This is a genomic window from Streptomyces sp. NPDC006458, assembly GCF_040612135.1.
GTDB lineage: Bacteria > Actinomycetota > Actinomycetes > Streptomycetales > Streptomycetaceae > Streptomyces.
Map to the genome: position 1 here is coordinate 57672 of NZ_JBEXPR010000026.1, position 56236 is coordinate 113907.

Consider the following 56236-nt stretch of genomic DNA (forward strand, 5'->3'; position numbering starts at 1 on the left):
CAGCCCGCCAATGCGTACGTCGCCGCCGCCCATCCCCGTCCCCTCGCCCGGGTTCGCCTGGAGCGCGAAACGTGGGTCCCGGCGCAGGTCGAGCGCCTTCAGTGAGTCCGGCATCATGTCCAGCCACAGCTCACCGTGCAGAAAGTGAACCTCCAGGCCGGTGGTGCGGGGCGTGCCGTCCTTGCGGAGGGTGGCGAGGACATGGTGCGTGAAGGCGCCGAAACGCTGCTCGACCGTCCGGGCGAGATCGGGTTCGGCGGTGGTGAAGGTGTGCCAGTTCGCTGCCATACGGCGAGTGTGGCGCGGATACCCGACATGCGCTGTCGGGTATCCGGGTGGTCATACGCCGTGGGCCGGGCCGGGACGCAACGAGGCGGGGTGTGCGCTGCGGGCCGCAGGACGTGAGGCGCACGCCGTGCGGCAGGCGTCACGCCCTACGCGGCAGGCGTCACGCCCTATGCGGCGTCGACGCCGAGCAGGGCCGCCGCATCGCCGCCGCCCTGGGTTCCCACAAGGCCCTCGTCCTGCGCAACCACGGGCTCCTCACCGTCGGCGACTCGATCGACGCCGCCGCCTGGTGGTTCATCTCCATGGAGCGCTCCGCCCAGGTCCAGCTCACCGCCCGCGCGGCCGGGCGCCCCGTCCTCATCGACCACCGCATGGCCGTCGCCACCCGCGAACAGCTCGGCGGCGACCTGGTGGCCTGGATCAACTACCAGCCCCTGTGGCGGGACATCAGCCGAACCGAACCGGAGCTGCTGAGCTAGGGGCCACCCAGCGGGCTGGGCGTCGCAGGGCGCAGGCCGCCAAGGGGTCGGCGCCCTCCCGCAGCCGCAGCCGCAGCCGCCCCCGCCTGCGGTCGGGCTCGGGCTCGTACACCACGCCCGACACGGCCTCCAGCGGTACGGCGACCTCCCCGTACGTCTGCCGGAACAGTGACACCGAGCGGTGCAGTCCCGGGGTGATGCGGACGGTGCCGCCGTCGAAGGCCCAGGTCCCGTCCCGCTGGATGATCTCGGCCATGGGGAGATTCTCCCAGCCGGGTCATCACGTCCCGGTTCCCCTCCCTCTCCTCCCTCCCGTCCCTCCGGCCCCGCGAGGACACGCCCAAGACATTCCGGTGTCCAGGTACTGAGCGCCACCCGCCTTTCCTACGTATGGTCGATCGAGGGGTCACGTCACGTGGGCGAGAGGTGGCTGGCAGCGATGACTCACGGTTTCCATCCCAATACGCACACGCCCTATCCCGGCGGCGCCCGCGGCTGGCGCGACACCGCCTCGCAGTACGCGCTCCTTCCGCTGCGCGTCTTCCTCGGCGTCACCTTCATCTACGCCGGCCTGGACAAACTCACCGACAGCGCCTTCATGCAGGATTCCGGCGCCGGTTCCATCGGCGAGATGATGCGGAGCGTCCGGGACTCCGCCGCCATCCCGGCGATGGTCGACCTGGCCCTGGAGAGCCCCGTCGGCTTCGGCTACGCCATCGCCTTCGGGGAACTCGCCGTCGGCCTGGGCACCCTGTTCGGCCTGTTCGCCCGTCTCGCCGCACTGGGCGGTGCCCTGATCTCCCTGAGCCTGTGGCTCACGGTGAGCTGGGCCTCCGACCCGTACTACTACGGCAACGACCTCGCCTATCTGATGGCCTGGATCCCCCTGGTCCTCGCGGGTGCGCCCTACCTCTCGCTGGACGCGGTCCTGCACGCCCGACGACGGCACGACTAGTGCCCCGACAGGCAACGTTCGCCCCGTCGCGACGCCCGGCACGCCCTCTCGCCGCACCGGGCACAGACCCAAGTACATCCAGTACGAGGGCCTGCACCCGGCACACCGAGAGCACGCGCCGGACGCCGCTCCTTGACGGGCAAACGCTGCCTGCCGGGGCACTAGCCCGGCGACGGCACCGTCAGGGGGTGGTCGGGCCGGCCGCGGAGGGGTCGCCCCCGCGGCGACGGCGCATGCCGCGGCCCACCAGTCCGGCCACGCCGGCCAGACACAGGCCGCCCACGATGATCGGTATCACCACGAACCACGGCGTCTTCCAGGCGCCGCCCGCGTCACCCGCGTAGAGAACTCCCGCGGCGGCGACGGACAGACCGGCCACCAGCTTTCCCGGCCGGAACTCATGACGCAGCACGGCTCACCTCCGCTTGTCCCATACCGACCTGAAGGTCGAGTTCGAGGACGCCTGCGGCCTCGGTGCCCTTGGCCGGGGCCAGGGTCGTCTCCTTCGTCCTGCCCGCGGCCACGTCCACGTCCTGTTTGTCCTCGCCGGGCAGCTGGATGTCACCGATGCCCACCTCGATGTTCGCCTTCACGGTCACGTCCGGCGGGACGACGATCAGCAGCCGGCCCAGGCCGACCTCGGCGCTGGTGCTGACCCGCTGGCCCCGGGGGAGGTCGAGCCGCGACAGGTCCAGCGTGCCGACCCCGGTGCCGAGCTCGTACTGCGGCCGTACGTCCGCCACTGCGGCCGGGCGCCACGTCGTGCGGGTCCACTGGGTGCCGATGTCCTTGGGCAGGGCCGCCGCCGCGGCCAGCAGCCCGGCCGTGAGGACAGCGAGGAACACCGACCCGGCGCCCGTACGCCCCAGAAACGCGCTCACCGATATACCCACGCCGAGGACGATCAGCGTGCAGGCCAGTCCTGCCTGCACGCTGGTCCCCAGCGGGTGTTCCTCCCAGGTCAGCCGAATGGTCAGGGCGCCCGCGAGCAGGGCGAGCAGACAGACCCAGCCACCGATCCAGCGCTGGCCGCGGGGCCTTCGCCGTTCGGGGCGAGCGGTGCGCGGGGCCTGGGCGCCGTGCTCGTAGGCGCCGCGGCCGATGGTGACGGCGGCCGCGATGTCCCGGTCGCGGGAGTCGCGCGGCCCCCACAGATATCCGGTGCCGCCGACGTGCTTGCCGTCCTTGACGATGGGCTCGCGCCACCAGGACGGGTAGGAGGCGGGCACCGGCGGTGCCTGGGCCTCCGGCGGGGCGTCCGCGACGGCCTGGGCGGCGAGCGGGTCGGGGTCGGGGGCCCCGCGCCGCTGCGACCAGTATCCGGCGCCCGCGAGGAGGAGCGAGAGGATGACGGCGAAGGTGAGCACCCCGCCGTTGTTCATCATCGTCAGGAAGCATCCGCAGCCGACCAGCGCGAACAGCACCGCGGCGAGGGCCTGGCCGTCGACCCGGCCGGTCAGCAGCTTGCGCACCTCGTTCTCGTCCTCGTCCTCGTCCGGGAGGAAGAGCCAGGCGAAGCCGTAGAAGATCAGGCCGATGCCGCCGGTCGCGGCCAGCACGGCGAGCGTGATGCGGAAGATCACCGGGTCCATGTCGCACTGCCGGCCCAGACCCGAGCACACCCCCGCGATCATCTTGTGCTCCCGCTCGCGACGCAGCCGGCGCTTCGGCTCGGGCCCGCCGTCGGCCCCGGCCGCCTCGGCCGCGCCCGGGTCGCCGGACGGGACTGCGTCGGCGGGTTCACCAGCGGAGGCGGAGCCGACGGAGCCCGGGGGCCCGGCGTCGGCCGGCTGCGTCCCCTTCTTCTTCCGCGCGCCCGCCCGCCCGTGCGCGCCCGCGTGCCCGCCCGCGCCCGCGTGTGCGCGCGGGTCCGCGTGCGCGCCCACGCCGGTGCCCGAGGGCGGTTCCCCGCCCGCCGAGGCCGCGGGCGGGCCGGATGCGCCGCCCGTGTCGGCGCCGGCGTCCGCGGCGTGCTGGTGATCTGTCATGAGTCCATGGTGACGGCCCGGTCGGCGCGGCGGCAGTCGGTACGACCCTGGCCGGACCCTGATATCGCCCCTGAGACGGCGGGCGGGAGGCGTTCGAGGGACACGCCGGTCGAAGATCAGGGGCGTCTCGGGGGACAACCCTGATGCCCCGCCACGTCCGGCCGTGTGACCATCGATGACATGCCGGAAGCCGCAGCAGCACCCCTCGCCGAACCGCGGCCGCCGCGCAAGCTCTACCGCAGCAGCGACGGACGCTGGCTGGGTGGTGTGGCGCGGGGGCTCGCCGGGCATCTCGGGCTGCCCGTGATCTGGGTGCGGCTCGTCTTCGTCGGCCTGTTCATGGCGGACGGCCTCGGCGCGCTGCTGTACGCGGCCTTCTGGTTCTTCGTGCCACTGGGCGTCGGCGGGGTCGACGCGCAGCGGCCGCCCTCCCTGGTCACCGCGGAGACCGCGCCCGACGGCCGCCGCAGACTGGTCGCGCGCAAGCCGGACAAGGGTCAGATCGTCGCCCTGCTCCTCATGGTCGTCGTGGCCATGGTCTTCGTGGGCAATGTGAATCTGGGCAACGGCGCCAAGGCGTATCTCTGGCCGACCGTGCTGGTCGGCGCGGGCGTCGCCCTCGTCTGGCGCCAGGCGGACAACGCCCGGCGGGCCCGCTGGGTCGAGGTCGGCCGGCGCCGCCGCACGCTCAACGTGCTGCGCGCGGGGGCCGGTGTCCTGCTGGTCACGGCCGGTGTCTCCGGGGTCTTCGTCCTCCAGGGCTCCGCGTCCCACCTCGGCTCGGTCCTCCAGGCCGCACTCGCGGTCCTCGTCGGGATAACGCTCCTCGCCGGGCCCTATCTGGTGCGCATGACGCAGGACCTGTCCGAGGAACGCCTGATGCGCATCCGGGCCCAGGAGAGAGCGGAGGTCGCGGCCCATGTCCACGACTCGGTGCTGCACACCCTGACCCTGATCCAGCGCAACGCGGAGAACGCGGGCGAGGTGCGCCGTCTCGCCCGTGCCCAGGAGCGCGACCTGCGCACCTGGCTCTACAAGCCGGAGGGCACCGGCAAGGACGAGGCCGACGAGCCGACGGCGGTCGCCGACGCGGTGCGGCGCAACGCCGCGGAGGTCGAGGACAAGCACGGCGTCCCGATAGAGGTGGTCGTCGTGGGCGACTGTCCGCTGGACGACAGACTGGGGGCACAGATGCAGGCCGCGCGCGAGGCGATGGTGAACGCCGCCAAGTACGGTGGCGAGGGCGGTGCCGTACAGGTCTACGCCGAGGTCGAGGACAGATCGGTGTTCGTGTCCGTCCGGGACCGCGGCCCCGGTTTCGACCTGGACTCGATACCGGCCGACCGCATGGGCGTTAGAGAATCGATCATCGGCCGCATGGAGCGCAACGGCGGCACGGCGCGGCTGCGCGCGGTGCCCGGCGGCGGCACGGAGGTCGAGCTGGAGATGGAGAGGGCGGAGAAGACGTCATGAGCGACCCGACCGAGACGAACGGCGGCGCGGGAGCCGCGGAGACGGCCGAGAGCGCGGAGGCGTCCGGTGGGCGTCGGGTGCGCGTGGTCCTCGTCGACGACCACCGGATGTTCCGCACCGGCGTGCAGGCCGAGATCGGCCAGACCGCGCAGACCGGTGTCGAGGTGGTCGGCGAGGCGGCGGACGTCGACCAGGCGGTCACCGTCATCACGGCGACCCGGCCCGAGGTGGTCCTGCTGGACGTGCACCTGCCGGGCGGCGGCGGTGTCGAGGTGCTGCGCAGATGTGCACCTTTGATGGCGGACGCCGAGCAGCCGGTGCGTTTCCTGGCGCTGTCCGTGTCGGACGCCGCCGAGGATGTGATCGGCGTGATCCGCGGCGGCGCCCGCGGCTATGTGACCAAGACGATCACCGGGTCCGACCTGATCGCCTCCGTCTTCCGGGTCCAGGAGGGCGACGCCGTCTTCTCGCCCCGGCTGGCCGGGTTCGTGCTCGACGCCTTCGCCTCGACCGACGCTCCGCCGGTCGACGAGGACCTCGACCGGCTCACCCAGCGCGAGCGCGAGGTGCTGCGGCTGATCGCGCGGGGGTACGCGTACAAGGAGATCGCCAAGCAGCTGTTCATCTCTGTGAAGACGGTCGAGTCCCATGTCTCGGCGGTCCTGCGGAAGTTGCAGCTGTCCAACCGGCATGAGCTGACGCGCTGGGCTACGGCGCGGAGGTTGGTCTGACCGTCGGGCAGAGGAGTTCGAACCACACCTCCTTGCCGACGCCGTACTTTCTCCTGTCCGAGCCCCAGTCGTCGGCCAACGCCGCCACCAGCGCGAGTCCCCTGCCCGACTCGTCGTCCGGGGACGCGGTGGCGGGTGTCGGCAGCGTGTCGCCGGCGTCCGTCACCGTGACGCGGACCCGGTCCTCCGAGACCACGCAGCGTGCCCAGATCTCCCGGCCGGGCGGGACCTTCGCGTGGCGGTACGCGTTCGTCATCAGCTCGCTCAGGAGTAGTTCCGCCGTGTCCGTCACCTCCTGCGGCAGCTCCCAGGAGGCCGCCTGTTCGCGGAACAGCGCGCGTGCCCTGCCCGCGCTTCGGGCGTGACGCGGCAGTCGCCACTCGATGTCCTTCGGGGCGGCCGTCGTGGGGGGCTGGGGCCACGGGGTCTGCATGCGCGGTTCATTCCTTGCGTCGAAGTTCTCGAATTCGGCCAGATCACCGTCCCGGGTCGCGCGTAGTCTCACGAGTAACGGCTCGGGTACAGCGGGTGGTTGTACCCGGCGTGGTCCCGGCGGAGGTGTGCGTGTCGACCGAGGTGAACTCCCAGCCGCCGATCGCCTGGCGGTACTGCGGCAGCCAGATCAAGATGTGGCGCACGGATGCCGGTGTCGGGCGGGAGGCGCTGGCCAAGGAGGCCGGCTACGACTACGAGTACGTCAAGTCGATGGAGAACGGGCGGCGTCGCCCGACACTGCGGTTGTTGCAGGTCGCGGACCAGGTGTGCGGGGCGGGTGGGAAGCTCGTTGCGGCTCAGGAGTATCTGAAGCCGGAGCCGTTTCCGGCGCGGTCGCAGGAGTTCATGGCCATCGAGGCCGAAGCGATCGGCTTCACGTGCTATGAGCCGCTGCTCATTCCGGGCTTGTTGCAGACGGAGGATTATGCGCGGGCGCTGATCGGGGGCAGTTGTCCTCCCCTGGACGATGAGACGGTTGCCGAGCGCGTGGCTGCGAGGCTGCGCCGTCAAGAAGCGCTGAGTCGACGGATCGGCGTGCTTTACAGCTTCCTGATCTATGAAGCCGCGTTGCGGACAGATCTCGGTGGCAGGGACGTCATGAGGGCGCAGCTCATGCATCTCCTCGAAGTGGGCCAGATGCGCAACGTGTCGGTTCAAGCGCTACCTGTCGGCCGCTGCAACGGTGTTGCCCTCGCTGGACCCATTGTTCTGCTGGAATCACCGGAGCATGACACCTTCGCCTACGTTGAAGGGCCGGAGGTGAGCGTGTTGCACGCCAGTCCGGACAAGGTGAGTGCACTGAACCAAAGGCATGCCATGATCCGCATGCATGCCCTCAGTATTGAGGAGTCAGCCGAGTTCATCGGAGGAGTGGCGGAGGAGCTATGAGCGACAGCCTGGTGTGGTTCAAGTCCAGCTACAGCGATGACCAGGGCGGCAACTGCCTCGAAGTCGCCCTCGACTGGAGGAAGTCCAGCTACAGCGATGACCAGGGCGGCGCGTGCCTCGAAGTCGCCCCCTGTCCCGGCACCGTCCACGTCCGGGACTCGAAGCTCGGGGCCCGGAGCCCCCGGTTCGCTGTCGCCGGGGCGGCCTGGACCGCGTTCGTCGCCCACGCCCGTACCGGCGCTTGAGCTTCGAGCGTCAAGGGTCGAGATCCGAGCGCTGTTTGCGAGGAATGGGTGGTTGGTCTTAACCCACCACCCACCCTCCCGTGCGCCACGGGCGCTCCTCGTTCAGCGCTCAACTGGCGCCTGTACCAGGCTTCGTGACTTTTCGTGACCAGCTTGCGACGCACTGTCCACACCCTCTAGCGTTCGCAGCAACAAACAACCCCGGTCGGGTGCTACCAACACCCGCCGGGGTCTCACCCCAAGATCGAAAGAGCGATCTCGTGGCTTGCGAAAACTCTAGCGCCGCCCTCCCCGCCTCCGCACACCCCACGGCCAACCCGGGCTACGGAAAACGAACCGTCCCGGTCCAGCCCGGCACCGCCTCCCGCGCCGCCGCGGACTTCTCGCACCTCCCCGCCCGCGAGGCGTACATCGCCGCGTTCGTCGACCGGCTGCCCGACGGCGCCGCCATGGACATCAAGAGCCTCGCCAAGGTCCTGCCGCTGTACGGCCAGCAGGCGGTCCGCAGCGCCCTCAACGCCCTGTCGCGGGCCGGTCACCTGCACCGCGCCCGGGGCCTGGCCACCACCAGTGAGAGCGGCACCCGATGGGTCTTCCGGACCTACTGGTCCCGCACCGCTCGGGACGACACCTGGTGGGCGGCCTGCCTGGGAGCCGGTGAGGTTCCCGAGAGGCCATCCGATGCGCCCGTCAACCCGACGCCCGCGCACACCACCCCATCCGCCGACGCGCCGGACCCGCCCGCGGTGGCCGAGTGCCACGCCACCACCGCCTACCGCGTCCTCGCCCGGCTCGGCAGCCATGAACCCCGGCTCGCCCTGTCCGCCGCCGACTGCGAGGCTCTGACGGACCTGGTCGTCCCCTGGCTGGAGCGTGGTGCGAGCACCGTCTACCTGATCCGGGCCCTGACCGGCGGTCTGCCCGACAGCGTCCACATGCCGCGTGCGTTCGTGGCCCGGCGGCTGCGGGACAAGCTGCCGCCCGAACCTGCGCCCGTACCTGCGCCCGTACCCGACCCCGCCGTTTCGCCGGAGGAGGCGTCCGACGGCGGGCCGTGCACGGCACCCACAGCCACACCCGCACGCCGTCTCATGCCCGAGTGCACCGAGTGCGGTGTGCCAGGACGCCCGGCAGCCTTCGTCGGAGGCCTGTGCCGGGGCTGCCGTACAGTCACCGGCCGTACAGTCACCGGCCGTGCGGTCACCGGCCTTACAGTCACCGGCCGTACGGCCACCGAGGGCGCGGCGCCCTGGAGGCACGGCCCCCGCTCACGCCACCCGGGTCGCTCCCGCGAAGGGCATCTCGTCGATCGGGGCCACCCGGACCGGGGCGGAGGGGTTGGGGGCGTGGATCATCTGGCCGTTGCCGACGTAGATGCCGACATGGCTGACGGCGGAGTAGAAGAACACCAGGTCGCCGGGCTGGAGTTCGGAGCGGGAGACGCGGCGGCCGGCGCCGATCTGGGCGTAGGTCGTGCGGGGCAGTTCGATGCCCGCGGAGCGGTAGGCGGCCAGGACGAGGCCGGAGCAGTCGAAGGCGTTGGGGCCGGTGGCGCCCCAGACGTAGGGGCTGCCGAGCTTGCTGTACGCGTAGGAGACGGCGGCCGAGGCGCGTGAGGTGGGGGCGGCGGGCGCGGCGGCCGAGCCGGGTGCCCACAAGGGGTCGCGGGCGGTCGTCGCGTCGCGCGAGGCGCGGGCCGGGTCGGTGGCGGTGCCGGTCGCGCTGAGGCGGCCGCGCTCCTCGGCGGTGAGCTGGGACAGCAGCCTGCGGGCCGTTTCCAGCTTGCCGGTGACTGTCGTGCGGTGCCGTTTCAGCTCTGCCTGGCGCGACTTCAGCGAGGTCAGCTGGATCCGTGCGGCGCCGCGCAGCTGCTCGATCTCGCGGAGCTGTTCGCGGACGCGGTGCACGGCGGCGGACTGGCGGTCGCCTGCGCGTTCGGCGAAGGCGGCGTGGTCGAGGAAGGTGTCGGGGTCGTCGGACAGGGCGAGGCGCAGGGCGGGATCGAGGCCGCCCTGGCGGTACTGGGCCGCGGCGATCGAACCCAGGGCGTCCCGGGCCGCGTTGAGGCGGTCCTCCTCACGGGCCGCCTCGTCGCGCAGCTCCTTGAGCCGCTGCTCGGCGGTGTCGGCCTTCTCCTTTGCGCCGTTGTACTTCTCGGTGGCCACCTCGGCCTCCTGATACAGCTTGTCCACCCTGGCCTTGACCTGTGCCGGGGTCAGTTCCGGGGCGGCCTGTCCGACGCCCTCGAAGGCGGTCGCGCCGGCGGCCCCGGCGAGGGCGAGGGTGGCCGCGGTACGGAGGGTGTTGCCGCCGACGAAGCGCTGTCTGGACTTTCGGTGCGCTGCCACGTGGACCTGCACGTCCTTTCCTGTGCCCGCCGGGATGTCCCCGCGGGGCGCGGGGACCGTACGGCCGCCAGGGGGAGCGGCGTGCGGGGCGCCGGGTGACGTCCCGCGGGTCCGGCGGCGCCCGCACAGGGGGAGCGAGTGCCGCCGGACCTTCTCGGCGGTGGCGTCCGGCTGCCGCCCCTGGCCCGGGCGGCGGTGGGGAGCCGGTCACCTGGAGCAGGACGTTAGACCCGAGAGTGACGACTCGGTAACGCGATGTGCGGAAGTGCCGGGAGCGGACCGGTAGGTGACCGCATATGACCGGGGACTGGGACCGGGGCGCTCGACTTCACGGACTGCGATGACCGAAGTCGGTGTTCCGGGGCCCGTGGGCGAGGCCGGGTGCTATGGAACGCATATATGCAGGGGCGGGCAGGCCGGTGTGAGAGGGCGGGCGGGCCCTGGTTAGGCTCCGGCCTCATGGACGTACTCATCCATCTCTTCGTGGGCCTGCACATCATCGGCATCGCCTCGCTCCTGGGCGGCTTCCTCACCCAGATGAAAGCGATGGGCCGGGGCACCGCGCGCTTCGTCCCGGCGATGCTGCACGGCGCCCTGACGATGCTGGTCACCGGTGTGATCCTGGTCGGCCTCAACCAGGCCGACGACCAGCCGGTGAACAACATCAAGGTGGGCGTGAAGCTGGCCCTGCTGATCGTGATCCTGGGCCTCGTCTATGTGAAGCGGGACGAGGAGACGGTGGACAAGCGCCTGTTCGGGCTGGTCGGCCTGCTGACCACGGTGAACGTCTTCATCGCCGTGCTCTGGACCTGACCCCTTCCGAAGCGTGCCGCGGGGCCCGGTCGCCGCGCAGCTCGGCCCGCGCCGCCGCGACGGCCAGGACGGCCACCGCCAGCCAGACGGCCATGGCGATCCACAGCAGCACCTGCCCCGGGCCCTTGAGCCACGGGATGTCGACGGCGGCGGACACGGACAGCATCGCCGCCGCCGTCATGCCCATCGGGAAGACGGTGCACCAGCGTCTGACGTCGTAGCCCGGCCGCGGCCACCCCACCTCGGCGGCGAGCAGGACCGCGTAGCAGGCGACGTCGAGCACGAGCAGGGTGAGGGTGACCGAGCGCAGGACGTCGAAGTCGTCCTCGTTCCACAGGTAGAGCCGCGCGCTGTCGGCGGCGATCAGCTTCGACCCGGCCAGCGCGGAGACGGCCAGTGCGCCGCCCGCGATCCAGTGGTCTCCGGCTCCCTCGGTCACCTGGCGCAGATCGAAGCGGGCCAGCGCGAAGCCGTACCCGACCAGGCCGCACCAGAACAGCACCATGGCGGCGCGCGCGAGCCAGCCCACCGCCTCCGCCCCCGCCAGGGTCGCCCCCAGCACGGCGAGCCCCTGCGTGGCCACGCAGCCCAGGAACACCGCTCCCGGCATCCGCTGCTTCCAGTGCCCGACCACGTCCACCAGCAGCAGCGGCCACAGCAGCGCGGCCAGCGCCAGCAGCGCGTAGGCCAGGGACTGCCAGCCCAGCGTGGAGAAGCGGGTACCCAGCACGGTCGTCGCGGCCACCGCCGTGAGCGCCGCCGGGGACCCCGCCTCGTCGAGCCACCGCTGCCGCTCCCGCAGCAGCCGTACGACGAAGTCGGCCGCCAGTCCCAGCCAGGCGAGGCAGGCCAGGACGAGCAGGATCCGCGACAGCGCCTCGTAGCCGGACAGATGCAGTCCGACCGACAGGATGCCGGTCGCCATCACGGCGGCCCCGGCCGCGGGCGGACGCCGCGCCCACCAGGCGCGCAGGGAAGTGGTGGTACCGGGCATGCGCCCGATGCTAGGAACCAGCCCGCGCCGCGCACGCGGGCCACGCGCGCAGGCGCGGACGAATCCAAGCGGTCCCGCCGAACAGCCCACACCGGCCGCGCCCGGGCCCGCCTCCGCCCACGCGCGCGTGCCGGGCGCACGGCCCTTCACGCGCGCGTGCCGAAAGGAAACGACGCCCTCACGCGCGCGTGAGGGCGGAAACGATGCCCTGCACGCGCGCGTGGCGAACCGTTCGGCCCTCACGCGCGCGTGCCGCGCTCGTTCGTCAGGCCGGCCGCACCACGCTGTGGATCGAGGACTCGCCGTCGTAGTAGATCGACTCCTCGCGGACGTAGGCACCCGGCTTCGGGGCGTGGATCATCATGCCGTTGCCGATGTAGAGGCCGACGTGGCTGATGTCGTCGTAGAAGAAGACGAGGTCGCCGGGCTGGGCGTCGGCCAGGGAGACCGTGGTGCCCGCGCCGACCTGGTCCCAGGTGGTGCGCGGGAGGTCGACGCCGGCGGCCTTCCAGGCGGCCTGGGTGAGGCCGGAGCAGTCGTAGGAGTCGGGCCCGGTCGCGCCCCACACGTACGGCTTGCCGATCTGGGTGCGGGCGAAGGCGAGCGCCTTGTCGGCCTTCGAGGAGTACGAGGAGTCCGGCGCGGGCGTGGACGGCGTCTCGGAAGTGGAGGGCGACGGGCTCGGCTCCGCCTCCTGCTGGGCCGCGGCCTCGGCGGCCTCCCGCTCGCGCTGCTCCTCGGCCTGCTGCGCGGCGAGCTCGGCGGCCTTGCGGGCGGCCTCCTCGCGCTGCTTCTCCTCGATGGCCGCGAGCCGGGCCTTCTCCTCGGCGGTCAGCTGCGACAGCAGCTCGCGCGCGTCGGAGAGCTTCTTCTGGACGGTGGCCTTGGCCGTCTTCAGCTCGGTCTGCGAGTCGGTCAGCGTCGCGAGGCTCTCGGTGGCCTCACGGCGCTTCTCCATGGTCGCGGACTGCTGGGTGACGTAGTCGTCGACCGCATCCTTCTGACGGCCGGTCAGACGGTCCATCAGCTGGCTCTGGTCGAAGTAGTCCTGCGGGGTGTCGGCGAGCAGGAAGGTCGCCGTGTCGGGCGCGGCGGCGCCGGTGCGGTACTGGGCGGCGGCGAAGGAACCGAGTTCCTCGCGCGCCTCGTTGAGCTTCTGGGTGCGCTCGGCCACGTCGTCCAGGAGGGTGTCGACGCGCTTGCGCTGCTTGGTGGTCCGCTCCTTGGCGGAGTTGTACTTCTCGGTCGCCGACTCCGCCTGACGGTAGAGATCGTCGACCTTCTTCTCGACTTCCTCCAGGCTCGGCCGGTCGTCGTCCGAGGGGGCGGCGTTGGCCGTCTGGGACAGCAGGGCCACGGAGGTGAGGGCCGCCGTGGCCAGGGCGGGGGTCCGTATGCCTGCGACACGCGTCCCGGCGGGACGCGGCTTGCGGTGCGACGCCAAGAGAGGCGACTCCTTCCATCGGCCGCCTACCGAGTTAGCTGTCGGGTTCGGGCGGGTGGTTCGGAAGGGTTGCCCTACGGCTCGCTCCCGTGCGGGAGTGGGCCGATTCACCCCGGGATCGTTGGGTCCCCGGCTCCGGGCGTACCGGACTCGGCGGAGGCGGTACGGCCCGGCGTCGTTCGCCGGAGGGGGTCGTACGGCCTGCCCGGAACCGTAGCCAACTCGTGTGGTGCGTGTGAAGGTTGGTGGGTGATATGCCCGATACATTTTTGTGACCTCGACCTGGGCGGTCCGGTATCGGCGCTGGCGGTGTCAGCGAGGTCACGTAGGGTGGCGGCCGGGGAGTTCCCGGGACGGCAACCGGTTGTCAGTGGGGCCGCCTAGACTCGGAGAGCGATGAGCAGCCTCTTTGACGACAGCTTCCTGGCGAACCTCCAGGCCCCTCGCGGGCACGAGGAGGAGCACCCGCCGCCGCCCGAGGACGAGCATGCTCCGGAGCCCGTTCCGGAGGATCTGTTCGGCGGGAAGTTCGACGTGCCCCCGGACCGGGACGAGTACTACCGCGACGGCGCCCCGCGGCCGGTGATCGACGCGGCGGCACTGCTGGACGGGCTGAACGACAACCAGCGGGCCGCGGTCGTCCACTCCGGCTCCCCGCTGCTCATCGTGGCCGGTGCCGGCTCCGGCAAGACCCGTGTGCTCACCCACCGCATCGCCCATCTGCTCGCCGAGCGGGACGTGCACCCGGGCCAGGTCCTCGCGATCACCTTCACCAACAAGGCCGCGGGCGAGATGAAGGAGCGCGTCGAGCAGCTCGTCGGCCCGCGGGCGGGCGCGATGTGGGTGATGACCTTCCACAGCGCGTGCGTGCGCATCCTGCGCCGCGAGTCCAAGAAGCTCGGCTTCACGTCGTCCTTCTCGATCTACGACGCCGCCGACTCCAAGCGACTGATGGCCCTGGTCTGCCGCGACCTGGACCTCGACCCCAAGCGCTTCCCGCCGAAGTCCTTCAGCGCCAAGATCAGCAACCTGAAGAACGAGCTGATCGACGAGGAGGACTTCGCCGCCCAGGCCGCCGACGGCTTCGAGAAGACCCTCGCCCAGGCCTACGCGATGTACCAGTCACGGCTGCGCGAGGCGAACGCCCTCGACTTCGACGACCTGATCATGACGACGGTCAATCTGCTGCGCGCCTTCCCGGACGTCGCCGAGCACTACCACCGCCGCTTCCGGCACGTCCTGGTCGACGAGTACCAGGACACCAACCACGCCCAGTACGCACTGGTGCGCGAGCTGGTGGGCACCAGGGAGCACCCGGTCGACGTACCGCCCAGCGAGTACGACGTGCCGCCCGCCGAGCTCTGCGTCGTGGGTGACGCCGACCAGTCGATCTACGCCTTCCGCGGCGCGACCATCCGCAACATCCTCCAGTTCGAGGAGGACTACCCGGACGCGACGACGATCCTGCTGGAGCAGAACTACCGCTCCACCCAGACGATCCTCTCCGCGGCCAACGCGGTCATCGAGCGCAACGAGTCCCGCCGCCCCAAGAACCTGTGGACCAACGCGGGCGCGGGCGCGCAGATCACCGGCTATGTCGCCGACACCGAGCACGACGAGGCGCAGTTCGTCGCCGACGAGATAGACCGCCTCACGGACGCGGGCGAGGCCAAGGCCGGGGACATGGCGGTCTTCTACCGCACCAACGCCCAGTCCCGTGTCTTCGAAGAGGTCTTCATCCGGGTCGGCCTGCCCTACAAGGTCGTCGGCGGTGTCCGCTTCTACGAGCGCAAGGAGGTCCGGGACGTCCTGGCCTATCTGCGGGTGCTGGCCAACCCGGAGGACTCCGTCCCGCTGCGGCGCATCCTCAACGTGCCCAAGCGAGGCATCGGCGAGCGCGCCGAGGCGATGATCGACGCCCTGTCCCAGCGGGAGAGGATCAGCTTCCCGCAGGCGCTCAAGCGAGTCGACGAGGCGTACGGCATGGCCGCCCGGTCGACCAACGCGGTCAAGCGGTTCAACACGCTGATGGAGGAACTCCGGACGATCGTGGAGTCCGGCGCGGGACCGGCCACCGTCCTGGAGGCCGTCCTCGAACGCACCGGGTATCTGGCCGAGTTGCAGGCCTCCACCGACCCGCAGGACGAGACCCGCATCGAGAACCTCCAGGAACTCGCCGCCGTGGCACTGGAGTTCGAGCAGGAGTCGGAGGAAACCCCGGGCGGGCTGTCGGACTTCCTGGAGCGTGTCGCGCTGGTCGCCGACTCCGACCAGATCCCCGACGAGGACGAGGAAGGCTCCGGCGTCATCACCCTGATGACCCTGCACACCGCCAAGGGCCTGGAGTTCCCCGTCGTCTTCCTGACCGGCATGGAGGACGGCGTCTTCCCGCACATGCGGGCCCTCGGCCAGACGAAGGAGCTGGAGGAGGAACGCCGCCTCGCCTACGTCGGCATCACGCGCGCGCGTGAGCGGCTGTATCTCACGCGCTCGACGTTGCGCAGCGCGTGGGGGCAGCCGTCGTACAACCCGCCCTCCCGCTTCCTGGAGGAGATCCCGCCCACGCATCTGCAGTGGAAGCGCACGGGGGCGACCGCGCGCGTCTCCTCAGGCCCGGTCTCCGGGATCGCCGCTTCGCTGTCCTCCTCCCGCTCGCGCTCCTCGGCGGCGGGTGCCTCGGGCTTCGCCACCCGCCGCACCTCGGAGCAGCCGGTCGTCGGGCTCGCGGTCGGCGACCGCGTCACCCACGACCAGTTCGGGCTCGGCACGGTGATGGCAGTCAAGGGCACCGGCTCCAACGCCGAGGCGACGGTCGACTTCGGCGACGCCAAGCCGAAGCGGCTGCTGCTGCGGTACGCCCCGGTGGAGAAGCTCTGACGGAAGACCACGAAGAGGCCCCGCCGTGCGTCGTCCGGCGGGGCCTCTTCGTGGTCCGCGTGCTTTTCGTGCGGGGAAGCAGGTGTTACGACGGCTCCAGGCCGTGGCTGCGCAGCCAGGACAGCGGGTCGATCGACGAACCGCCGCCGGGACGCACCTCGAAGTGCAGGTGCGGGCCGGTGGAGTTGCCCGAGTTGCCGGAGTAGGCGATCGTGTCGCCGGCCTTCACGGTGGAGCCGAAGGAGACCTGGTAGCTGGAGAGGTGGCAGTACCAGGTCTCCGTGCCGTCCATCGCCGTCACGATCACCATGTTGCCGTAGGCGCTGTTCCACTGCGTCCGCACGGTGCCGTCCGTCGCGGCCATCACCGGAGTGCCGTACGAGACGGGGAAGTCGATACCGGTGTGCACGGACATCCAGTTGACACCGGACTGGCCGTAGTAGGCGCTGAGTCCGTGCTGGGCGACCGGCAGCGCGAACTTGGGACGCAGCCGCTCCTTGCGGGCCGCCTCCTCCGCCGCGCGCTTCTTCTCCAGGTCCTGCTGCGCCTTGAGGTCGATGCGCTCCTGGGTGCGGCTGGCGCGGTCGGCGAAGTCGTCGGCCTCGGCGCTGAGGCTCTCCAGCTGGGTGTCCAGCTTGTTGTTGGCGGTGGACGGCTTGACCGGCGCCGCGTCCGCGGCGGTCGTCGTGGCGTCATTGCTGTCGCCGCCGGTCAGGTTGCCCACCGAGGCCGCGGCGATCCCGGCGACGCCCATCACGCACGCCGAGGGAACGGCGATCGTCAGCAGCGCGGAGCGCTTGGCGGGCGTACGGCGTCGGGAGCGGGCCGCGCCGCGGGTGGCCGCGCGTGGCGCGGGCAGGGGCGTGGCCTCCTCCTGGTCGTCCAGGAGGCTCACGGCGGGCAGTTCCCCGGTGTCGCCCGGGTCGCCGTGGTCGTACCCGGTCTCACCGTCGTACGCGGCCTGTTCGTGCGGCTCGTACCCGGCCTGGTCGTCGTACCCGGCGTGCCCGTCGTGCGCGGTGTGCTCCTCGTACGAGGTCTGTTCGTCGTGGGCGACCTGCTCGAAGGTGGCGGTGGCCTGCTGGTCGAAGGGCAGCTCGTACTCGGCGGCGGCCGTGCCGTCGGAGTTCCACTGCGTGGCGTCGTAGGCGCCGGTGTCGGAGCCGTGGGTGCCCCAGTGCCACTGCTGGGTCTGGTCGGCGGGGACGGCGGACTGGTCGGGCTGGAGCCAGGCGCTCGCGTCCCACTGTCCGCTGGTGTCGGCGCCGGTGGCCTGCGGCGGCACGAGAGGCAGCTGCTGGTCGCCGGTGGCCCAGGCCGTGGCGTCGTAGGCGCCCGTGTCGTACGTGGCGTGGTGCTGGGCCGCGTACGCGTCGTAGTGCGGGCTCTGGTGGCTGCCGGTGGACCAGTGGGTGCTGTCGTGGGCGCCGGTGTCGTGGCCGGGCATGGTGCCGAAGAGGGGGTCCGCGGCGTAGGTCCCGGTGGCGTGGCCACCGGCCGCGAAACCGTTCGCGTCGTAGGCGCCGTATGTGGTGAAGTCGCCGTACGGGGCTTCCTGGGTGCCGTACGACGCATAGTGCGACGAGTCGGCGTCGGAAGCCGAGGCCGGGGTGGTCATGGTCCCCGACGGGTGACGGTCGTTCACCAACTTCTCTTTCGCCTCGACAACAGGGGCTGCCAGAGCAGTGCGGCGACTGTACCCGGCGGTATGCGGGCACGACAATCTTCCTCAGGTTTCGCGTGCGCAGGAAACGGGCATTCGGCCGCCTTTCGGTGGACTGTGGGCACGACTTTGGCCTTGTGTTCGATAACCGTTCGACTTCTGGCCCTCGTCGAGTACCTCTGCGAGGGCCCTCCGGGGGCTTCGAGCGGTCTCCGGAGGGTGGGTGTCCGTTCAGTCGACAGGTCAAGTTGCCCGAGTGAACCAGTGGTTGCCGATCGGTGTTCAGGCCGTCGTCAGGCCACGGTCAGTCCGCCGGCGCCGGCCGTCGCGGCCGTCGCGGCCGTCGCGGCCGTCGAGGCCGTCGAGGCCGGGGCGTCCGCGCTCTCCAGGGCCCGCCGTATCCCCTCGGCCACGGCCGGGTGCACCGGCAGTGCGAGGTGGCCGATCCCGGTCACCTGCACGTTGTGCGCCAGCAGGTCGGGGTGGTCGATGCGGGCGGCCTCCAGCGGGTCCATCACATGGTCGAGGTCGCTCCAGAAGCTGACGAACCGCGTACGGCAGCCCGGGGCCGGCCGGGACAGCTCCTCTATGACCTGTGAACCCGGGCGCATCTGGCGCACGATCGGATGCGCGTCCGCCAGCGGCGCGACCCGGGTGCCGGAGTGCGGGGTGCCCAGCGTGACCAGGGTGCGCACCCGCAGATCGCCGCCCAGTCGCTGCGCGTAATAACGCGCGATCAGTCCGCCCAGGCTGTGCCCGACGATGTCGACCCGCCCGCTGCCGGTGCGCTCGCAGATCTCCTCGATGTGCCGGCCGAGCAGCTCCGCGGCCGCGCGGATGTCGCAGGTGAGCGGAGAGTAGTTGAGCGACTCGATCCGCGGGTGGCCGTGCTGGGCCAGGGAACGGCGCAGCAGCAGGAACACCGAGCGGTTGTCCATGAAGCCGTGCAGCAGCACGACCGGCGTCCGCTCCCGCGTGGGCAGCCGGGGCGGGTCGCCGGAGCTCTCGCCGCCGGACGGGCCGGACGTGGGCTCGGGGCGGCGCTCCGCGGTGATTCCGGAGGGGTAGAGGAGCAGATGGCCGCCGAGGATCGCCAGTTCCAGGGCGGTCGCCTTCAGCAGGGCCACGGACAGACCGGTGAGTCTGCCGGGCAGAAGATGCCTGTACAGCGACTGAAGGCGCAACAGGTCCAGGACCTTCATGACCGACCTCCCCTCGGCGCACGAAGAACGGCTCTGTCCCCCGTAAGCCTGCGTGGAGAGCCATGGCGAGTGTGGTGGGCCGGGTCCGGGCGGAGTGCGTGTCCGGAGCGCGGTGGCTGGCGCGGACGGCGCCGGTGGTCTGGTGAGGTTCTCCGCCGGTTCGGCGGCCTCGTCGCGGCTCTCCTGGCGCGTGTTCCGGCCGTGTGCGCGGTCCTTCGGCCGCTGGGTGCCGCGGCGGTTGGGCCGCCATGGCTCGGAACAGTGCGCGGCGAATATGTCCCACGTGTGATTTCCCCCTCGGTTCCTCCGCGAAACTGCCGGTTGCGGGATGTCGGCGATAACGTTCGTTCACTTTCCTGGTCGACGAGGTCCGGATCGTCCGTGCCGTGGCGGCGCCGCCCTTGGGTGAAGGCGGGGCCGCAGAGGCGTCCGCCCCGTGTATATGTGATCTGCGTCACATGTTCGGGGTGTCGGATGTGTGCGGTACTTGTCGTTACGGATGGATGTAGTCGCTTCATGGAGGCAGTGATGGGTGTGGCAGCCGGTCCGATCCGCGTGGTGGTGGCCAAGCCGGGGCTCGACGGCCACGATCGCGGAGCCAAGGTGATCGCTCGGGCGCTGCGCGACGCCGGTATGGAGGTCATCTACACCGGTCTCCACCAGACCCCTGAGCAGATCGTCGACACGGCGATCCAGGAGGACGCCGACGCGATCGGGCTGTCCATCCTCTCGGGTGCCCACAACAGGCTCTTCGCCGCCGTGATCAAGCTTCTCCGCGAGCGCGACGCCGAGGACATCCTGGTCTTCGGCGGCGGCATCATCCCGGAGGCGGACATCGCGCCTCTGAAGGAGAAGGGCGTCGCCGAGATCTTCACCCCGGGCGCCACGACCGCGTCCATCGTGGACTGGGTCCGCGCCAACGCCCGCCAGCCGACCGGGGCGTAGCGCTCCGGGCCGCCGCGCGCCGGCTGGTGCACGCGCGCGAGGCCGTCGCCGCGCGGCTGCCGTGCGCGGGGAAGTGAGCCGCCGGGGCGGGCTGTGATCCGGCCGGGGCGGGCTGTGATCCGGCCCGGCGGAAGAGGCCGTGCGCGGTCAGGCGCCGGTGCACGCGCGCGAGGCCGTCGCCGCGCGGCCGCCGTGCTCGGGGAAGTGATCCGCCGGGGCGGGCCGTGATGCGGCCCGGCGGAAGAGGCCGTGCGCGGTCAGGTGCCGTGCCCCGGGCCGGGCGGCGACGTCAGCTCCCGCGTCATCGCCGCGCGCAGCCGCAGAGTGGAGACCAGGCGCTGGAAGGCCTCGGCCCAGTAGCCGCCGGCGCCGGGTGAGGCGTCCTCCGGTTCCTCCGGTATCGCCAGCAGGGCATCGAAGCGGCTCGCCTCCGCCGGGTCCAGACAGCGCTCGGCCAGGCCCATGACCCCGCTGAAACTCCAGGGATAACTCCCCGCGTCCCGTGCGATGTCGAGCGCGTCCACCACGGCCCGCCCCAGCGGCGGCGCCCACGGCACCGCGCACACGCCGAGCAGCTGGAACGCCTCCGACAGCCCGTGTGTCGCGATGAACCCGGCCACCCAGTCGGCCCGCTCCCCGGCGTCCAGGGTGCTCAGCAGCCTGGCCCGCTCGGCCAGCGACACCGCTCCGGGGCCGCCCGCCTCGGGTGCGCCCGGGGCGCCGAGCAGCGCCCGCGACCAGGTCGCGTCCCGCTGCCGCACCGCCGCCCGGCACCAGGCCGCGTGCAGTTCCCCCTGCCAGCCGTCCGCGACCGGCAGCGCCACGATCTCGCGCGGAGTGCGCCCGCCGAGCCGCCCCGGCCAGCTGCTGAGGGGCGCGGCCTCCACCAACTGGCCCAACCACCATGAGCGTTCACCCCGTCCCCCGGGAGGCTTGGCCACGACACCGTCTCGCTCCATGCTCGGATCGCATTCGTGGGGCGCTTCAACACCGATCGTGACCGGCTGGAGCGTGTGGTCCAGCGCCACACATGCCATGGCTCTCACCGCCATCCGCGCGGCGAGTGCCGACAGCGGCAGCGCCGACAGCAACTCCGCCGCCGTCGCACGCACATTGCGGCTCCTGTCGTCCAACGCCCGCTCCAGGAAGGGCTCGTCCCGCGCGTCCAGTCCCATCCGCAGCGAGTCAAGGAACATCAGCCTGTCCTCGGCCCGCTCCGTCGCCCAGGTCGAGGCGAGCAACTCGCGCGCGGCGGCCGGTTCCCGGGACCGCATCGCCGCCAGCAGCGCGACCCGCTCGGCGAACAGCCCCTCCTGCCACAGCCGCCGCAGCCGGTCCGGCTCGTCGAGGCGGGGCAGAGCGGCGCCGCCCCAGGGCGTGGCCCGCAAGGCGAACCGCCAGTCCGGATTGAGCCGCGCCAGCCACAGGGCGCGCCCGCCCGCGAAGGCCAGCACCGCCGGCCGCAGGTCCGTACGGCCCCGCGCCGCGTCCAGCAAGGCGGGCAGCAGCACCGGGGGCGCCGCGTAGCCGTGGGCGTTCGCCAGGGCGAGCCACTGGGGGAGCAGCTCCATCAGGTCGGGCGCCGCACCGCGCCGTCCGCCGCCCGCCGTCATCGCCCGGTCCGCGAGCAACGCCGCGAGACGCCGGGCCGCCGCGGCGGGCAACGCCGGGCGCGGGTCCGCCGGAGCCGGTTCCGGCCGCCGTGCCGCCCGCGCGGGCCGCAGCCCCGCCCGTCTCCGTACGGTCTCGCGGGCGGCCGTGTCCAGGAGGACGAGGGGGGCGGAGCCGGTCGTCGCGCCCGGTCCGACAGGTGACCTACGGCGGTCCGTGCCGAGCAGGGCCGTGGTGACGAGCTCCTCCCAGACGCCCGGCTCGGGCGTGTCCGCTGGAGCGGGTGGCCTGGTCATGGGCTGCTTCCTTTCGACGGGCGAGCGGTGGGCGCGGGCGGGCGGTGGGCACGGGCGGGAGAGGCGCGCGGGCGGGCCGGGGCACGGGCGGGAGAGGCGCGCGGGCGGGCCGGGGGACGGGCGGGCCGGGGGCACAAATGGGTCGGGGGTCGGCCGGGCGCACAGGTGGGCGCCGGTTCGAGGTGCCTTGACGGACCAGCGGGGCTTCGGTGCTCCGCGGAACCTCCGCGCCTCGGGCTCAGTGCCCCAGCAGGCAGCGTTCGCCCCGTAGCGGCGCCCGGCACGCCCTCTCGCCGCGACCCGGCTCAGTACAGCGGCACCGCATCACCCGCCCCCTCCGGCCACGCGGCCAGTGGTGTGAAGCCGCGGTGGCCGCATTCGCCGAAGACCTTGACCGGGTTGCCGCCGGACAGGGACACCAGGCGCCAAAGGCCGGGCCGGGCGCGGGCGGCCGGGGTCAGCGGGAGGGCCGTGTCCTCGGTGGTGTCGGCGAGTTGCCAGGAGTCGCCGTCCGGGGTGGGGACGACCCGGTCGAGCGTGACCGGGACCGATTCCAGCCAGGGGTCGTCGCGCAGCGCCTCGCCGTACCGGGTGAGGGCCCGGGTGACGGTGACGCCCGGGGGCCGGGTCGCTGTGGGTTCGGGCGGGGCGAACCGCTCGCCGAGGGTATCGCGCAGCACCCCTGGATAAGAAGACACCTCCGCGTCCAGGGCGAGGCCCACCGGCAGTGCCAAGTCGGGCGCCCGCCCGGCCGCGCCGTACGACAGCAGCAGGGTCGTACGGCCCGTGCCGGTGCCGTACAGCCATGTCCGGCGCGTCGTCAGTTTCGGATCGCTCGTGTCGTACTGGGCGAGAACCAGCCAGCGGTCCCGTACCGGCGGACCGTCGGCGGGGGCGATCAGGCCGACGCGGGAGCGCACCGTGGCCGACAGGCCCTCGGGCAGCCGCTCGCGGTGCAGCCAGCCCTGGTCGAGGAGATGCAGCAGGGCGCACTCCTCCAGCAGCCGAACGGGCCAGCCGGGACCGGAGGCCACGGTCGCCCCCAACTCCCGTACCCGTGCGGCCAGTCCGGGAGCCTGCGCGTCGACCATGCGGGCCGCGGTCTCCTCCCACAGCCCGTAACCCGTCTGCTCCACGCCGGCCAGCCCGCCGCGCAGCAGGTCGGCGAGGCGCTGTTCGAGTTCGGTGGCGCCCGCGGTGATGCGCTCGGCGCGGCGCTCCGCCCGGCGGGCCGCCGCCTCGGGGTCGGAGGCAGTGGACCCCGAACTCCCCTGTCCCGCAACGGCCTTCCGCCCGCCCCGCTCCCTTCTCCCCTCCATCCACTCCTCGGCCCAGTCCGGAGCCTGCCCCCGTGGCACCGAGTCGCCGCTCCCGTCCGCCCACAGCAACAGCAGCCCGAGCGCGTGCTTGCACGGGAACCTCCGGCTCGGGCAACTGCACAGATACGCGGGGCCGGCGGGGCCCGCGACATCGACGGCCGTGCGGTACGGCCCGCTGCCGCCCCCCTTGCACAGACCCCACACCGCCCCCTCGTCGGAACTGCCCGTCCCGGACCACGGCCCGGCCGCGCCGAGCCTGCTTGCCGCCTCGCGTGACATGGAGTCAGGCGCCAGTGCCAGCACCTGGTCCGCCGTCCAGCGCACCCCCTGCTGTGTCATGCCATCGAAGGTAGATCCACCCACTGACAATCGGCCCGGCGCGGGGCGTCTGCGCAGGTCGGAACGCATTGTCAGTGGCGTGGTGCACGGTGGACACCAGATCCGAACCGGCCGAGCTGGAGGGGGCACTCAGCCATGTCCGTGTCCATCGAAACGAAGCCTGACGATCCGTCGACCACCGATCCTGCCAAGCCCCGGACCGAGGTGCTGCGGCCGCACGCCGAGCACACCTTCGCCGGGGAACTCACCGCGCTGGCCGCGCACGACGACCGGCCGCGCCCGGCCCGCTGGAAGCTGTCGCCGTGGGCCGTGTCCCTGTATCTGCTGGGCGGCACACTGCCCGACGGCACCGTGATCACACCGAAGTACGTCGGCCCGCGCCGCCTCGTCGAGGTCGCCGTCACCACGCTGGCCACCGACCGCGCCCTGCTGCTCCTGGGGGTCCCGGGCACCGCGAAGACCTGGGTCTCCGAGCACCTGGCCGCGGCCGTCAGCGGGGACTCCACCCTGCTCGTGCAGGGCACCGCGGGCACCCCCGAGGAGGCCGTCCGCTACGGGTGGAACTACGCGCGGCTCCTCGCCGACGGCCCCAGCCGCGAGGCCCTCGTGCCCAGCCCCGTGATGCGGGCCATGGCCGCGGGGACGACCGCGCGGGTCGAGGAGCTGACCCGCATCCCCGCCGACGTCCAGGACACCCTCATCACGATCCTTTCGGAGAAGACCCTGCCGATACCGGAACTGGGACAGGAGGTGCAGGCGGTCCGCGGCTTCAACCTCATCGCCACCGCCAACGACCGCGACCGCGGGGTCAACGAGCTGTCCAGCGCGCTGCGCCGCCGCTTCAACACCGTGGTGCTGCCGCTTCCGGAGAGCGTGGAGGCGGAGGTGGACATCGTCTCCCGGCGCGTCGGCGAGATCGGCCGCTCCCTCGACCTGCCCGCGGTGCCCGACGGGATCGACGAGATCCGCCGCGTGGTGACCGTCTTCCGCGAATTGCGCGACGGGGTCACCTCCGACGGCCGTACGAAGGTGAAGTCGCCCAGCGGCACCCTGTCCACGGCCGAGGCCATCTCCGTCGTCACCAGCGGGCTCGCGCTGGCCGCGCACTTCGGCGACGGCGTGCTGCGGGCGGACGACGTCGCCGCCGGCATCCTCGGCGCCGTCGTCCGCGACCCGGCCGCCGACCGGGTCGTCTGGCAGGAGTACCTGGAGACGGTGGTCCGCGAGCGGGACGACTGGACCGACTTCTACCGCGCGTGCCGGGAGGTGAGCGCATGAGCGGCGACGACAACACCTCCATCTGGGGGCGGTCGAAGAGGCGTACGGCGGCGAGGACGGCGGTCGCGCTCGGGCACCGCGAGGACGACACAGCCTGGCCGCGGCGGGCGCCGAGGACGAACGGGCGAGTGGTGAGGACGAACGGGGCGAGTGGTGAGGGGCGGTGAGCAGGGCATGAGCGGGCGGGCCCGGACCGGGCCCGCGCTGCTCGGCGTACGGCATCACGGGCCCGGGTCGGCCCGTGCCGTGCGGGCGGCGCTCGACGCGCGGCAACCGGAGGCCGTGCTGATCGAGGGGCCGCCCGAGGCCGACGCGCTGGTCCCGCTCGCCGCCGATCCCGACATGCGGCCACCCGTCGCGCTGCTCGCGCACGCCGTGGACGAGCCCGGCCGCTCGGCCTTCTGGCCGATGGCCGAGTTCTCCCCGGAGTGGACGGCCCTGCGCTGGGCGCTGGCCCACGGGGTCCCGGCCCGGTTCATCGACCTGCCCGCCGCCCACACGCTGGCCTGGGGGAGGGAGGAGGACCCGGCCTCCGCCCCCGGCCGGCCCGGCCCCGAGGGCGACACCCCCGGTCTCCGTCTCGACCCCCTCGCCGTGCTCGCCGAGATCGCCGGGTATGACGACCCCGAGCGCTGGTGGGAGGACGTCGTCGAGCATCGGGCCACGGGGGAGGGCGGCCCGCTCGCGCCGTTCGACGCGGTCGAGGAGGCCATGGGCGCGGTGCGGGAGACGTACGGCAGCGGGGGCGAGGACCGCGACCTCGTGCGCGAGGCCCACATGCGGCTCCAGGTGCGCGCGGCGCAGCGGGAGTTCGGCGACGCGGTGGCCGTGGTGTGCGGGGCGTGGCACGTGCCCGCGCTGCGGCTGCGCACCACTGTCGCCGCCGACCGGGCGCTGTTGAAGGGGCTCCCCAGGGTGAAGGCCGAGCTGACCTGGGTGCCGTGGACGTACCGCAGGCTCGCGCGGGCCGGCGGGTACGGGGCGGGGATCGAGTCGCCGGGCTGGTACGGGCATCTGTTCGGCGTGCCCGACCGGCCCGTCGAGCGGTGGATGACCAAGGTGGCGGGGCTGTTGCGGGCCGAGGACCGGACCGTGTCCCCGGCGCATGTCATCGAGGCGGTGCGGCTGGCGGAGGCGCTGGCGGCGCTGCGCGGCCGTCCGCTGCCGGGCCTGGGCGAGACCACCGACGCGGTGCGGGCGGTGATGTGCGAGGGCTCGGACGTACCGCTGGCGCTGGTGCACGACCGGCTGGTGGTGGGGGACGTGCTGGGTGAGGTCCCCGCTTCGGCGCCCGCGGTGCCGTTGCAGCGCGACCTCGACCGGCTCCGGCGCCGGCTGCGGCTCAAGCCGGAGGCGGACCGCCGCGAGCTGGAGCTCGACGTACGCAAGGAGACGGACGCCGAGCGCAGCAGACTGCTGCACCGCCTGCGGCTGCTGGGCGTTCCCTGGGGCGAGCCGACGGCCTCGCGCGGCAGCACCGGGACGTTCCGGGAGACCTGGCGGCTGCGCTGGGAGCCGGAGTTGTCGCTGCGGGTCGCCGAGGCCGGGGTGTGGGGGACGACCGTGCTGTCCGCGGCCAACGCGAAGGCCGAGGCCGACGCCGTCACCGCGCGGACCCTCGCGGAGGTCACCGCGCTGGCCGAGCGGTGTCTGCCGGCCGGGCTGCCGGACGCGCTCCCCGCTGTCATGCGCGTCCTCGCCGACCGGGCCGCGCTCGACACCGACGTCGGCCATCTCGCGCAGGCCCTGCCCGCCCTGGTCCGCTCGCTGCGCTACGGCGACGTGCGCGGCACGGACACCGGCGCGCTCGCCGAGGTCGCCGTCGGCCTCGCCCAGCGGATCTTCGTCGGACTGCCCCCGGCCTGCACCGCGCTGGACACGGACGCGGCCGACGAGATGCGCCGCCAGGTGGACGCCGTGCACGGGGCGGTGGCACTGCTGGCGGACGAGGAGCTGCCGGGGCCGGCGAACCGGGCTGGGCTGCGGGCTCGTTGGCAGTCGGTGCTCGGCGTGCTGTCCGGGCGGGACAGCGTGCCCGGGGTGATCCGAGGGCGGGCCGTGCGGCTGCTGCTGGACGGCGGGTCGCTGGCGGGGGAGGAGGTGGCACGGCTGATGGGACTGGCGCTGTCGCCGGGGACGCCGCCGGCCGAGGCGGCCGCGTGGATCGAGGGCTTCGTCGGCGGCGCCGGAGGCGGGCTGCTGCTGGTGCACGACGAGGCGCTGCTGGACCTCGTCGACGGCTGGCTGACCGGGGTCCCCGCCGAGGCCTTCACCGACGTCCTGCCGCTGCTGCGCCGCACCTTCTCGGCCTACGACCCCTCGGAGCGGCGCACGCTCGGCGAGCTCGTCCGGCGCGGGCCCGGCGGGCGGGCCGCGGCGGCAGGCACCGGCACGCCGGGCTTCGCGGCCGGAGCGGACCCCGCGCGGGCCGACGCCGTGCTGCCCGTGGTGCGGCTGCTGCTGGGGCTGGACGACAACGAACCGCTGGAGGTGGGGACATGACGGCACAACCGGCCGACGCCGCCGCGCGCGAGCGGCTGCGGCGATGGCGGCTCGTGCTGGGCGGCGACACGGCGGACGGCACCGGGTGCGCGCTCGCCGGGCGGGACGCGGCGATGGACGGGGCGCTCGGCGCGCTCTACGGGAAGGGGGACGGCCCGCGCGAGGGGCGCGAGCGGGGAGCGGGGCTCGGGGCGTCGGCGCCGTCGGTGGCGCGTTGGCTCGGGGACATCCGGAGGTACTTCCCGTCCTCCGTCGTGCAGGTCATGCAGCGCGACGCCATCGACCGGCTGGGGCTGTCCGCGCTGCTCCTGGAGCCGGAGATGCTGGAGGCGGTGGAGGCCGACGTGCACCTGGTGGGCACCCTGCTGTCGCTCAACAAGGCGATGCCCGAGACGACGAGGGAAACGGCGCGGGCCGTCGTGCGCAAGGTCGTCGAGGACCTGGAGAAGCGGCTCGCCACCCGCACCCGGGCCGCGCTCGGCGGCGCCCTCGACCGCAGTGCCCGTGTCCACCGGCCCCGCCACCACGACATCGACTGGAACCGCACGATCGCCGCCAACCTCCGGCACTACCTGCCCGACCACCGCACGGTCGTGCCCGAGCGGCTCGTCGGGCACGGGCGGGCGTCGCAGTCGGTACGCAAGGAGGTCGTGCTCTGCATCGACCAGTCGGGGTCGATGGCGGCCTCGGTGGTGTACGCCTCGGTGTTCGGGGCGGTGCTGGCGTCCATGCGGTCGGTCAGCGCCCGGCTGGTGGTCTTCGACACCGCGGTCGCCGATCTCACCGACCGGCTCGACGACCCGGTCGACGTCCTCTTCGGCACCAGGCTCGGCGGCGGCACCGACATCAACCGGGCGCTCGCCTACTGCCAGTCGCAGATCACCCGCCCCGCGGAGACGGTGGTCGTGCTGATCAGCGACCTGTACGAGGGGGGCATCCGGGACGAGATGCTGCGACGGGTGGCGGCGATGAGGGCCTCGGGGGTGCAGTTCGTGGCGCTGCTGGCGCTGTCGGACGAGGGTGCCCCGGCGTACGACCGTGAGCACGCGGCCGCGTTGGCGGCGCTGGGGGCTCCGGCCTTCGCCTGTACGCCCGATCTGTTCCCGGAGGTGATGGCGGCGGCGATCGAAAAGCGTCCGCTTCCCATACCGGACACCTCATGACGGAGGCGGGAAAACGGATATGAGTGCCCATCGGTAACAGCGGGCTTGCGCTGCCTCGGGAGTTCCGTGCGAGGATCGTCGCCCGTGCCGGTGCGCCGCGCTCCGCGTGCCCGCACCGGACGCGCACCGCACGCGCACCGCGTCGCACCGCGACGCACCCGCGCGGCGACGCACCTGTACCGCGTCGCCCCGCCCCCGATCCGTTCCGCCGCACGGGAGGACCCGTCCCCGTTGACCTGCTCGGCCGTGCTTCCCGCTGCCGCCGTACGCGTCCCGCGTAGGGCGGTCGGACGGTATGCGCTGCGGGCGGTGCTGCTGGTGGGCGGGCTGTTCCTGCTCGGATTGCTGTACGGCGGGCAGGCGCGGGCCGCCGAGTCCGTGCCGGTGGCCGCGGTCGGGGTGGGCGGGAGCGCCCTCGATGTGCGTGAGGTCCTGCGGGTCGACGACGCGTCGAGCGTCGCGGACGCCGGAGGTCTCGGGGACGCGCCGAGTGTCAGGGACGCTTTGGGCTCCGCAGGCGCACTGGGCCCCGGAGACGTGCCGGTTGTTCGGCGCGCCGACGCGGACGGCACGGACGCGGGCTCGACCGCCGACGCGGGCTTCACCGCCGACGCGGGCTTCACCGCCCCGGGCCAGAGCGCCCGCCCCGTGGCCCGCGGCGTGGGACGGCTGCTGGACGAGAAGGTCGTACAGCCGGTCGCCGGACGCGTGGAGTCGGTGCGGTACGACGGGCTGGCCGAGGTACAGGGGCAGGCGCGGAAACAGGCGCCGCCGCTGTCGCACCTGCCGACGCTGCCCGCGCCGGATCTGCCCGGGTCGCCGTCGGAGCTGCCGCTGGTGCCGTCCGTGGCCGTGCCGGTGCTCCCCGCTCTTCCCGGAGTCCCGTCCGTTCCCGTGCTGCCCGTTCTGCGGGAGACCTTGTCCGTGCCGGTGGTGGGTGTTCTGCCGGAGACCTTGTCCGTGCCGGTGCTGGGTGTTCTGCCGGAAACCCCGTCCGTGCCGCTGCTCCCGGCTCTTCCCGGAGTCCCGTCCGTTCCCGTGCTGCCGGCTCTGCCGGGAGTCCCGGACGGTTCCGTTCTGCCGGCTCTGCCCGCAGTCCCGGACGGTTCCGTGCCGCTCGGTCGGGCGCCGGACGTGGCGACGGCCTCGGCCGCCACGACCACCCCGCCTCCGGTGACGCGGAAGGCCGCCGCCGAGATGCCCACCGCCGGGCCCTCCGGATCCGTCACCCCAGTGCCGGACGTCGACGCGGCGCAGCACCCCACGACGCGGTCCCCTCACCGCACGCCCGCCCGCGACACCGACGCCCCCCTGCGGCCCGGCCCCGCGGAGGGTGCACCGGCGAACGGTTCGGCCGGTGACACCGGCTCACCGCGGCACGGGGACCCGCACGCCGTGACCCCGAACCACCGCACGCCGCTGCGGCTGCTGCCCGGCGCCGCCGTACGGGCCGAGGTGCCCGCGACCCGGGACCGGCACCGGGACATCCCCGTCTTCCCCGGCTAGGGCAGGCCGTAGGGCCCCGCCGACCTGCCGCGCGGAGGCGGATCAGGTCTGCCCGCCCGCCCGGACGCCGTTGACGGTCTCCGGACGGAAACCCGGCGCACCGCGTCCCCGACGTCCTCCGGTCCCCCTGTCCCGGAACGCGTCCCAGGCACCGGTGCCGCCATGTCCCCTGGTCCCCCGGCGCGAGCCCTGCCTACGGTCGTCGTCGTCCCGGCCGACGGCGGCCGGGGCGTCGCGGAGGACGTCACCCCGGGGCACGCGCCCCACCTGAGCCACCGGCTCCGACCGCAGCCGGTACCGGATTCCGCGCCCCCACCCCCCGGACAGCCGAAACCCGTCGGTCCGACCGGGAACGGGGTCGCGGATGTGGGAGCGGGAGGTCCCCATTGGGGTGGGGATCTCCCGCCCGGCCCCTCATCGGGGCTGTTCACGGGGTCTCACCGGGTCAACCCCAGCCCGGTGAGGCCCTGCCCCGTCCCTCACACACGGCACGGCGTGCCGGTGAGCGCGGCACCATGTGACAGGTATCACCGCTCAGGTGTGACGCCCGATTTAGAGGCCTCCAGGAACCAGCGATAACCTGCGAGACGGACATGCCGCGCGCTCGGACACCGTGTGCGCCCCCCTTGTGACACAGCGGACGTCACGTTGCCCTTCGCGGCACGCCCACGCATCCAAACGAACCGCGAGATCACTGATAGGGATGGAAGCGCGTGGACCTGTTCGAGTACCAGGCGAGGGACCTCTTCGCCAAGCACGATGTACCGGTGCTGGCCGGTGAAGTCATCGACACGCCTGAGGCGGCGCGCGCCATCACGGAGCGTCTGGGCGGCAAGTCCGTCGTCAAGGCGCAGGTGAAGGTCGGTGGCCGCGGCAAGGCCGGTGGCGTGAAGCTGGCCGCCTCCGCGGACGAGGCCGTCGCTCGCGCGAACGACATCCTCGGCATGGACATCAAGGGCCACACGGTCCACAAGGTGATGATCGCCGAGACCGCCCCGGAGATCGTCGAGGAGTACTACGTCTCGTACCTCCTCGACCGTGCCAACCGCACCTTCCTCTCCATCGCCTCCGTCGAGGGCGGCATGGAGATCGAGGAGGTCGCGGCCACCCGCCCGGAGGCCGTCGCCAAGACCCTGATCGACCCGATCGACGGTGTGGACGAGGCCAAGGCCCGCGAGATCGTCGAGGCCGCAAAGTTCCCGGCCGACGTCGCCGACAAGGTCGTGAACGTCCTCGTCACGCTGTGGGACACCTTCATCAAGTCGGACGCCCTCCTCGTCGAGGTCAACCCGCTGGCGAAGGTCGCCTCCGGCGAGGTCATCGCCCTCGACGGCAAGGTGTCGCTCGACGACAACGCCGAGTTCCGTCACCCCGAGTTCGAGGAGCTCCACGACAAGGCCGCCGCCAACCCGCTCGAGGCGGCCGCCAAGGAGAAGGGCCTCAACTACGTCAAGCTCGAGGGCGAGGTCGGCATCATCGGCAACGGCGCGGGTCTCGTCATGAGCACCCTGGACGTCGTCGCGTACGCCGGTGAGAACCACGGCGGCGTCAAGCCCGCCAACTTCCTGGACATCGGTGGCGGTGCCTCCGCCCAGGTGATGGCCAACGGCCTGGAGATCATCCTCGGCGACCCGGACGTCAAGTCCGTCTTCGTGAATGTCTTCGGCGGCATCACCGCCTGTGACGAGGTCGCCAACGGCATCGTCCAGGCACTCAAGCTCCTGGAGGACCGCGGCGAGAACGTCTCCAAGCCGCTGGTCGTCCGCCTCGACGGCAACAACGCCGAGCTGGGCCGGCAGATCCTCACGGACGCCAACCACCCGCTCGTGCAGCGCGTCGACACCATGGACGGCGCGGCCGACAAGGCCGCCGAGCTGGCCAACGCCGCCAAGTAAGCACTCAGGACGAGGACACAACACACCATGGCTATCTGGCTCAACAAGGACAGCAAGGTCATCGTCCAGGGCATGACCGGCGCCACGGGCATGAAGCACACCAAGCTCATGCTGGGCGATGGCACCACCGTCGTGGGCGGCGTCAACCCGCGCAAGGCGGGAACCACCGTGGACTTCGACGGCACCGAGGTGCCGGTCTTCGGCACCGTGAAGGAGGCCATCGAGGCCACCGGTGCCAACGTCTCCGTCATCTTCGTGCCGGAGAAGTTCACCAAGGACGCGGTCGTCGAGGCCATCGACGCCGAGATCCCGCTGGCCGTCGTGATCACCGAGGGCATCGCCGTGCACGACACGGCCGCCTTCTGGTCGTACGCCGGCAAGAAGGGCAACAAGACCCGCATCATCGGCCCGAACTGCCCCGGCATCATCACCCCGGGTCAGTCGAACGTCGGCATCATCCCGGGCGACATCACGAAGCCGGGCCGCATCGGCCTGGTCTCCAAGTCCGGCACGCTGACCTACCAGATGATGTACGAGCTGCGTGACATCGGCTTCTCCACCGCCGTCGGCATCGGTGGCGACCCGATCATCGGCACCACGCACATCGACGCCCTGGCCGCCTTCCAGGACGACCCCGACACCGACCTGATCGTCATGATCGGTGAGATCGGCGGCGACGCGGAGGAGCGGGCCGCGGCCTTCATCGCGAAGAACGTGACCAAGCCGGTCGTCGGCTACGTCGCGGGCTTCACCGCGCCCGAGGGCAAGACCATGGGCCACGCCGGCGCCATCGTCTCCGGCTCCTCCGGCACCGCCCAGGCGAAGAAGGAGGCCCTGGAGGCCGCCGGTGTCAAGGTCGGCAAGACCCCGACCGAGACCGCCAAGCTGGCGCGCGAGATCCTCGCCGGCTGACGCCTCACAGGCGACACGAGGCCCGCACCCCGTCACGGGGTGCGGGCCTCGGCCATGTCCGGGGACCGGAACCCGTCCCGGGGACGCCTCACCGGACGGCGGGTCCGGTGCCTGTCCCGGGGACGTCTCACCGGGTGGCGGGACCGGAACCTGTCCCTGGGACGTCTCACCGGACGGCGGGTCCGGTGCCTGTCCCGCGACACCTCACCGGGCAGCGGGCCTGGTGCCTGTCCCGCGACACCTCACCGCGCCGCGGGCAGCAGCCGCTCCGGTCCGTTCGCCGCCTCGCGCCGCAGCTTGGCGCGCAGCCTCAGCTCGGCCTGCGACAGCGGGCCGGGCGCCGACTTGGGGGGCAGTCCGCGCACGGTCTCGCCGGGCGCGACCGGGGGCTCGTAGTGCGTGGGGGCGGTGCGCGCGGTCAGCGCGGTGGCGCCGATGATCGCGACGGTGAAGGCGATCGCGGCGCGCGTCCAGAACCGCGCCCGCCGCTCGCTGCCCGCGCGTACGACCGTCGGCCGGGCGGCCCGCAGCCGTTCGGAGGAGGCGAGCTCGGCAAGGCGCCGGCCGAGCGCGGTGGGGTCGGACAGCTCGGGCAGCCGGGCGGCGACGGCCTCGCGCGCGTGCACGAGCCGGCGCGCGGCGGCCGAGGTGCTCGCCTCCGTCTCCGCCGCGGTCTCCGGCAGCCGCAGACCCACGCCGTCGTGCAGGACGAGTGTGCGGCGGTACGGCGGCGGCAGCGTCAGCAGCGTGTCCAGCAGCGCGCGGTCGCGGGCGTCGGCGGGGGGCGGCTCGGGGTGCCGGTAGCGGGGGCGGAAGTGGTGCCAGGGGGAGAGGGCGTACTCGTACGCGGCCGCCCGCACCCAGCCCGCCGGGTCGGGGTCCACGGCGACCTCGGGCCAACGGTCCCAGGCCAGCTGGAACGCCCGCTCGACCGCCTCCCGGGCCAGCTCCCGCCGACCGCTGAGCAGATAGGTCTGCCGTACCAGCGCGGGAGCGCAGAACGCGTACAGCGCGTCGAAGGCCTGAGTCGGCGTCAGGGGCCCGGCGGACCCGGCGCCCTCTACCCGCGCCTCGGCCACCACGGACCCGGGCGCCTCGCGCCGCACCTCGGCCGCCACGGGCCCGGAGCCCTCCCGCGCCTCGGCCGCCACGGACCCGGGCGCCTCGCGCCGCACCTCGGCCGTCACGGGCCCGGAGTCCTCCCGCACCTCGGCCACGACGCCCCCGGAGTCCTCCCGCGCCTCGGCCGCCACGGACCCGGGCGCCTCGCGCCGCACCTCCGCCACGACGGCCCCGGAGTCCTCCCGCGCCTCCGCCACGACGCCCCCGGCGCCCTCTACCCGCGCCTCGGCCGCCACGGACCCGGGCGCCTCGCGCCGCACCTCGGCCGTCACGGGCCCGGAGTCCTCCCGCACCTCGGCCACGACGCCCCCGGAGTCCTCCCGCGCCTCGGCCACGACGCCCCCGTCGTCGGCCACGGGCGGCTGACGTGCCGTCACCTCGGTGTCCTCCTCGTCGGCCGGACGGGTGAACGAGACGAGCAGCCTGGCGTACGCCTCGCCCCTGCGGCCCCGCGGAGTCGTACGGCCGCTCTCCCATGCGCGCATAGTCTCGCGGCTGACCCCCAGCCGTGCGGCCAGCTGACCCTGGGTCAGCGAACCCGCCTCACGCAGGCGTCGGCGTTCCTTCGGGGGCGGGAGAGGGGGCGTGGGGCTCCGCGTCACAGCACGCCCCTTCGAGCGATAAACAACATAAAACACATATTGGGTGACACGTCGGAAGTTCGCCTGTTACGACGGGAAAGCGTGTGACGTTGGGAGCATGAAGGGCGTGACCCCGATGACCGCTCGCCGCCCGCCGTTGTCGCTCGTGCTCGCCCGGATGCGCAGACGGTCGCCCGGAGTGGCCGCCAGTCTTCTGGGCGGCGCCCTGGCGGCGGGCCTCGGCCTCGGGGCGTTCGCCGTTCCGGTGATGCTGCTGTGGATCAGTTCGCCGTATCCCGACAGCGGGCCCGACGGAGCCCTGCATGTCGCGGCCGCGCTGTGGCTGCTCGCGCACGGCGCCGAACTGGTCCGCTCCGACACCGTCTCCGGTGTTTCCGTGCCGGTGGGCCTCACCCCGCTGCTGCTGCTCGCGCTGCCCTGGTGGCTGCTGCACCGGGCGGCGCGGGACGCGGTGGACGCGGGCGAGCACCCCCCGGTGGACTGGCGCGCCGCGTGGGCCGGGGCCGTTCTCGGCTACCTCGCGGTCGCCGTGCCCGCCGCGCTGTACGCCGCCGACGGCGACCTGCGGCCCGACTGGCCCTGGACCTGCGTCTGTCTGCCGCTGGTCGCGACGGCCGCGGCCGGGGCCGGGGTCTGGACGGCGTACGGCCGTCCGCGCGACCTCCTCGACGGCGTGCTGCTCCTGCTGCCGCCCGGTCCGCGCCGCGTCGCCCTGGACCCGGAGGCCCGCGACGGGCTGGGCACGGCCGTCCGGGCCGCGGCGGCGGGCCTCGCCGCGTACCTCGGCGGCGGCGCGCTGCTGGTCGGGGTCTCGCTGGTGTGGCACGGGGAGGCGGCCCGCGCGTCCTTCGCGCAGCTCACGGAGGGCTGGTCGGGCCGTTTCGCGGTGCTGCTGCTCTGCCTCGCCCTGCTGCCCAACGCCGCGATCTGGGCCGTCAGCTACGCCCTCGGCCCCGGCTTCGCCCTCGCCGTCGGCCATGTGACGCACCCTCTGTCCTCCGACCCCGCCCCGCTGCTGCCGCCCTTCCCGCTCCTGGCGGCGGTTCCGGAGGCGGGCCCCGGCACCCCGCTGAACTGGGCTGCCGCGGCGGTGCCGTTGGCGGCCGGGGTGACGGTCGGCTGGTTCACGGCCCGCGCGGCCGAGCCCGGCACCAAGGAGGCGGCGGACGAGCCCTGGCCGGTCAGGCGGCTCGCGGGTGTCACCGGGCTCGCGGTCGCGCTGTGCGCACTGGGACTGGCCGCGTCGTCGGCCCTCTCGGGCGGTTCCCTCGGCGTGGCCGCACTCGCCCGCTTCGGGCCGGTGTGGTGGCAGACGGGACCGGCGGCCCTGCTCTGGGGTGTCCTGGTCGCGCTCCCGGTGGCCCTGGCCGCACAGGCCTGGCGCTCCCGCGACCGCGTCCCGCGCACGGTCCGGATCGCCGGACAGCGCGCCGAGACCCCGAAGCCGTCCACGCGGCCGACGGCACCGCACGACGCCGGGGCCGGCTGCCCCCCGGCGCCGTCCCGGCGGACGAGCCACCTCCACGACGCCGAGGCGCCGGATCCGTTCGACCGCGAAGCCGCGCCGCCGGCGCTCGACGACCCCTCGGACAGCTACCCGGCCTTCGAGCCGTACGAGTTTCGCCCCACCGACCCCGGCCCGCAGCCCCGCCCCCGGCACGACGACATCACCCGCGAGGACCGCTGGGCGGCCCTGAAGGAGGCGGCCATGCCCCGGGAGGCACCCCGGGACACCCCCGAAGCCGCGCCCCGGGACGACGAGCCGCACCAGGACGGCACCCCGTAGAGGACCGGCCCCGAACCGCGACCGCTAGCGGTCCACCCCCAGCACGCCCCGCAGCTCCTCCGGCAGGAGGTCGCTGCACGACTGCTTCGCCTCGTTGGTGAGGGCGTCCTGGGCGCAGGTGTAGTAGTCGCGGTAGACCAGCTGCGCGGTGAAGGACGCGGCGACGAGGGCGATGGCGAGCGACGCCGTGACCAGGCCGCCGACGGCGGCGGTGGTCCGGGGCCGCGTCGGCGGCGCGGGTGAGGGTGCGGGCTGGTCGGGGTCGGGGGTGCGGGGCTTGGCGCGCAGCGAGGTGATGCCCCAGTACAGGGCGAGCGCGCCCAGCATCAGGCCGACGTAGGGCCAGCCGAAGAGGGCGAAGAAGAAGGCCCACATGCCGGAGAGCAGGGCGTAGCGAGCGCGGCGCTGGGCGGGGTCGGTGGGGTCCCAGCGCATACCGGGGCCGGGACGGCCGCCGCCGGGGCCGCCGTCCTGGTCGCCGCGGGGCCGCTCGCCGAAGCCGCCGGGGGAGCGGCCGGGCTGGCGGTCGCTCCACTGACTGCCCCACGGGGAGCCGTCGCCCTGGCCCTCGCCGCGGTCGTCCCCGGAGGACGGGTGCCTCGGCTGCCACGGCCGGTCGGGCGTGCCCTCGGGCGGCGGGGCGAAGGGGTTGTCGTCCTGGTCCTGCCCACCGCGGCCGTTGCCCTCCGGACCGTCCGGGGGCGCGTCCGGCGGGGAGGAGGGGCGCTCCCGCCACAGCAGGCCGCCGCGCTCCCCGCCCCGCGCGGACCGCGGGGGGAGCGTGAGAAGTCGCAGGCTTCGGTCCGGCATCAAAGTGGGCGTCTTCCCCTTGGTGATAACGACTGGTGACAACTACTGACGACTACAGGCCGACCAGGTCCGTCAACTGCTCAACGCACCGCGCGCGAGGCGCGTTCCCGACCCGGCTCCTCCCAGACGCTACCTCCCGGCCACGCCCCCGTCCCGTGGGGGCCGTCCGGAGTGCCGGTATCGTTGCTGACGGCCGCCCGCTTCGTAGGCTTCCCCCTATCGGGAGACGTGAAGCATTCGTACGAACACACAAACGTGACGGACGTGCGCCGCGGCCGATTACAGACGCACCCCCGAGAAAGGGCCCCATCGTGGCCGCCAAGCCCGTGGCCAAGCGCCTCGTCGTGCTGGTCTCCGGATCCGGCACCAACCTCCAGGCCCTGCTCGACGAGATCGAGGCCGCCGGCCCCGCCTACGGCGCCGAGATCGTGGCCGTGGGCGCCGACCGCACGGACATCGAGGGGCTCGCCCGCGCCGAGCGCGCCGGGCTGCCGACCTTCGTGTGCCGGGTCAAGGACTTCGGGACCCGCGAGGAGTGGGACGCCGCCCTCGCCGAGGCCGTGTCCGCGTACGAACCCGATCTGGTGGTCTCCGCCGGGTTCATGAAGATCGTCGGCAAGGAGTTCCTGGCCCGCTTCGGCGGGCGGTTCGTGAACACCCACCCGGCTCTCCTCCCCAGTTTTCCCGGGGCCCACGGCGTGCGTGACGCGCTCGCCTACGGCGCCCGGGTCACCGGCTGCACCGTCCACTTCGTCGACGACGGCGTCGACACCGGCCCGATCATCGCCCAGGGCGTGGTGGAGGTCCGGGACGAGGACGACGAGAGCGCGCTGCACGAGCGCATCAAGGAAGTCGAGCGAAGGCTGCTCGTCGATGTCGTGGGGCGCCTCGCCCGCAACGGCTATCGCATTGAGGGACGAAAGGTAGTAATCCAGTGACCGCCGAGAGCAACAAGAGGCCGATTCGCCGGGCGCTCGTCAGCGTCTACGACAAGACCGGGCTCGAGGAGCTCGCGCGCGGGCTGCACGAGGCCGGTGTCGAGCTCGTCTCCACCGGGTCCACCGCCGGGCGCATCGCCGCGGCGGGCGTCCCCGTCACCAAGGTCGAGGAGCTCACCGGCTTCCCCGAGTGCCTGGACGGCCGGGTGAAGACCCTGCACCCGAAGGTGCACGCGGGCATCCTCGCCGACCTGCGCCTTGACACCCACCGCGAGCAGCTCGCCGAGCTGGGTGTCGAGCCGTTCGACCTGGTCGTCGTCAACCTCTACCCGTTCCGCGAGACCGTCGCCTCGGGTGCCACGGCCGACGAGTGCGTCGAGCAGATCGACATCGGCGGCCCGTCCATGGTCCGCGCCGCCGCCAAGAACCACCCGTCCGTCGCCGTGGTCACCAGCCCCGAGCGGTACACCGACGTCCTCGCGGCCGTGCAGAACGGCGGCTTCGACCTCGCCGCCCGCAAGCGGCTGGCGGCGGAGGCCTTCCAGCACACGGCCGCCTACGACGTGGCGGTGGCGAGCTGGTTCGCCTCCGAGTACGCCCCGGTCGACGAGTCCCGGTTCCCCGACTTCCTGGGCGCCACCTGGGAGCGCAAGAGCACCCTGCGCTACGGCGAGAACCCGCACCAGCCCGCCGCCCTCTACGTCGACGGCTCCGGCAGCGGTCTCGCAGAGGCGGAGCAGCTGCACGGCAAGGAGATGTCGTACAACAACTACACGGACACGGACGCCGCGCGCCGTGCCGCGTACGACCACGACGAGCCGGCCGTGGCGATCATCAAGCACGCCAACCCGTGCGGCATCGCGGTCGGCGCGGACGTCGCCGAGGCGCACCGCAAGGCGCACGCCTGCGACCCGCTGTCCGCGTTCGGCGGTGTGATCGCCGTCAACCGCCCGGTCAGCAAGGAGATGGCCGAGCAGGTCGCGGAGATCTTCACCGAGGTCATCGTGGCGCCGGACTACGAGGAGGGCGCCCTGGAGGCGCTCGCCCGGAAGAAGAACATCCGGGTGCTGAAGGCCCCGGCCGCGCCCGCGGCTCCGGTCGAGGTCAAGGCCGTCGACGGCGGTGCGCTGCTCCAGGTCACCGACCGCCTCCAGGCCGACGGCGACGACCCGGCCAACTGGACGCTGGCGACGGGCGAGGCGCTCTCCCCGGCGGAGCTGGCCGAGCTGTCCTTCGCCTGGAAGGCCTGCCGCGCGGTGAAGTCCAACGCCATCCTGCTCGCCAAGGACGGCGCCTCGGTGGGTGTGGGCATGGGCCAGGTCAACCGCGTCGACTCCGCCAAGCTGGCGGTCGAGCGCGCGGGCGCCGAGCGCGCCCAGGGCTCCTACGCCGCCTCCGACGCCTTCTTCCCCTTCCCCGACGGCCTGGAGATCCTCGTCGCGGCCGGGGTGAAGGCCGTGGTGCAGCCGGGCGGTTCGGTCCGTGACGAGCTGGTCGTGGAGGCCGCGAAGAAGGCGGGCGTCACGATGTACTTCACGGGAACGCGCCACTTCTTCCACTGATCCCGGCACGATGCCCTGACGCACGTGGGGTGCCCCCGGACCGGGACTTGGTGTGGCTGACGCGGGCGTCCGGAGCATGACAACTCCATGGATGCTTGCGAGTGCGTACGGCGTGGCCGGGGGCGTGCGGCTCTCGGCCAACTGCCGTCGTGCGTCCGGACGTCCGTACGCACCCGGCCGGTTGCACCGGGCGGGCGACGGTTGCGCGGCCGCGCGAAGGGGAGCCCGGCACGCACCGAGGGCCGTGCCCCCGCCGGGGGTACGGCCCTCAGGTGTTGCCGAGACGGTTCAGTAGCGCGGGCGGCTGAACCAGGCCGAGCCCGCCTGGTTGCCGACGAACACGGCGATCAGGATGGCGAGGACCGTGTGGATGAGGCCGACCACGATGAACGGGTAGAGCCCGAGGATCGCCGTGATGATGGCGAACACCAGGATCGTGATGCGCGCGCCGTTGCCGCCGCTGCCGAACTTCAGGGCCAGCACGAGCGCGACCACGCCCCAGGCCAGGGCGAACGCGGTCAGGCCCCACAGCATGCCCGCCGAGTAGTCGGCGAGCTGCTGGAAGGCGGCGTCGTCCTTGAGCCGTTCGTCGTTCTGCGCGGCCTTGACGCTCGCGGCCGAGAACGCGAACAGGGCCGTCCCCAGGATCTGGAAGCCCACGATGATCCACAGCAGGATGCGGGCCGTGCTCACGGTGCCGGGCATGGTCGCCGGCATGGGCGCGGCGTATCCGCCGGCCGGGGCGGCCGGGTAGCCGTAGCCGGGCTGCTGGGGCTGGCCGTAACCGGGCTGACCGTAGCCCGGCTGGCCCTGGGGGGCGCCGTAAGGATTGTTGGGATCGCCGAAACTCATGGCGCTCTTTCCTCCGTTGTTCCGAGTGCGGGGACGAGGCGCGGCACTGTGCGGAGGAGAATTCGACAGATGCGGTTGGTCCCCCCGGTACTGCCCGCGGCACTGTGCTGCTCATCGTTCTTCAGTCATCGAGGCCTTGTCCAGCCGGGAAGTGGAGGTGTTGTGCAAGTGCAACCTCGTCGATCATGGGCGGAACCGGGCGTATCGCCGGACGGGAGCCCCGCGCGGACCCGGATTGGAACCAGGGGGCGGTCATCCGGGAGGATGGGGTCATGACCGCCCAGATTCTCGATGGCAAGGCCACCGCAGCCGCGATCAAGTCCGATCTGACCGCCCGCGTGGCGGCGCTGAAGGAGAAGGGCGTCACGCCCGGCCTCGGCACGATCCTCGTGGGGGAGGACCCCGGAAGCCAGAAGTACGTCGCCGGCAAGCACCGCGACTGCGCGGAGGTCGGCATCGCCTCCATCCAGCGCGAACTGCCCGCCACGGCCACCCAGGAGGAGATCGAGGCGGTCGTCCGGGAGCTCAACGAGGACCCGTCCTGCACCGGTTACATCGTCCAGCTCCCGCTGCCCCGCGGCATCGACGAGAACCGCATCCTGGAGCTGATGGACCCGGCCAAGGACGCCGACGGTCTGCACCCTATGAACCTCGGCCGCCTCGTCCTCAACGAGCCCGCCCCGCTGCCCTGCACCCCCAACGGCGTCCTCACCCTGCTGCGCCGCTACGGCGTGGAGATCAAGGGCGCCGAGGTCGTGGTCGTCGGCCGCGGTGTGACCATCGGGCGCCCGATGCCGCTGCTGCTCACCCGCCGCAGCGAGAACGCCACCGTGACCCAGTGCCACACCGGCACCCGCGACCTGTCGGCCCACCTCAAGCGCGCCGACATCATCGTCGCCGCCGCCGGTTCCGCCCACCTGATCCGCGCCGAGGACGTCAAGCCGGGCGCGGCCGTCCTCGACGTCGGTGTCTCCCGCAGCGCCGAGGGCAAGATCGTCGGTGACGTCCACCCGGACGTGCGCGAGGTGGCCGCCTGGATCTCCCCCAACCCCGGCGGTGTCGGCCCGATGACCCGGGCCCAGCTGCTGGTCAACGTCGTCGAGGCGGCGGAGCGCAGTGTCGGACGGTAGGACCCCCGAGGGCGACGGGCCCCAGGTGCGGGACGCGGTCAGCGCGCCCGACGCCGAGGGGCGCCCGCGCCGTACGACCCGGCGCTTCCCCCGGACGACCAGGGACACCGCGCGGCCCGAGGGCGGCGGCCGGGCCGCCTCCGGTGCCGCGCCCGCGCCCGCTCGGCAGTGGCCGATGATCTCCGTGATCGGCACGGTCGCCGTCGGTCTGCTGGTCACCGCGCTGGACCAGTTCCGCGTCGGCACGCTGCTGGTCGGTGCCGCCCTGCTCGGCGGAGCCCTGCTGCGCTGGCTGCTGCCCGGCGTCGGCATGCTCGCCGTGCGCTCCCGCTTCACGGACATCGTCACGTACGGGGTGCTGGGGCTGGCGATCGTTCTGCTGGCGCTGATGGTCCAGCCGGACCCGTGGCTGGAAGTCCCGTTCCTGAAGGACACGCTGCACTTCACGGTCGACAGCTGACCGCCCCGCGTCCCGCGGCCCCCGGCGGGCGGCGGGACGCGTCAGGTCACGCATGTGTGTCCGTTGTGTCGAAGTATTGACAAGTTCGCGGATCTTCTCCGGCGGGCCGCCGCGCCGGGACCAATGTGTCGGACCGGGACGATCCGGGACTTCCTGAACGCGTGCGCCGACGTTTTTACAAGGGGTTGCCGCCGATCCCCGGCGAAGTCGATGGAACACTGGACCGCGAGCCGGACGGCGTGCAACGGTGCATCGCCACAGGCCCGGACACTCCCGTGCGCCCCCATCCCGGGAACTGAGATCCTGAGCGGGCGCATCCCTGAGAGTAGCCAGAACGGGACTCGGCAGGCGGGCAACCACGCGCGGGGGGAGACCATTGAGCACGTACCGGGGGGAAAAGGGGGAAAGTAATGCCTCGCTGGAAGGCCTTGCCCGATGAACTCGATCCACAGATCAGAGAGTTCACCAGCCAGTTGCGGCGCCTGGTGGACCGCAGCGGCCTGAGCGTCGCCGCGGTCTCCGACCGCACGGGCTACAGCAAGACGTCCTGGGAGCGCTATCTGAACGGACGGCTGCTCGCGCCCAAGGGCGCGATCGTCGCCCTCGCCGAGGTCACCGGCACCAACCCGGTCCATCTCACCACCATGTGGGAGCTCGCCGAGCGCGCCTGGAGCCGTTCGGAGATGCGGCACGACATGACCATGGAGGCGATCCGAATATCGCAGGCGCGGGCCGCGCTCAGCGAGTTCGGGCCGCCGCCGGCGGGCGCCAAGCGCGCCGGGTCGTCAGGGTCGGCCCGGGTGGGCGGCGGCGCGACCGTCACGCCGGGGGTCGCCGGCCCCGCGGGCGTGGCGCCGACCGTTCCGGTGCAGCCGTCGGGCCCGGACGCCGACGTACGCGACGCCGTGCCGCGCGCACCGGGGTCCTCCGCCGACGATGCGCCGTCCGTCAACTCCTGGAACATCGCCGGGTACCGAGGTCCCTCCCCGGCCGTCCGCCGGCCCGGCGAGGGCCCGGCGGGCCCCTCGGCTCCCGCGACACCCGCGACACCCGCGGGGGCGTCGGCGGGTGCGCGCGCGCCGCAGCCCCCGGGCGCGTTCGGCGCGCCGCCGAGCGGTCCCCGGACGGGCGGGGGACAGGGGCGCTCCGGGGGCGGGCGACGGCTGCCCATGGTCCTCGCGGGCGTCGTGGGCGTGGTGATCGTGCTGGTCGCCGCGTTCCTGTTCACCAACCGCGGTGACGAGAAGAAGAACGAGGGCGGCACCAAGCCCTCGCCCACCGCCTCCAAGGACCCCGTGCTGCCGCCCGGCGTGGACTGCCTCGGCGAGACCTGCACCGGCAAGGACGCCGAGACCATGGGGTGCAGCGGCGACCTGGTGACCACCGCCGCGACCGCCACCGTCGGCACGACCGTGGTGGAGGTCCGTTACAGCGAGACCTGCCAGGCCGCGTGGGGCCGGATCACCGCCGGTGCGGCGGGCGACGAGGTGAAGGTGACGGCCGGCAAGGCCAGCGAGACCGGCACCATCACCGAGGCGGGCGACACCAGCGCGTACACGCCGATGGTGGCCGTGAAGGACGCGGGCGAGGCGCTCGCGTGCGCGACGCTGGCGGCCGGGACGACCGGCTGCACGGACTGACGTCACGGCACCGGGGATTCCTCCCGGGAAATTCGAGGAAACAGGAATGGCCGCCGGGATACGGGGCACGCGTCCGGTACCCCCACGGGAGTCCGGTCGGATCGGTCCCCCGCCCGGCGGCCGTTCCGTCTCTCCTCTCCCGGACGGGCGGCCGCCGTTCGCGTTCACGACAACCCGGCTGAGCGGCTGCCGCCCAGCGTTCGCGTTCGCGGCGAACCGGCCTGGGCGGCCGCCGTTCGCGTGGGGCACCTCCCGCTGGACCGGCCGCCGTTCGCGTGGGGCACCTCCCGCCGGGGCGGCCGCCATCCGCGTCGGGCACATCCGGCAGGGGCGGCCGCCATCCGCGTCGGCAGGCTCGTTCTCGACGTCCGGGCACCTTCTGTGGGGTGGGCCACACCCACCCGGACGTCGGGGATCACGCGGGCGCGATAGCCTGACCGCTGAAGTCTCTTGATACCAAGAGATCGATCATCTGTACGTCCGCACCGGGGCAGTGCCGCCCCACTCCCAGCTTCATACGGAGAACGCCATGACCCGCACTCCCGTGAACGTCACCGTCACCGGCGCGGCCGGCCAGATCGGTTACGCCCTGCTCTTCCGCATCGCCTCCGGCCAGTTGCTCGGCGCGGACGTGCCGGTCAAGCTGCGCCTGCTGGAGATCACCCCGGCGCTCAAGGCCGCCGAGGGCACGGCCATGGAGCTCGACGACTGCGCGTTCCCGCTGCTCCAGGGGATCGACATCTCCGACGACCCGAACGTCGCCTTCGACGGCACCAACGTAGCCCTCCTCGTAGGCGCCCGCCCCCGCACCAAGGGCATGGAGCGCGGCGACCTGCTGGAGGCCAACGGCGGCATCTTCAAGCCGCAGGGCCAGGCGATCAACGCCCACGCAGCGGACGACGTCAAGATCCTCGTGGTCGGCAACCCGGCGAACACCAACGCGCTCATCGCGCAGGCCGCCGCCCCGGACGTCCCGGCGGAGCGCTTCACCGCGATGACCCGTCTGGACCACAACCGCGCGCTGACCCAGCTCGCGAAGAAGACCGGCACCACGGTCTCCGACATCAAGCGTCTGACGATCTGGGGCAACCACTCCGCCACCCAGTACCCGGACATCTTCCACGCCACGGTCGCCGGCAAGAACGCCGCCGAGGTCGTGAACGACGAGAAGTGGCTGGCCGAGGACTTCATCCCGACCGTCGCCAAGCGCGGTGCGGCGATCATCGAGGCCCGTGGCGCCTCCTCCGCGGCCTCCGCCGCCAACGCCGCCATCGACCACGTCCACACCTGGGTCAACGGCACCGCCGAGGGCGACTGGGTCTCCATGGGCATCCCGTCGGACGGCTCCTACGGCGTCCCGGAGGGCCTGATCTCCTCCTTCCCCGTCACCTGCAAGGACGGCAAGTACGAGATCGTCCAGGGCCTGGACATCAACGAGTTCTCCCGCGCCCGCATCGACGCCTCCGTCCAGGAGCTCGCCGAGGAGCGCGAGGCGGTTCGCGCCCTCGGCCTCATCTGAGCCGTCGCGCCCCGGCGTTCGGCCGGTGTGCGATCAGGGCGCGCGGATGCGCTACAGTTGATCACACACCGGCCACCGGAACTCCCGGAAGCCGACTGTGCGTTGGTGGTCCAAGGAAAGACGCCCCGCTTCCTGCGGGGAGATGCAGGTGCAAGGCCTGCCCGGCGCTCCACTTCACAAGACCCCTTCCGCTGACCGCGGGAGGGGTCTTGTGGCGTTTCCGGGAAGCGGACGCCCGCCCGGTCCCGCGTTCGCCCGGGTCAGACGTTCCGCAGTTCCTCCTCCAGCTCGCTCACGTCCACGCTGTCGTCGGGCGGCGGGGTCCTGGAGGGGACCGGCTTGTCGTAGTCCGTGAAGGCGACGGACATGTTCGTGCCGGCGCCGCGCTGGGTGATCAGGACGGCGCGGTGCGGGGAGTCGGCGGTGACGTACATGGTCACCGTCGTGCCCTCCTGACTGCCGGTCAGCGGGAAGACCTCGGTGCCGCCGCGTTCGGTCTTGTCGCCCTTGCTCAGGGCGGGCGCCTTGCCGTTGCCCGCGCCGATGTCCTTCTGGAAGGTCTTCAGGTCGCAGGTGTCGGCCATGCCCTTGAGCAGGGCGTCGTCGGTGGAGCCGTGGATCCAGCGGTTCTCGAACAGGTCGGCCACCGCGTCGCCCTCGCTGCCGGGCACCTGGGCCTTCCAGAAGTCGGTGTCCGGCTGCATCCACACCTCGTCGCCCTGTTTGACGATCTCCAAGGTGCCGCCGTGCCGGCCCATCTCCATCTCGCCCGCGCAGTTGCCGTCGCGGTCCAGGGCGAGATCCAACGAGGTCGGCTGGGTCCTGCTGACGTGCATGCCCTTGCTGCGGTCCGTCAGCTTCAGATGGACGGACTCGGCGTCCAGGAGGTTGTCCCGCGCCTGGCCGGCCAGCTCGCGGGCGGAGAGGTCGTCGCCGTCGGACGCCGTGGCGGTCGCGGCGAGGCAGGGCGTGAGAAGCAGGGCCGCGCTCGCCGCCAGGCAGGTCGTCAGCCTTCGTGCGGCCATGACGTCACCTCCGGTGCACACGTTCCCTCAGCGTACGTTTCGCACCTTTTATCTGCATGTCCTGCGGTGAGATGCCCCATTTGCCGGGACTTTCAGTGACGCCGAGCCGTTTCGACCGTGAATTCCGCATGCCGTCGGAGGAGAAGGGCAGGCGAACCCGGTCCCCGACAGTGACAGGTGAGTGACACAGGGGCACGGAACAGGAACGGAAGGCAGAACCCAGCTATGGCGGACACAGCGGAACATCGGACCCGGCAGACCGTCCACGCGGCCGTACGGTGGCGCGACGCGACCACGGGCGCCATGCGCGAGATCCTCGACCCGGCGGACGGCCTGCCCTTCGCTGTCGTCGCCGCCGAGGCCCCGGGCCGGGTCGTGGACCCGGGCACCCCGGACGTGCACAGCGTCGTCGTGCACGAGCCCGTCGGCGTCCGCGCGCTGATCACGCCCTGTTCCGCAGGGGAGTGACCTGCCCGCCTGCCCCCGCCAACACGGGGGCGGGCGCCCCCTGGTGCAGCTACTCCTTCAGGGGGTCTCGCATCATCGTGGCGAAGACCGGCGAGTCGTCGAAGGGCTGTTGCGGGCCGATATCCCGGTATCCCCAGGATTCATATACCGCCCTCAGTCGGCCGTCGGAGCGGCTGGCGTCGACGAGGAGCGTGGCGCGCTCCTCGCTGCGCTCGGCGAGGAGCGTCTCGTGCAGCATGCGGGAGACTCCTGCACCTGCGGTGCCGCGGTACGCCTTGCGGACGAGGACCTCTTGTACGGCGAACGTGCGGGTGCCCGTTTCCCGGGTGAAGTCGTCCGGCGGGACCTGCCGCATGGAGGTCCACCACCGTGATCCGGGGGCGAGCGGCCCTCCGAAGATGTAGCCGACTGGCTCCTCATCGCCATCGAGGGCGATGACGGCTCCCCAGCCGTCCCGGGAGGCATAGCTGGTCAGACGCTCGTCGAATCGGTCCACGGCGTTGAACGGGCTGTCCATCAGCCCGAACTCGGTTCGGACTTCCACATGGACATCGAGAAAGATCCGCCGGTACTTCTCTACATCGGTCGTTCGGAGCAGTTTCAGGGAGCCGGTGTCAGTCATGCGACCGCCGTTCGGTAGCGGGCCCGCCAGTCGCGGGCCCCGGGGTTACGGGGGGCCAGGGTGATGACCTGCTCGGTGAAGCCGTCCAAGAGCCTGCGGACGCGGGCGTGCCCGATCATGCCCTCGGGGATGCTTCGGGCGGTGCCGATCGCCTGGTCCAGGTCCCTCTGGCCGAGCTGCGCAACGGCGAGATGGGCGTGTACGAGTGCGCTGTTGCGTTTGAGGTCCGGCCGCAGGTACGCGAGGCTGCGGTGCGCATGTCTCTCAGCGGCGGGCCACTGTTCCAAGCGCATGCTCGCGACCATCGCGAGGTGGTCAAGCTCAGCCTGATCGTAGAAGGTGACCCAGGTCGGTCGGTGCTTGTTCGGATCGGCGCGGTCCAGTGCTTTCTGGGCCAGGTCCAGATAGCGCATGGAGTTCCTGTCGTCACCGAGTTGGGCATGAGTGACCGCCAGGCGGGACATGGCCAGAGAGGAGAACATCGCGTCGCTTCGGGTGATGGAGGACGCCTGAGCCCTCTCGGCCGCTGCCAGGGCGTCAGCGGGGCGGTTGAGATGCCGGAAAAGGATGCTGGCGTGACCCCACACGCGGAACTCGGTGGCAGGGTCGCCGGACAGGCCGGCGAGGCGGATGGTCCTGTCCAGGTGGTACTCGGCCGAATCGAAGCGCTGGCCGTCGATGGCTGCCCACATGGCAGAGTTGGAGAAAGCAGCGGCGACCGTGTACAGCTCGGAGCGAATCCGTGCTGACGCGTTGTTCTCCTGCTGGAGACTGATCACCCTGTCAGTGATGTCTGCGGCGCGCTTCTCCAGTGCCGGGGTGCCGCCGTACGTGCTCTCGGACGTGGTCCAGGCAACGAGTTCAGCCCTCAGTGCCTCGACGTCCTGGGAGCCGAGACGGCGGGGCCGTTGCCCGGCGGGTGGCGCGGCAAGGGCAACACCGGCGGCGGTGGCTGCGGCAAGCAAGGCGCGGCGATACAACGGGTCATCCTCGGGTCCTGGAGCGGGGTCTCCTGCCTTCTTACCCCCCCGAGGCACGAAGCCTAACTCTGTAGCCGTGCGACCGGTCACCCTCTCAAGCGCTGTCCTCAGCACGGCGTTGGGTGACTTGTGTTCGCCGCTGAGCAGCTTGCGAATGTGCCTGTCGTGGACTGTGCCGTACCGGCCCGTCAGCTCGCCGATTTCTGTGTTGACCTGGGAAGTCAGCTCCCCTACCTGCACCTTGTGGTCGTGCAGCCACGCGGCGAGCAAGTCGTTCCGTGTTCCCGGCATGACAGAACGTTAGGGTCCGGCACCGAAACGACGAGTAAAGGGACGGTCAAAACGGCAGGGGGCCCGCAGACAATGTCCGGTCTATTCGGCAGTCCCAAACAACTACAGGGCGCGGTTACCTGACTACACGTGAGCAAGGAAGCCAAGCGACGCGGCACCCCTTCTGCTCGCTCCTTCCTGCCCCCAGAGGACGTGATGACGACGACAGCCGAACAGACGTCCCGCTCGGCCCCCTACCGCAACGGTGACGTCATGCAACACCTGAACCCGCCAACAGCGCACACCGCGCTTCCCCCACGGGACGCGGAGAACTCCAGGAACGATGGTCCGATGTGCGCCGCGTCCGACGCGGCCTCCGAAACCCATCCAGTGAGTGCCACGCTCACCCTCTTACCGCTGGTGGTGGAACCGGAGACGCCTCGCTTCCGCTGGGAGACCAAGCTGGTGGCGAACGAGGCCTCTGGTCCCAACGCCCGGCTCCGAGTGCGCCCCCGGCTCACGGTGGCCCGCTGGTCCGGGGACGTCGATGCCGCCAGCCAGATCAGCGAGAAGCTCGTGGACAACGCGGCCCGCCACGGCATGCCGCTCAGCGGCGGCTTCGTGGGTTTGCGTCTGACGGTGCTTCCGGAGACGGACGAGCTCCGCGTCGAGGTCGACGACGCAGAACCTCTCTTCCCCGGCTTCAACGCGATCACCTGCGGATCGCCTCAGCGAGGCAGCGGCCTGTGGTGGGTGCACCACTACGGCGGGCAGCTGTCGTGGGACGTGAGAGTGGACGACGCCGGGCAGGTGGTGGGCAAGACGGTCACCGTGGTTCTGCGCCCGGCCGACGAGAGCGAGCCGGTATGAGCCTCACCGACCAGTTACCCCGCCGTGTGCTCACCCCGGAGCGGACGCTGCCGGACACGGCCCCGGTCGGCTTCACCACCACTTCCGGGGCCGTCGACCCGAAGCACGTCGCTCCCGACATGGGCGACCTGGCCGCCCGTGTGCGCAGCCTGATGGCCCTTCAGCAACAAAAGGTGCTCCAGCTCCCGCTCGGCGGGAGGTTCTTCGACATCGTGGTCACGGCCAGCGGTGCGTCGGCCTACGCTGCCATGGCGGTCATGGACGGTATCCAGCAGACCGGCGATGACCAGCCGGACGCGTGTGGCCCCGTCATCGAAGACCCGCAACGATCCTGGCTCATCTGGCTCGTGCCGCCGGGCACCAGCGAGCGCTGGGCGCCGCACAGCCACGCTCTGTGCCTCGGCCGCCCGCACCGCATAGCGCTGCCGCCGATGGCGATGACGGAGCCGCCCGGCCCGTACTGGCTGCGGCCCTGCCGCGGTGACCGGCTCGTCCCGCCGGCGGCGCTGCGTCAGCTCCTCGACCAGTTCCAGCCGGGCCCCGCACCGCACGAAACGCTCCTCGGATCCGTGCTGAGCACGATCGCCTGAAACCCCGCGTGCGGAGAGTGCTCCCACCTCCTCAAGCACCACACCGCACGCGGTCACAGCGCCTGCCGTCGAGAAGGCTCCCTCTCGGCGGCAGGTCAAGACCTCCAAGGAACCGACGTGTTCACAACTCTCAAGCCCCAGGTCCGCACCGCCCGGCTCGAAATCCTGCGCAAGGAGTACATGGACCAGATCGCCGCCGACGTCGCCCTCCGGGGCCGCCCGCTGCGCGTCGCGTCGTACGTGCTCGCGCAACACGGTGACCAACGGAGAGCGGACCTCACGCTGATCGCCGAGCATGCGGCGGAAATGGGCTGGCAGGTCGCTTCGAGCACGTTCGCCGACGCGGGACAGCCGCTCCCGCTGCTGGAACGGTCCGGCTTCACAGAAGCCTGCCGGTATGCGGCCCGGGGCTTCGCCGACGGCGTCCTCGCTATCGCCCGGCCGGCCATCACCACCGACAACGACACCTATGCGCGTCTCCTGGAGCGCCTTTACCAGCGCCACGTGTTCCTGGCATACCTCCCCGCCCTGCCCGAGCCCACCCCCTAGCCCCCGCTTCCCGCCGGACGCGTACAAGGATCCGGCGCGAAGCGGGGTTCAACGCCCGGCGTCGGGCTGCAAGCCCCCGCGCAGCTCGACGCCGGGTTTCCAGAAGGGAAGACGACGTGTACGACCCCGTTGCGCTAGCGGCCGACGACCGACGGCAGGGCAGTGCCGAGAAGGTGCGGCCGCTGCCCCAGGACCTGATCCGACGCACCATCAGGACGGTGCTGGGCAAGCTGCGGCTGGGCCGCCCGGATCTCGGCAGTGAGGAGCAGCACGCGCATCTGGCGGGGCTTCTGCGCGGTCAGATGCACTTGCTTCTGCGCGACCTGGACCGGGCCGACGGGATGAGCAGGAAGACGTGCGAGACCGCGGACTGGGTCGCCGGCCGCGCTCGTGAAGCTCTCTACGCCCCCCTTGCCGGAGTCTGGCAGCCGGATCGTCTGCACGACCTCGCGGTTTGGTCCCGGGCGCTGCTGATCCTGCTGGAGCAGCAGGCAGCGCAGCACGCCGCAGCCCCCCCTTTGAGACCGCGCCCCCGGGAATGACCGCTGGAGATCCCCCACGGCGACGGGCACGGGGGCGCGGCATTGACCCCCTGTCCGGCGGCCGGGTATGCCATCGAGCCCCGGCCGTCGGACAGGCACCATCCCCCTTCGAGAAGAGGAAACCGCATGTCTCTGGCCGAAATGCCCGCCGTGGACGCTGTCGCCAGCGCCGCGAAGCGGATTCTGGAGAGCATCAAGGGCGACCGGGAGTTCTCCTCGTTCCGGGCGGCGAGCCTGGAGTACTCCGATGACTGGCAGTGCTTCACCGGGTCGGCATGGGACGCTCCGGCCGGGAGCACGACATCGACTTCGCCGAGGCCTAGCCGAGCGCGGCCCGCAGCACTGCCGTGATGTCCGTGCCGGGATCTGAGGCGAGCAGAATCTCTGTCGCCTGCCGGATCACGTCGTCGCACATCTCTGGCGGTGCCGCGTCCAGCGCCGTCCGTACCCACCTGGGAACCTCGCCGGCCTCTACCGGCGGCGGGGTTTCCCACGGCAGCGGAAGGCTCTCGGTGGCGTAACGGGAGGCCGGCAGCCCGACCCGTTCGGGATGCACGCACACCGGCACGCCCGCCGCGGTGAACCGATAGCCGGTCGCCGGGTCGAAGGGGCAGTCACGGGAGGGGCGTTCGGCGACGTCGAACGTGCCGCCCGGCAGCCGTAGGGACGGGCACACGCCGCACACTGGCCGACCGTCCCGCGCGAACGGCTTGCCCCGCTCCCTCACGCGCCTCGCCTCCTGCCCCCGCTGCAGGCCAGCACCGTAGCCGAATTTCATCCGGCTCCGATGTTCCATCGGCACCCGTCACCCGAGCGAGTGCCTCGTAAACCGGCCCGGTCGTGCGCGGATCCCCTCGGCGCACGGCCGGCGCCTTCCACCCCAGTGGCCATTCAAGAAGGTCCCCATGACCGAGGTGAAGCTGCCCGCGTACAAGGAGGGCTGCGACGCCGACCCGGAGAAGGTCGCCTGCGCCTATCCGCACACCCCGCTGCAGAAGTACCTCAACGCGGACTTCGCCCGCTCCGGCGGCGAGGCGGCCGCGTTCCTGAAGAGGTTCGAGTGGACCACCGAGGACCGGAACGAGGTCTCCTTGATGATCGCCGACCAGAAGCTCAGCCCCGAGGAGGCGGCGAAGAAGTGGGCGGACGGCCACGAGCCGACCTGGCGCGCGTGGCTGCCCTGACGCCCCCTCACGAGCCGGTCCGGCGTACGCGGCCGCCCTGACCGTCACTCACGGATCAGCCCGTACGCGGCCGTCCCGCCCCTCACCTCAGTCGCTCGGCGATCTCGCGCAGTGCCCGGGTCGCCCGGCGCTGGAGTCCGGGGCCGAACGTGATCCGGGTGGCCCCTCGCTCACCGAGCTCGGCGAGCGAGGGGCCTTCGCCGTCCCCCACCGACGCGATGACGTTGACCGGTCCCTGGATCCCGGACCGCAGCAGCGGCAGCAGGCCGTGGGGAGCGCCGATCGGGTACACGCAGTCCGCGCCCGCCGCCACATACAGCGCGGCCCGCTCGATGGCCCGGTCCGGATCGGTGACCCCGCGCAGGAACGTGTCGATGCGCGCGTTGACGAACAGCTGGTCCGCCGCGGCCGACCGCACCTCGGCGAGCCAGTCGGCGTGCCGCCGCGGGTCCTTGAGGACCCCGTGGGCCGAGTCCTCCAGGTTGCACCCGACGGCCCCCGCCTCCAGCAGCCGTTCCACCAGCTCCTTCGGCGCGAGCCCGTACCCGCCCTCGACGTCCGCCGACACCGGTACGTCCACGGCCCGGGTGATCCGCGCGACGGCCGCGAACATCTCGTCGGCCGGGGTCTGCCCGTCCGCGTACCCCAGCGAGGCGGCGATCCCGGCGCTCGGCGTGGCCAGCGCGGGGAACCCCGCCTCGACGAGCACCCGGGCACCGGCCGCGTCCCAGGGGCCGGGCAGGACCAGGGGGTCGGCGGGGGAGGGGCGCCGGTGCAGGGCGCGGAAGACCGCCGCCCCGCCGCCGGTCACCGGGCCGGGCCGCCACTCGCTCACGTGTGCGCCCCGGGCCGGTAGTGACCGGGCACCATCCGGCAGGTCACGCCGAACCGGTTCCACGCGTTGATGACCGTGATCACCGCGATCACCTGGGCCAGCTCCGCGTCCTCGAAGTGCTTGGCGGCCCGCTCGTAGACCTCGTCCGGCACGAAGCCTCCCCCAGCCAGCTCGGTCACCGCCTCGGCCAGCTCCAGGGCCGCCAGTTCCTTCCCGGTGTAGAAGTGCTCCGACTCCCGCCAGGCGCCGAGCTGCACGATCCGCTCCACGCTCTCCCCCGCGGCGAGGGCGTCCTTGCTGTGCATGTCCAGGCAGAAGGCGCAGTTGTTGAGCTGCGAGGCGCGGATCTTGACCAGCTCCACCAGCCGCGGGTCGAGGCCCTTGTTGGCGGCGGCCTCCAGCCGGACCATCGCCTTGTACACATCGGGCGCGAGCTCGGCCCAGGCCAGGCGCGCGGGGCGTTCGGGGGCGTACTCGACTGTCTCGTCCGTCGTCATGCCTACGACCCTAGGAACCCTAAGGCCCACGGGTATGGTCCATTGTCATGGCGAAACCGTGGGCCACTTTCGGCATCGACCTGCACCTGGAACCCGCCGGACCGGGACTGCGCCGGGGGCTGACCGAAGCCCTGCGCGAGGCCGTGCGCACCGGCCGGCTCGCCCCCGGCACCCGGCTGCCGTCCTCCCGCGCGCTCGCCGCGGACCTGGGCATCGCCCGCAACACCGTCGCCGACGCCTACGCCGACCTCGTCGCCGAGGGCTGGCTCACCGGCCGGCAGGGCTCGGGCACCCGGGTCGCCGAGGGGGTAACCTCCGCGTCCTTCGGGCAGTGGAGGAATGCCGCGTCCGCCACCGCGCGGACGCTCCCGCCACCGCACCGCCGCCCGGCCGCCGGACCCGCCTACTCGCTGATCCCCGGCACCCCCGACCTCTCCTCCTTCCCGCGCACCCAGTGGCTCACGGCCGCCCGCCGCGCCCTGGCCGCCGCCCCGCACGACGCCCTCGGCTACGGCGACCCACGAGGCCGCGTCGAACTGCGCACCGCCCTCGCCGGATACCTCTCCCGCGCCCGCGGCGTGCGCGCCCACCCCGACCGCATCGTCGTCTGCGCGGGCCTCGCGGACGGGCTGCGGCTGCTCGCCCAGGCCCTGCGCCGACGAGGCCTCGGCACCCTCGCCGTGGAGTCGTACGGCCTCGACGTGCACCGGGAGCTCGTGGAACGCGAGGGCCTCGCCACCACCCCGCTGCCGTTCGACGCGGACGGCACCGTCACCGAGGGCCTGGCGGCCGAGGGCGCGGTCCTGCTCACCCCCGCCCACCAGTTCCCCATGGGGCTCGCCCTGCGCTCCGACCGCCGCGCCTCCCTCGTCGACTGGGCCCGCAGCACCGGCGGACTGATCCTGGAGGACGACTACGACGGCGAGTTCCGCTACGACCGCCGCCAGCCCGTCGGCGCCCTCCAGGTCCTCGACCCCGAGCGCGTCGCCTACCTCGGCACCGCCAGCAAGTCCCTCGCCCCCGGCCTGCGCCTGGGCTGGCTGGTGCTGCCGCGCCCGCTGGTGGAGGAGGTCACCGCGCTGGGCGGCGCCCGCTCGGCCAGCGCCGTCGAGCAGCTCACCCTCGCCGAGTTCATCGCCTCCGGCGCCTACGACCGCCATCTGCGCTCCGCCCGGCTGCGCTACCGGCGACGCCGCGACGCCCTGGTCGCCGCCCTCGCCGAACGCGCCCCGGAGGTGACGGTCACCGGCATCGCGGCCGGACTGCACGCCGTCCTGCGACTGCCGCCCGGCACCGAGCAGTCCGTCGTCCGCGCCGCCGCCTGGCACGGCCTCGCCGTGCACGGACTGTCCTTCCACCGCCACCCCGACGCCACAGGCGATCCCCTCGACGCCCTGGTCATCGGCTACGGAACCCCGCCCGACCACGCCTGGGCCGGGACCCTCGACGCGCTGTGCGCGGCCCTCCCGTAGGGTGTGCGGGCACACGCGCGAACTCTCGGGGGAGACAACCGACATGGCAGAAGCACGGCGACGGCTGCGCTCCGGCACGGTCGTCCTCGGCGCCTGGGTCGTCGACGGCGAGTCCGCCGGTCTCGGCATCCGCGAGTCCTGCGGCCTGGTCACGGACGAGTACGCCCGCTTCCTCTGCCGCATGTGATCCTCTGACGCCGGGTTCCGGGCCGGACCCGGTACCGCATCGCCGGGGCCGGCCCGGCCGGGGTGCCGGGGGCTGGGCGCCGGGGGCTACTGGCCCAGCACGTCCCGCAGTTGGGCCAGTCCCCAGTCCAGGTCCTCCTCGGAGATCACCAGCGGCGGCGCGATGCGGACCGTGTGCCCATGGGTGTCCTTCACCAGCACCCTCCGCTCCATCAGCCGCTCCGAGACGTCCCGGCCCGTCCCGTACGCCGGAGCGATGTCGATCCCCGCCCACAGCCCACGCCCCCGCACCGCCGTGACCGGCCCGCCGCCGGTGAGCGCCGCCAGCTCCCGGTGCAGCCGCTCGCCGAGCAGGGCCGACCGCTCCTGGTACTCGCCCGTCCGCAGCATGGCGAGCACCTCCAGCGCCACCGCGCACGCCAGCGGGTTCCCGCCGAACGTCGACCCGTGCTCCCCGGGCCGGAACACCCCGAGCACCTCGGCACTCGACACCACCGCCGACACCGGCACGATCCCGCCGCCCAGCGCCTTGCCCAGCACATACATGTCCGGCACGACACCCTCGTGCTCACACGCGAACGTCCGCCCCGTGCGCCCGAGTCCGGACTGGACCTCGTCCGCCACGAACAGCACGTTCCGCTCCCGGGTCAGCCTGCGGACCTCCGGCAGATAGCCGGCCGGCGGCACGATCACCCCCGACTCGCCCTGGATCGGCTCCAGCAGCACCGCCACCGTGTTCTCCGTCAGGGCCGACCGCATCGCCGTCAGATCCCCGTACGGCACGATCTCGAACCCCGGTGTGTACGGCCCGAAGTCCGTCCGCGCCTCCGTGTCCGTCGAGAAGCTGATCACCGTCGTGGTGCGGCCGTGGAAGTTGCCGCCCGCGACGACGACCTTCGCCCTCTCCGCCGGCACGCCCTTGACCCGGTACCCCCACTTTCGGGCGGTCTTCACCGCCGTCTCCACCGCCTCCACGCCGGTGTTCATCGGCAGCACCGTCTCCATGCCGCACAGTTCGGCGAGCTCCGTGCAGAACGCGGCGAAGCGGTCGTGATGGAACGCCCGCGAGGTCAGCG

47 protein-coding genes, 5 pseudogenes and 1 riboswitch (2 of these 53 only partly in view) are annotated in these 56236 nt (G+C 72.5%); of the genes and pseudogenes, 30 read left to right on the plus strand and 22 right to left on the minus strand.

Annotated elements, in window-relative coordinates:
* Positions 1–288: the 5' portion of a pyridoxamine 5'-phosphate oxidase family protein gene (locus ABZZ79_RS29935; protein WP_356693983.1), read on the minus strand. The gene continues 186 nt to the left of window position 1, outside the view; the window shows 288 of its 474 coding nt (coding positions 1–288); it begins with the start codon at positions 286–288; the stop codon falls past the left edge of the window.
* Positions 289–464: 176 nt separating this feature from the next.
* On the opposite strand from ABZZ79_RS29935, the pseudogene ABZZ79_RS29940 reads away from it, so the two are divergent.
* A pseudogene (locus ABZZ79_RS29940) lies at positions 465–767 on the plus strand (class II aldolase/adducin family protein); the annotation flags it as partial.
* Positions 768–807: 40 nt separating this feature from the next.
* On the opposite strand, the pseudogene ABZZ79_RS29945 reads toward ABZZ79_RS29940, so the two are convergent.
* Positions 808–1023 (minus strand): annotated as a pseudogene (locus ABZZ79_RS29945) (DUF4429 domain-containing protein); the annotation flags it as partial.
* Between the two features lie 183 nt (positions 1024–1206).
* On the opposite strand from ABZZ79_RS29945, the gene ABZZ79_RS29950 reads away from it, so the two are divergent.
* Positions 1207–1722 (plus strand): DoxX family protein, encoded by a 516-nt coding sequence (locus ABZZ79_RS29950; RefSeq protein ID WP_356693985.1) that lies wholly within the window; start codon positions 1207–1209, stop codon positions 1720–1722.
* Between the two features lie 181 nt (positions 1723–1903).
* Here the strand turns inward: ABZZ79_RS29950 and ABZZ79_RS29955 are convergent, their stop codons facing one another.
* Together ABZZ79_RS29955 and ABZZ79_RS29960 are read right to left on the minus strand one after the other, a co-directional pair.
* On the minus strand, positions 1904–2134 hold the full coding sequence (locus ABZZ79_RS29955; RefSeq protein WP_356693987.1) for a hypothetical protein: 231 nt from the start codon (positions 2132–2134) through the stop codon (positions 1904–1906).
* A complete protein-coding gene (locus ABZZ79_RS29960; protein ID WP_356693989.1) occupies positions 2121–3710 on the minus strand; it encodes a PspC domain-containing protein in 1590 nt (529 codons plus the stop codon). Before ABZZ79_RS29960 ends, ABZZ79_RS29955 begins: the two co-directional genes overlap by 14 nt.
* A 180-nt stretch (positions 3711–3890) precedes the next feature.
* Here ABZZ79_RS29960 and ABZZ79_RS29965 point away from each other — a divergent pair, with 180 nt between their 5' ends.
* Both ABZZ79_RS29965 and ABZZ79_RS29970 read left to right on the plus strand, forming a co-directional pair.
* Positions 3891–5183 carry a PspC domain-containing protein gene (locus tag ABZZ79_RS29965; protein ID WP_356693991.1) on the plus strand — a complete coding sequence of 431 codons (1293 nt, stop codon included), beginning with the start codon at positions 3891–3893 and terminating at the stop codon, positions 5181–5183.
* A complete protein-coding gene (locus ABZZ79_RS29970) occupies positions 5180–5914 on the plus strand; it encodes a response regulator transcription factor (RefSeq protein ID WP_356693993.1) in 735 nt (244 codons plus the stop codon). Before ABZZ79_RS29965 ends, ABZZ79_RS29970 begins: the two co-directional genes overlap by 4 nt.
* On the opposite strand, the gene ABZZ79_RS29975 is transcribed toward ABZZ79_RS29970, so the two are convergent.
* Positions 5892–6347: an ATP-binding protein gene (locus ABZZ79_RS29975; RefSeq protein ID WP_356693995.1), complete on the minus strand. Its 456-nt coding sequence runs from the start codon at positions 6345–6347 to the stop codon at positions 5892–5894. The genes ABZZ79_RS29970 and ABZZ79_RS29975 overlap by 23 nt on opposite strands.
* A 131-nt stretch (positions 6348–6478) precedes the next feature.
* Here ABZZ79_RS29975 and ABZZ79_RS29980 point away from each other — a divergent pair, with 131 nt between their 5' ends.
* A complete protein-coding gene (locus tag ABZZ79_RS29980; protein WP_356693997.1) occupies positions 6479–7297 on the plus strand; it encodes a helix-turn-helix transcriptional regulator in 819 nt (272 codons plus the stop codon).
* Positions 7294–7542, plus strand: coding sequence for a DUF397 domain-containing protein (locus ABZZ79_RS29985; RefSeq protein WP_356693999.1), 249 nt, complete (start codon positions 7294–7296; stop codon positions 7540–7542). The genes ABZZ79_RS29980 and ABZZ79_RS29985 overlap by 4 nt, the downstream gene beginning before the upstream one ends.
* Before the next feature lie 1268 nt (positions 7543–8810).
* Here ABZZ79_RS29985 and ABZZ79_RS29990 read toward each other — a convergent pair.
* Positions 8811–9890 (minus strand): NlpC/P60 family protein, encoded by a 1080-nt coding sequence (locus ABZZ79_RS29990; RefSeq protein WP_356694001.1) that lies wholly within the window; start codon positions 9888–9890, stop codon positions 8811–8813.
* Between the two features lie 459 nt (positions 9891–10349).
* On the opposite strand from ABZZ79_RS29990, the gene ABZZ79_RS29995 reads away from it, so the two are divergent.
* Entirely contained in the window at positions 10350–10703 is a 354-nt protein-coding gene (locus ABZZ79_RS29995; protein WP_356694003.1) for a hypothetical protein, read from the plus strand.
* On the opposite strand, the gene ABZZ79_RS30000 is transcribed toward ABZZ79_RS29995, so the two are convergent.
* Positions 10681–11697, minus strand: a complete 1017-nt coding sequence (locus ABZZ79_RS30000) for a tellurite resistance/C4-dicarboxylate transporter family protein (RefSeq protein WP_356694005.1) — start codon at positions 11695–11697, stop codon at positions 10681–10683. The two genes, ABZZ79_RS29995 and ABZZ79_RS30000, sit on opposite strands and share 23 nt — an antisense overlap.
* Before the next feature lie 265 nt (positions 11698–11962).
* Positions 11963–13141 carry an NlpC/P60 family protein gene (locus tag ABZZ79_RS30005; protein WP_356694007.1) on the minus strand — a complete coding sequence of 393 codons (1179 nt, stop codon included), beginning with the start codon at positions 13139–13141 and terminating at the stop codon, positions 11963–11965.
* A gap of 7 nt (positions 13142–13148) precedes the next feature.
* A riboswitch (cyclic di-AMP (ydaO/yuaA leader) is annotated at positions 13149–13307 on the minus strand.
* A gap of 230 nt (positions 13308–13537) precedes the next feature.
* On the opposite strand from ABZZ79_RS30005, the gene pcrA reads away from it, so the two are divergent.
* Positions 13538–16018 (plus strand): DNA helicase PcrA, encoded by a 2481-nt coding sequence (gene pcrA, locus ABZZ79_RS30010; protein WP_356694009.1) that lies wholly within the window; start codon positions 13538–13540, stop codon positions 16016–16018.
* An 85-nt stretch (positions 16019–16103) separates the two neighbouring features.
* Here the strand turns inward: pcrA and ABZZ79_RS30015 are convergent, their stop codons facing one another.
* Complete coding sequence (locus tag ABZZ79_RS30015; protein ID WP_356694011.1) at positions 16104–17663, minus strand: M23 family metallopeptidase; 1560 nt, start codon at positions 17661–17663, stop codon at positions 16104–16106.
* 311 nt (positions 17664–17974) lie between these two features.
* Entirely contained in the window at positions 17975–18883 is a 909-nt protein-coding gene (locus ABZZ79_RS30020) for an alpha/beta fold hydrolase (RefSeq protein ID WP_356694013.1), read from the minus strand.
* Between the two features lie 528 nt (positions 18884–19411).
* Here ABZZ79_RS30020 and ABZZ79_RS30025 point away from each other — a divergent pair.
* Entirely contained in the window at positions 19412–19828 is a 417-nt protein-coding gene (locus ABZZ79_RS30025) for a cobalamin B12-binding domain-containing protein (protein ID WP_356694015.1), read from the plus strand.
* A 257-nt stretch (positions 19829–20085) separates the two neighbouring features.
* Here ABZZ79_RS30025 and ABZZ79_RS30030 read toward each other — a convergent pair whose 3' ends face one another.
* Positions 20086–21735 (minus strand): DUF5691 domain-containing protein, encoded by a 1650-nt coding sequence (locus ABZZ79_RS30030; RefSeq protein ID WP_356694017.1) that lies wholly within the window; start codon positions 21733–21735, stop codon positions 20086–20088.
* Positions 21736–22040: 305 nt separating this feature from the next.
* Positions 22041–23393, minus strand: a complete 1353-nt coding sequence (locus tag ABZZ79_RS30035) for an SWIM zinc finger family protein (protein ID WP_356694019.1) — start codon at positions 23391–23393, stop codon at positions 22041–22043.
* A gap of 135 nt (positions 23394–23528) precedes the next feature.
* Between ABZZ79_RS30035 and ABZZ79_RS30040 the strand changes: the two genes are divergently transcribed.
* The 6 genes from ABZZ79_RS30040 (at position 23529) to sucD (ending at position 32649) form a co-directional block, all read left to right on the plus strand.
* On the plus strand, positions 23529–24671 hold the full coding sequence (locus tag ABZZ79_RS30040) for an AAA family ATPase (RefSeq protein WP_356694021.1): 1143 nt from the start codon (positions 23529–23531) through the stop codon (positions 24669–24671).
* Positions 24672–24845: 174 nt separating this feature from the next.
* Entirely contained in the window at positions 24846–27173 is a 2328-nt protein-coding gene (locus ABZZ79_RS30045; RefSeq protein ID WP_356694023.1) for a DUF5682 family protein, read from the plus strand.
* Entirely contained in the window at positions 27170–28336 is a 1167-nt protein-coding gene (locus tag ABZZ79_RS30050) for a VWA domain-containing protein (RefSeq protein ID WP_356694025.1), read from the plus strand. The genes ABZZ79_RS30045 and ABZZ79_RS30050 overlap by 4 nt, the downstream gene beginning before the upstream one ends.
* A gap of 309 nt (positions 28337–28645) precedes the next feature.
* Positions 28646–29842 carry a hypothetical protein gene (locus ABZZ79_RS30055; protein WP_356694027.1) on the plus strand — a complete coding sequence of 399 codons (1197 nt, stop codon included), beginning with the start codon at positions 28646–28648 and terminating at the stop codon, positions 29840–29842.
* A gap of 713 nt (positions 29843–30555) precedes the next feature.
* Positions 30556–31737: an ADP-forming succinate--CoA ligase subunit beta gene (gene sucC, locus ABZZ79_RS30060; RefSeq protein ID WP_356694029.1), complete on the plus strand. Its 1182-nt coding sequence runs from the start codon at positions 30556–30558 to the stop codon at positions 31735–31737.
* A 27-nt stretch (positions 31738–31764) separates the two neighbouring features.
* Positions 31765–32649 carry a succinate--CoA ligase subunit alpha gene (gene sucD, locus ABZZ79_RS30065; protein WP_356694031.1) on the plus strand — a complete coding sequence of 295 codons (885 nt, stop codon included), beginning with the start codon at positions 31765–31767 and terminating at the stop codon, positions 32647–32649.
* A gap of 242 nt (positions 32650–32891) precedes the next feature.
* Here the strand turns inward: sucD and ABZZ79_RS30070 are convergent, their stop codons facing one another.
* Positions 32892–34373 (minus strand): sigma factor-like helix-turn-helix DNA-binding protein, encoded by a 1482-nt coding sequence (locus ABZZ79_RS30070; protein ID WP_356694033.1) that lies wholly within the window; start codon positions 34371–34373, stop codon positions 32892–32894.
* A 97-nt stretch (positions 34374–34470) separates the two neighbouring features.
* Between ABZZ79_RS30070 and ABZZ79_RS30075 the strand changes: the two genes are divergently transcribed.
* Positions 34471–36159, plus strand: a complete 1689-nt coding sequence (locus ABZZ79_RS30075) for a DUF6350 family protein (protein WP_356694035.1) — start codon at positions 34471–34473, stop codon at positions 36157–36159.
* A gap of 24 nt (positions 36160–36183) precedes the next feature.
* On the opposite strand, the gene ABZZ79_RS30080 is transcribed toward ABZZ79_RS30075, so the two are convergent.
* Positions 36184–36969: a hypothetical protein gene (locus ABZZ79_RS30080; protein WP_356694037.1), complete on the minus strand. Its 786-nt coding sequence runs from the start codon at positions 36967–36969 to the stop codon at positions 36184–36186.
* Between the two features lie 311 nt (positions 36970–37280).
* On the opposite strand from ABZZ79_RS30080, the gene purN reads away from it, so the two are divergent.
* Both purN and purH read left to right on the plus strand, forming a co-directional pair.
* Complete coding sequence (purN, locus tag ABZZ79_RS30085; RefSeq protein ID WP_356694039.1) at positions 37281–37907, plus strand: phosphoribosylglycinamide formyltransferase; 627 nt, start codon at positions 37281–37283, stop codon at positions 37905–37907.
* The gene (purH, locus tag ABZZ79_RS30090; RefSeq protein ID WP_356694041.1) at positions 37904–39469 is read left to right on the plus strand and encodes a bifunctional phosphoribosylaminoimidazolecarboxamide formyltransferase/IMP cyclohydrolase; all 1566 of its coding nucleotides are present in this window, start codon (positions 37904–37906) and stop codon (positions 39467–39469) included. The genes purN and purH overlap by 4 nt, the downstream gene beginning before the upstream one ends.
* 288 nt (positions 39470–39757) lie before the next feature.
* Here the strand turns inward: purH and ABZZ79_RS30095 are convergent, their stop codons facing one another.
* Positions 39758–40321 (minus strand): hypothetical protein, encoded by a 564-nt coding sequence (locus tag ABZZ79_RS30095; protein WP_356694043.1) that lies wholly within the window; start codon positions 40319–40321, stop codon positions 39758–39760.
* 272 nt (positions 40322–40593) lie between these two features.
* Between ABZZ79_RS30095 and ABZZ79_RS30100 the strand changes: the two genes are divergently transcribed.
* From ABZZ79_RS30100 to ABZZ79_RS30115, 4 genes are all read left to right on the plus strand, one after another.
* Entirely contained in the window at positions 40594–41451 is an 858-nt protein-coding gene (locus tag ABZZ79_RS30100) for a bifunctional methylenetetrahydrofolate dehydrogenase/methenyltetrahydrofolate cyclohydrolase (protein ID WP_356694045.1), read from the plus strand.
* Positions 41438–41911: a DUF3017 domain-containing protein gene (locus tag ABZZ79_RS30105; protein ID WP_356694047.1), complete on the plus strand. Its 474-nt coding sequence runs from the start codon at positions 41438–41440 to the stop codon at positions 41909–41911. The genes ABZZ79_RS30100 and ABZZ79_RS30105 overlap by 14 nt, the downstream gene beginning before the upstream one ends.
* Before the next feature lie 410 nt (positions 41912–42321).
* Entirely contained in the window at positions 42322–43551 is a 1230-nt protein-coding gene (locus ABZZ79_RS30110) for a DUF2690 domain-containing protein (protein ID WP_356694049.1), read from the plus strand.
* Positions 43552–44080: 529 nt separating this feature from the next.
* Positions 44081–45070 carry a malate dehydrogenase gene (locus tag ABZZ79_RS30115; protein WP_356694051.1) on the plus strand — a complete coding sequence of 330 codons (990 nt, stop codon included), beginning with the start codon at positions 44081–44083 and terminating at the stop codon, positions 45068–45070.
* Positions 45071–45330: 260 nt separating this feature from the next.
* Here ABZZ79_RS30115 and ABZZ79_RS30120 read toward each other — a convergent pair whose 3' ends face one another.
* Complete coding sequence (locus tag ABZZ79_RS30120) at positions 45331–46095, minus strand: hypothetical protein (protein WP_356694053.1); 765 nt, start codon at positions 46093–46095, stop codon at positions 45331–45333.
* Positions 46096–46320: 225 nt separating this feature from the next.
* On the opposite strand from ABZZ79_RS30120, the pseudogene ABZZ79_RS30125 reads away from it, so the two are divergent.
* Positions 46321–46545, plus strand: a pseudogene (locus ABZZ79_RS30125) (hypothetical protein); the annotation flags it as partial.
* A gap of 67 nt (positions 46546–46612) precedes the next feature.
* On the opposite strand, the gene ABZZ79_RS30130 reads toward ABZZ79_RS30125, so the two are convergent.
* Entirely contained in the window at positions 46613–47185 is a 573-nt protein-coding gene (locus tag ABZZ79_RS30130) for an N-acetyltransferase (protein ID WP_356694055.1), read from the minus strand.
* Positions 47182–48456 (minus strand): Tat pathway signal protein, encoded by a 1275-nt coding sequence (locus ABZZ79_RS30135; protein WP_356694057.1) that lies wholly within the window; start codon positions 48454–48456, stop codon positions 47182–47184. Before ABZZ79_RS30135 ends, ABZZ79_RS30130 begins: the two co-directional genes overlap by 4 nt.
* A gap of 129 nt (positions 48457–48585) precedes the next feature.
* On the opposite strand from ABZZ79_RS30135, the gene ABZZ79_RS30140 reads away from it, so the two are divergent.
* From ABZZ79_RS30140 to ABZZ79_RS30155, 4 genes are all read left to right on the plus strand, one after another.
* Entirely contained in the window at positions 48586–49305 is a 720-nt protein-coding gene (locus ABZZ79_RS30140; protein WP_356694059.1) for a hypothetical protein, read from the plus strand.
* Positions 49302–49895: a hypothetical protein gene (locus ABZZ79_RS30145; RefSeq protein WP_356694061.1), complete on the plus strand. Its 594-nt coding sequence runs from the start codon at positions 49302–49304 to the stop codon at positions 49893–49895. The genes ABZZ79_RS30140 and ABZZ79_RS30145 overlap by 4 nt, the downstream gene beginning before the upstream one ends.
* A gap of 117 nt (positions 49896–50012) precedes the next feature.
* Complete coding sequence (locus ABZZ79_RS30150) at positions 50013–50444, plus strand: hypothetical protein (protein WP_356694063.1); 432 nt, start codon at positions 50013–50015, stop codon at positions 50442–50444.
* Positions 50445–50560: 116 nt separating this feature from the next.
* Positions 50561–50986, plus strand: a complete 426-nt coding sequence (locus ABZZ79_RS30155; protein WP_356694065.1) for a hypothetical protein — start codon at positions 50561–50563, stop codon at positions 50984–50986.
* A gap of 319 nt (positions 50987–51305) precedes the next feature.
* Here ABZZ79_RS30155 and ABZZ79_RS30160 read toward each other — a convergent pair whose 3' ends face one another.
* On the minus strand, positions 51306–51713 hold the full coding sequence (locus ABZZ79_RS30160; RefSeq protein WP_356694067.1) for a hypothetical protein: 408 nt from the start codon (positions 51711–51713) through the stop codon (positions 51306–51308).
* Positions 51714–51864: 151 nt separating this feature from the next.
* Between ABZZ79_RS30160 and ABZZ79_RS30165 the strand changes: the two are divergent.
* Positions 51865–52170, plus strand: a pseudogene (locus tag ABZZ79_RS30165) (glycine betaine ABC transporter substrate-binding protein); the annotation flags it as partial.
* Positions 52171–52252: 82 nt separating this feature from the next.
* Here the strand turns inward: ABZZ79_RS30165 and ABZZ79_RS30170 are convergent.
* Positions 52253–53005, minus strand: coding sequence for an isocitrate lyase/phosphoenolpyruvate mutase family protein (locus ABZZ79_RS30170; RefSeq protein WP_356694069.1), 753 nt, complete (start codon positions 53003–53005; stop codon positions 52253–52255).
* Positions 53002–53502: a carboxymuconolactone decarboxylase family protein gene (locus ABZZ79_RS30175; protein ID WP_356694071.1), complete on the minus strand. Its 501-nt coding sequence runs from the start codon at positions 53500–53502 to the stop codon at positions 53002–53004. The genes ABZZ79_RS30170 and ABZZ79_RS30175 overlap by 4 nt, the downstream gene beginning before the upstream one ends.
* 47 nt (positions 53503–53549) lie before the next feature.
* Here ABZZ79_RS30175 and ABZZ79_RS30180 point away from each other — a divergent pair, with 47 nt between their 5' ends.
* Together ABZZ79_RS30180 and ABZZ79_RS30185 are read left to right on the plus strand one after the other, a co-directional pair.
* Positions 53550–54974 (plus strand): PLP-dependent aminotransferase family protein, encoded by a 1425-nt coding sequence (locus ABZZ79_RS30180; protein ID WP_356694073.1) that lies wholly within the window; start codon positions 53550–53552, stop codon positions 54972–54974.
* Positions 54975–55053: 79 nt separating this feature from the next.
* Positions 55054–55169, plus strand: a pseudogene (locus ABZZ79_RS30185) (glutathionylspermidine synthase family protein); the annotation flags it as partial.
* A 78-nt stretch (positions 55170–55247) separates the two neighbouring features.
* Here ABZZ79_RS30185 and rocD read toward each other — a convergent pair.
* On the minus strand, positions 55248–56236 hold the 3' portion of the coding sequence (gene rocD, locus ABZZ79_RS30190; protein WP_356694075.1) for an ornithine--oxo-acid transaminase. It continues 217 nt past the right edge of the window; 989 of the gene's 1206 nt are visible here — the last part of the coding sequence; its start codon lies beyond the right edge, outside the window; it ends in the stop codon at positions 55248–55250.

Excerpts from the sequence above, each read along its gene's own strand:
- ABZZ79_RS29950 (WP_356693985.1), top strand. The coding sequence starts at position 1,207 with ATGACTCACGGTTTCCATCCCAATACGCACACGCCCTATCCCGGCGGC.
- ABZZ79_RS29960 (WP_356693989.1), bottom strand. The coding sequence starts at position 3,710 with ATGACAGATCACCAGCACGCCGCGGACGCCGGCGCCGACACGGGCGGC.
- ABZZ79_RS29965 (WP_356693991.1), top strand. The coding sequence starts at position 3,891 with ATGCCGGAAGCCGCAGCAGCACCCCTCGCCGAACCGCGGCCGCCGCGC.
- ABZZ79_RS29970 (WP_356693993.1), top strand. The coding sequence starts at position 5,180 with ATGAGCGACCCGACCGAGACGAACGGCGGCGCGGGAGCCGCGGAGACG.
- ABZZ79_RS29975 (WP_356693995.1), bottom strand. The coding sequence starts at position 6,347 with ATGCAGACCCCGTGGCCCCAGCCCCCCACGACGGCCGCCCCGAAGGAC.
- ABZZ79_RS29985 (WP_356693999.1), top strand. The coding sequence starts at position 7,294 with ATGAGCGACAGCCTGGTGTGGTTCAAGTCCAGCTACAGCGATGACCAG.
- ABZZ79_RS29995 (WP_356694003.1), top strand. The coding sequence starts at position 10,350 with ATGGACGTACTCATCCATCTCTTCGTGGGCCTGCACATCATCGGCATC.
- ABZZ79_RS30000 (WP_356694005.1), bottom strand. The coding sequence starts at position 11,697 with ATGCCCGGTACCACCACTTCCCTGCGCGCCTGGTGGGCGCGGCGTCCG.
- pcrA (WP_356694009.1), top strand. The coding sequence starts at position 13,538 with ATGAGCAGCCTCTTTGACGACAGCTTCCTGGCGAACCTCCAGGCCCCT.
- ABZZ79_RS30020 (WP_356694013.1), bottom strand. The coding sequence starts at position 18,883 with ATGAAGGTCCTGGACCTGTTGCGCCTTCAGTCGCTGTACAGGCATCTT.
- ABZZ79_RS30025 (WP_356694015.1), top strand. The coding sequence starts at position 19,412 with ATGGGTGTGGCAGCCGGTCCGATCCGCGTGGTGGTGGCCAAGCCGGGG.
- ABZZ79_RS30030 (WP_356694017.1), bottom strand. The coding sequence starts at position 21,735 with ATGACCAGGCCACCCGCTCCAGCGGACACGCCCGAGCCGGGCGTCTGG.
- ABZZ79_RS30035 (WP_356694019.1), bottom strand. The coding sequence starts at position 23,393 with ATGACACAGCAGGGGGTGCGCTGGACGGCGGACCAGGTGCTGGCACTG.
- ABZZ79_RS30040 (WP_356694021.1), top strand. The coding sequence starts at position 23,529 with ATGTCCGTGTCCATCGAAACGAAGCCTGACGATCCGTCGACCACCGAT.
- ABZZ79_RS30045 (WP_356694023.1), top strand. The coding sequence starts at position 24,846 with ATGAGCGGGCGGGCCCGGACCGGGCCCGCGCTGCTCGGCGTACGGCAT.
- ABZZ79_RS30050 (WP_356694025.1), top strand. The coding sequence starts at position 27,170 with ATGACGGCACAACCGGCCGACGCCGCCGCGCGCGAGCGGCTGCGGCGA.
- sucD (WP_356694031.1), top strand. The coding sequence starts at position 31,765 with ATGGCTATCTGGCTCAACAAGGACAGCAAGGTCATCGTCCAGGGCATG.
- ABZZ79_RS30075 (WP_356694035.1), top strand. The coding sequence starts at position 34,471 with ATGAAGGGCGTGACCCCGATGACCGCTCGCCGCCCGCCGTTGTCGCTC.
- ABZZ79_RS30080 (WP_356694037.1), bottom strand. The coding sequence starts at position 36,969 with ATGCCGGACCGAAGCCTGCGACTTCTCACGCTCCCCCCGCGGTCCGCG.
- ABZZ79_RS30095 (WP_356694043.1), bottom strand. The coding sequence starts at position 40,321 with ATGAGTTTCGGCGATCCCAACAATCCTTACGGCGCCCCCCAGGGCCAG.
- ABZZ79_RS30100 (WP_356694045.1), top strand. The coding sequence starts at position 40,594 with ATGACCGCCCAGATTCTCGATGGCAAGGCCACCGCAGCCGCGATCAAG.
- ABZZ79_RS30110 (WP_356694049.1), top strand. The coding sequence starts at position 42,322 with ATGCCTCGCTGGAAGGCCTTGCCCGATGAACTCGATCCACAGATCAGA.
- ABZZ79_RS30115 (WP_356694051.1), top strand. The coding sequence starts at position 44,081 with ATGACCCGCACTCCCGTGAACGTCACCGTCACCGGCGCGGCCGGCCAG.
- ABZZ79_RS30120 (WP_356694053.1), bottom strand. The coding sequence starts at position 46,095 with ATGGCCGCACGAAGGCTGACGACCTGCCTGGCGGCGAGCGCGGCCCTG.
- ABZZ79_RS30130 (WP_356694055.1), bottom strand. The coding sequence starts at position 47,185 with ATGACTGACACCGGCTCCCTGAAACTGCTCCGAACGACCGATGTAGAG.
- ABZZ79_RS30135 (WP_356694057.1), bottom strand. The coding sequence starts at position 48,456 with ATGCCGGGAACACGGAACGACTTGCTCGCCGCGTGGCTGCACGACCAC.
- ABZZ79_RS30145 (WP_356694061.1), top strand. The coding sequence starts at position 49,302 with ATGAGCCTCACCGACCAGTTACCCCGCCGTGTGCTCACCCCGGAGCGG.
- ABZZ79_RS30175 (WP_356694071.1), bottom strand. The coding sequence starts at position 53,502 with ATGACGACGGACGAGACAGTCGAGTACGCCCCCGAACGCCCCGCGCGC.
- ABZZ79_RS30180 (WP_356694073.1), top strand. The coding sequence starts at position 53,550 with ATGGCGAAACCGTGGGCCACTTTCGGCATCGACCTGCACCTGGAACCC.